Below are 57671 nucleotides of genomic sequence, written 5' to 3'. Positions count from 1 at the left end.
GTCATTAAAGATTTAAATGACCATTGGTCTATTGCAAACAGTACGCTCTACCAAAATAACAAAGATTTAGGTGACTCTGTTGGGAGCTTCTTCACAGATTTAGATCATGAGTTAATTGATAACCGACTAGAATTTTTAGGTGACTATGATTTTGAAATAGGTGGCGTAAAAATTAATAATAAAAGTAGTACAGGGGGAACATATCGTCATGAGAAGTTTACGTCTTTAGCTGCAAATAATAGCTTTAATATTAATCCTTATGATTTAACCAATGATCCATCGCAGAAGAATCCTGGTGATTTACTGGGGTTAATTAACAATAGTGGTTCAACAGGAGGTTGGATCGGACAAGCCGGAGTACCACAATATTCTCAATATTTTGGATATTTAAATTTACCGCGCATGTACCCAATTGGAAATGGTTTATATGCTGAAAAAGGTGGCTTTCCACCGAATGGAGGAGGTGCTGTCTATACGGGCTCTGGTTTCTGGGATACGTTGAGTGTGTTCACTCAACAAAACTTTACCTTTAACGATGTATTCGGTATTAATTTAGGCATTAACCATAGTTCTGTAAGAGCAAAACTTGAAAACCCACTTGTTTTAACCCCAACAGATGTCCGCTCATCGAGTGACAAATATAGTCTATTGAGCTATCAACTGAGTACGTTTATTAAGCCTACTGCGAAAAGCACACTCTATTTTACCTATGATAAAAGCACTGCATTAAATACAGGAGTGTTTGGACCTTTCTTGATTTGGGGCGCAGGAAATCAACTCAATCCTTTAGCTTTTGACAGTCAAAGTGAGCTAAAAGAAGTAGGATTTAAATATGAGCCTATTGCTGATCAGTTATTTTTAACCCTAAGCGGATTTGAACAAAAACGAGATTTATCGCCAGATACGAACGGCAATATGGCTCGCTTTGAAATAAAAGGTATTGAGTCATCATTAAGATGGCAATTCCAAAAAAATATAGCGATTGGGGGCAATTTCACTTATTTGGATGCTGAATATAGCTCAATTATACCTGCTGGTTTTTCACCATTTGGCTTTCATGCGGACAATGCTACAGTTTGGGGAGACAATAATGCTTTAAACCAACGTAAAGCCGGACGTTATGATGCAGCAGGAATTCCCAAGTACTCTGCAAGTGCTTATGTAGATTACCAGCATCAGTCTGGTTTTGGGGTCAACCTTTCAGGATGGTGGACAAGCTACTGGTACACCAACTTAAGTCAAACCGTGAAAGTACCGAATAACTATAATCTGGACTTAGGTCTTTATTATCGCCAACCACAGTGGACGGTGGGTCTTAACATTCTTAACCTAACCAATGAACGAAATTTTGTGAATGGTTTGGCAGGAGCGAATAGTGAGTTTTTACAACCAATGCGTCCTCTGACTGTACAAGGCCAATTTAGTTATAAATTTTAAAACCAATCAATCATTTCCAAGAATCTTAAAAAGCCATACGCCTGTATGGCTTTATTATTAATACGGGATATAAAACACGTTAAATTGTGAATGTTGAAATAACAACAATAATACCTTTCAGACTGTCTATCTATCAGCAGCATTGAATCATTTTTATTTTTAAATTTTTACTAAGTATCTGAAATTATTTAAATAAATTAAATGGCATAGAAGTTGCCAATATAAGAATAGATTTATTTAAATGGAGTCACCATGTTTAAGGTTACAAAAATTAGGCAGAGTATTTTAACTGCTATGTGGGGAGTAACGGCGAGTGTTTCGACATTAGCTTTAGCGAACGATGATGCTGCAATTCCTGCTGAGCAACAAGCTCAAGTGGTAAATGCTAAAGATGTAAAAAAATTAGGCGATGTCATCGTTACTGCACAATATCGTGCACAAAACATTCAAAAAGTTCCGACTGCAATTACAGCGGTTTCAGGAAAAGATTTGGCCGCGAAAGGTTCAACATTTATTGGCGATGTTTTAACTTATACACCCAATGCAGCAGCTGAAAACCCAGATGGCGATAGCCGTCCACGTTGGTATATTCGTGGTTTAGGAACTGGCGATGTTGCAGCCTCTACAGTTTTTCCAGTCGGTATTTATGCAGATGGGGTTTATTTAAATGCGCCTGTTGCTGGTGCTGGAGATTTATTCGATTTAGAACGTATTGAGGTTCTACGTGGTCCACAAGGCACGCTTTACGGTAAAAACACTACGGCTGGTGCAGTAAATTACATTTCACGAAAACCTGTTTTTACAGATAAACCAACTGGTTATGGAACAATAGGAATAGGTGACCATAATCTTCGTACTTTTGAAGGCGCCGTGAATGGGGCTATATCAAATAACGTTGCCGTACGAGGAGCATTCTATTCAGAAGACCGCGATGGCTATGCAAAAAATTTAGCCAATGGTGAAAACTACGGGGATGTAGATAAAAAATCATTTCGCTTCCAGATATTAGGAAAAATTAATGATGATTGGAATGCTTTAGTCAATCTACATAGCCAAACTTATAATGGTCTTGGTAATAATGGCTCTTTAAGTATTGGAAAATACTGGGGTGTTTATGAAAGACCACAAGGCCGAGATACAAATTTAGATTTACCTGAAAGTAATAAAATTCAACATGATGGCGCTTCACTCACCTTAACAGGAGATTTAGGCGGCGGTCATACTTTTACATCCATTACTGCGTTTGATAAAACCACTCAAAAATCTATTTCTGATGGTGACTATACGCCTTACGATGTAGCAAGAAGCTATAGCGATAATGAATGGCGCCAATATAGCCAAGAGTTTCGTATTTCTTCTGATGCTGAAAAAAGACTCAGTTGGATTGCGGGTTTTCACTTCTTTAATGAAGATTTAGACTCAACAGGCGTAAGTGCGCGAGTAAATAAAACATTACCGAATGGTGCTCCAGCTCAAACGGCGGGAACACCAGCTTTTAGGGACATTACCTATAATCAGACCACACAAAGTTTTGCCTTGTTTGGTAACAGTACCTATAAATTTACCGATAAATTTAAAGTGACAGGTGGTTTACGTTGGACAAGTGAAGAAAAAGATATTGATCTAGATCTTGTTCAAATTACCTCAGGCGATTACACCAAAGGCAGTTGGTGGCAAAAGGATGGGTATAGCAATGCAGTCTATAACCCAGCGCCGAATGCAAATGGTTCAACCAGTCGTAAAAAGAGATGGAATGAGCTGACTTACGATATTACGCCAGAATATGAAATCACTCCTGATATCAACACATACTTCCGTTTTGCTCGAGGTTTCCGTTCAGGCGGCTTTAACACCGGACTTTCTAGTAGCCTGACGCAACTTGCAGATGTTAACCCTGAATATTTAAATAGCTATGAGCTAGGTTTGAAGTCTAGCTTGTTACAAGGCAATTTAACCGCCAATGCCAATATTTTCTATTATGACTACAAAGATATTCAAACAAATTTATTAGTTGCGACAGAAGGACAAGGTGGTGGGGTAACCTCAGTTCTAGCAAATGGACCTAAAGCAGAAGTAAAAGGTGCCGAATTAGAATTAGATTATTTAGCTACCGATAACTTACGCCTACGTTTCGCAGGCGCTTATTTAGATAGTGAATACACCGACTTTGTTGATAAGAACCCAGTGACCAATGTCGTAAATGCTGACAATACAGGTAACAGCTTGGTTCGTTCTCCAAAATACACCATCGGTTTAGGAGGGGAATATACCTTTAACCTTGATAGTGGAGCACGAGTTATTGTGGGCACAGATGCAAAATATCGTGACCGTGAGTTTTTCTTAGTCAATCGTCAAGATTATTCTGTTGACCCAATCTTGAGTCAAAAAGGATACACCTTATGGAACGCGAACGTTGGATATATCAGCGCAAATAATAAATACCAAGTTAATGCTTACGTTAAAAACTTGCTAGACGAAGAATATCAAGTTCATGGGCGACCAAATGGTCCTGCTGGACAATATGTCTTAACCTATGGAAACCCACGTCAAGTTGGTGTTTCTCTCACTGCAAAATTCTAAGCTTTGCTTTAAGGAGAAAATAATGGGAATTGAATTTTTTACACGGTTACCGCTTCATGGCGAAACAGAATTTTTACCCGGCGACCCACGTAATCGCGGTGATTGGGCCAATATTGAAAATGTTGAAAATACTGGAGCGGTTTCGAACTATGAAGTAGGTGATGACTTTACGTATATTGATTACTTAAGTCAGGTAGCACGGGCAGCAGAAATTAATGGTTTTGCTGGTGCACTCATGGTGAACGCACCAACGGGTGAAGAGCCTTGGACAGTATGTTCATTGCTGGCAAGAGAAACCAAAAAACTTAACTTTGTGACTGCATTTCAGGCTTATCATTTTAGTCCATATAATGCTGTACAAACTGCAGCAACGTATCAGCGTGCAACGGGTAATCGACTGGTTTGGAATATTATTAATGGCGGTTCGGAAGTCATCCAACGTCAAGTAGGCGATGAATTACCTCACGATGAACGTTATGCACGTGCTACAGAATTTCTAGATGTTGTAAAAGGATATTGGAATAATCCTTCATTTCACTATAAAGGGAAGTACTATTCGGCAGAAGGCGGTGGTCTAAAATATCCACTAAATAAAGCAAGTCTTCCCATTATTTGCACAGCAGGTTCTTCGGAAGCTGCTCGTGAGTTTGGAGCAAAACATGCCGACTATTATTTAATGCGAGCTGAAAAACCAGAAGAAATTGCAGCATTGATTGCCGATGTACGTGCTCGTGCAAAAAAGTATGGTCGTGAAAATATAAAATTTGGTCTATCAATCGATACCATTGCTCGCCGTACTGAACAAGAAGCGTTGGCAGAGGCACAGCGCTTTCTCGATGAAGCTGCTGAAAAGCAACGTTTACACGCGGCAGCAGCCCATGCGGGGTTACGCTCAGCACGCGTATTAAGCTTCGAAAAAGAGTATGCCGAAAAAGATGGCAGTAAAAATGTTAGCGACTTTTTTATCCATCCAAATGTTTGGTCAGGATTTGGATATATTGGTGTGCCACCCGGTGTTGCTTTGGTAGGGAGCTACCAACAGATTATTGAGCGTATTGAAGAATACAATAGCATTGGCATAGAGTTATTCTTCCTTGCAGGCTATCCACATCTTGAAGAGTCATACCGTCTTGGTGAACACGTTCTTCCACACTTTAAAAAGCAACGTGCTCGATTACAACCTACGGTAGCTAGCCCAGAGTTTGATATTGCGCTTTAAAGTTTAAATGTTCTTTAAATAAGCCTGATTAGTAAGCTAGTTGGGCTTTTTTAATGTTGTTCCTTATAGGCATTTGATCTTTTATGAAAGGTCTATACAAAAATTCTTATCTTTATCTCTTATTTATAAATATAAATATTTTCTGATCTTTGTACCTGTGTAGACAGTTAAACAAAACATCTCTCTTTACACTCATCCAGAGCATAACACCAAAGATGATCACAACACGTCTCATATTAGATCTGCATGACACGGATAAATGATCATCAGGTATACGTTTAGTTAAACATTCTGAGAAATCTATAACAGCAGAATGTATGGATATATATCGAGATATGAAAGAAATAATTTCGCAAAAAAATTCATCCGGCATTGTCTGGAAAAGTACCAAGAAACCATGGTTCATTTCTGTTGGGTATTTTAACTCGCTTGCGATCTATTGGATTGTACCTCTTTGTTTATTCTTACTGTGGTGGGTAGCGTCAAATGAGCAATGGATGCCTGCCCAAATTTTACCTACCCCCAAAGACACGTGGAATTCTTTCGTTGAAATCGCATCTCAAGATCTATGGTCACAGCTTGCGATCAGTCTTGAGCGCTTTGGTCTTGGCTTATTGTCAGGTGTATTAGGCGGCGTATTTCTAGGTGTTTTATTGGGTTATAGCCGCATTGCAGAACAATACCTTTCTGCAACGTTTTATGCGCTGGTCATTATCCCAACATTGGCTTGGTTACCTTTGCTCATGATCTGGCTCGGCATCGAAAATAGTTTAAAAATCTTCATCATTTTTAAGGCTACGATGGTGCCGATTGCCTTACATACTCAGGCAGGGGTACGTGACATTCAACCCAAGCTCAAAGAAATGGCAGCAATCTTACAGTTTAATCGCCTAACCTTGCTCACAAAACTTGTCCTTCCAGCCACACTTCCATATTTCTTTACTGGTTTAAGACTAGCTGTTGCAGCAGGTTGGACGAGCTTAATTGCTGTTGAGTTGTTGGCTTCATCGGAAGGCATTGGATATTTGATGGTGACAGGTCGTCAGCTATTTCAGCTTGATATTGTCTTTGTCACGATTTTTGTGATCGCATCTGTAGGAATTATTTTCGATTTTATCCTGCATCGAATTGAACGTAAGTTTGTGTTCTGGCCACATGCTGCTTTAAGTGCTCATACTTTTCACAAAAAAAACAGATCCGATGTTTTCAAGTCATGGGTTTTACCTTTGAGTTTAGTGGTGCTTTGGGCAGTGAGCAGTTGGTTTAACTTGATTTCGAGTCAAATTTTGCCTGCACCATGGAAAGTATTAGAGGCACTGTGGTCAGGCATTCAAGATTTCTCACTCACTACTGCTATGTATTACAGCCTTTATCGTGCAATTTTGGGTTTGATTATTGGCGGGCTAATTGGGGCGTCAGTAGGAATTGTGGTGGGTCTATTTAAACCTATTGAAAATCTGTTGGCGCCTACACTCAACACATTACGTCTCATTGCCATTTTTGCTTGGATTCCACTACTGACAGCTTGGTTTGGGCTCGAAGATTTATCAAAAATTGTTTTCATTTCAATAGCGACATTTTTTCCGATGTTTATTGCGACATGGAAAGGCATGTCGAGCATTCCAATGCAGCTTGTTGAAGTATCAAGCACCTTAAGAATGACATTGCTTCAACGCTTAACGCTTTTGATTTTACCAAGCATTGCACCTTCAATGTTTGCTGGGTTTCGATTGGCATTGCTCTATTCGTGGATGGCATCTTTTGGAGCTGAATACTTGATGGGCTCTGGAATTGGCATAGGTAGCTACATGATGGCAGCACAGCAAAACTTTGAAATGGAGCGTGTGATAGCAGCAACCGTTTTGGTCGCTGGTTTAGGGGCGATTCTGGCATGGCTGGGCAAAATAACTGAAAACTACGCAACATCTTGGCGAAAAAATTGAGGTCCGATCATGACAATTACCCTTAATACAAATACTGAAAAACATCACCAATCTTTTCAATCTAATGCTCAAACACGTGTGGCATTTCATCATGTTCATAAGTCTTTTGTCGTCAATCAACAACCTGTCAAAGTCATTCACGACTTTAATCTAGAAATTAAAGAAGGGGAGTTTATTGCAATTGTAGGTAGCAGTGGTTGTGGTAAATCTACGCTCTTACGTCTTTTGGCAGGACTAGATCAAGATTTTGATGGTCGAATTTTAATTGATGGTGCCGATGTAAGCGGGATTGGCGGCGATCGAGCGGTAGTTTTTCAAGAACATCGCTTATTTCCTTGGCTTACCGTTGAGCAAAACATTGAGCTGGGTTTATTAAATGAGGCGTTAACTTCACGTGATAAAGATATTCTGGTCCAGAAAGCAATTGAGCTGATTGGCTTAAATGGCTTTGAAAAGGCCTACCCACACCAACTATCTGGCGGGATGTCTCAACGTGTAGCTATTGCTCGTAGTCTTGTGGTGCAACCACGTATTTTTCTGTTAGACGAACCGTTTGGTGCCTTGGACGCATTAACACGGCATCAAATGCAAAATGAATTGCTACGCATTCAATCCCAACAAAAAATGACCACTGTTTTTATTACGCATGATGTGGAAGAGGCTGTAACTCTGGCAGATCGTGTGGTGATTTTAAAACCCAAACCTGGTCGTGTTGAACAGATTATTCCCGTCAACTTGCCGCGTCCCCGAAATCGTTCAAGTTTTGAATTGCATCAATTAAAAGAACAGATTTTTCGGATTTTGACCGAAGACAAAATTGGTTAATAGGAGTTATTGATGAGTGAATTTAGTCAAGGCTCGATTAGAAAAGCATTTTTATTTGAGCAATTATCCAATCAGGTCACCCAGATAACGACGGTTAATGATCCTTTTAGCCATAACGTAAACGTAGATGCTGGAAATGATCCTGCTGGGCCAAAAAAGAATGCTTTGGCAATTGCGATTGTCGCCGTTGCTGCGGCACATTTGGGAATCTGGTATATCGCCAAACAACTTCCTACACCTCAGCTTGATGTTAAAACACATGACCCTGTGGTGATAGAGATTGTCAAACCGCCTGAACCACCTAAGGTGATTGAACCTAAAATCCCTCCAGTAGTGCAAAAGCCAAAGATACCGCCTGTTAGCCCAAAGCCTGAGCCTGTACAAAAGCAAATAGAAACACCAAAAACAGTACAGAAACACGTTGAGCAGCCTAAACCTGTTGAACAGCATAAGGTAGTAGAGCAACCGCGACCTGTAGCGGAACCCTTAAGTAAAAACGTGGTGGCGGCTCCTGTTCAACAACCCGTTTCAAAACCCGCTGAAGCACCTGCGAAAGCTGCTGATGACAACTTGCCAGTTACAGAAGCAAAAGGCTATGCGGGTTATTTAAGTAATCCAGCGCCTGAATATCCTGAACAGGCTCTCGATAGAGGTTGGGAAGGTTCAGTCATCTTGAGGGTAAAAGTCTTGCCAAATGGCAGTCCTGATAGCGTGACAGTCAAACAGAGCAGTGGCAAAAAAATACTCGATAGTGCAGCGGTGAGAACCGTAAAACAATGGAAATTCTCACCCGCTTTAAAAGGGAAGACACCAGTCGAAGGTTGGGTCGATGTTCCTATTCACTATCAGCTCCCAAAATAATTTTTAACTTAATATTGATCTATAAGGAATTTTAACATGAGTGATATAAACTCCCTGATCCACGATGGGACTATCTGGTTATTGGTTGCTTTTTCAGTTGTGACGTGGGGTTTGATTGTCATTAAACTGGTTCAAACCCAAAAAGCCAACCGCCAAAGTAAAGCCTTTGCAGAAGAATTCTGGAGTGCCAAAAATCTGCAAGATGCGATTCAAAAATCGGAAGCAGGGCAAGGACCAGTGGCACGCATTGCAAATACTGGTTTTAAAACACTTGCCGATGCAGATGACGATACTCATCAAGATTTACAACATAGCTGGAGTCGTCAAGATTTACTCGAGCGTCATTTACGCAAACAAATTTTGTCAGAACGTCGCCAGCTAGAAAAAGGCTCTGCCTTGCTCGCATCAATTGGTAATAATGCACCTTTCATTGGCCTATTTGGTACAGTCTTTGGGATTATCCATGCTTTACAGGCCATTGCACATTCGGGTAATGCCAGTATGGATGTCGTTGCAGGGCCGATTGGTGAAGCGCTAGTTGCAACAGGCATCGGGATTGCAGTGGCTGTTCCAGCAGTACTGGCATATAACTATTTTGTGCGTAAAGTAAAAACTATCGGGGCAGAACTAGATGACTTTGCGACCGATTTTGTCAGCCTAAACCAAAAATCAGGTTTCCAGCTTAAGACAGTCAAGGCAAAAACAACAAATACAAGTATTCCAGCCAGCGATTTAAGCCATAACCACAATAAAGAAAAGGTATATGCATAATGGCCATTTCAACATCAGAACAAGATGATGTCGTCAGCGAGATCAACATTACCCCTCTAGTGGACGTGATGTTGGTTCTGTTGATTGTGTTTATCGTCACGGCGCCCTTACTGACTAATACTGTTAAGGTAAACTTACCCAAGGCTGCACCAACGCAGGTGACAGATCAAACCAAGGCTGTGGTCATTAGTGTTAATCCAAAAGGGGAAATTTATCTGGATAAAGATAAAGTCACTCTTGAACACTTCGAACAGGCCATTCAAACGCGTAAGGCGGCCAATCCTAAACTGGCTCTGAACCTGAATGCAGATGAGACGGTTCCTTATGGTACAGTTGCCAAGTTACTGGCCAGCATAGAACGGGTAGGCGTTGATAAACTATCAGTCATTACATCGCCTAAGTCTTAAGTTCTATCAAAAGAAACAAGACGAAAGAAAATCAAGATCCAAATTTGAGATCTTGATTTTCATATAATTGTTTAATCTAAATTTATATTAAACTTGAATTTCACGATTAGGTTGTATGGTCTATTTTAGAGCTTCAATTTGATGGTGAGATGGCGAATGACAACACTTGTTTATAACGATAAAAGAAGAAATAACTATGATCATTTTTTAGATTTATTAGATCAAACTCATATCAATCGTTATCAAGATTTCAACATTACCTTTGAATATAAAAAACTGGCTGAACAAATGCTGTCAGAATGTGAATTCATGGACGCATGTTCGCTTGAAGAAAAGCAGAAGTTATTTAATGAAATTAAGATAAAGCATCTTTATCAAGGGCAAGTGCTATATTCGAGAAATCAAGACTGTCGTGAACTGATCATTGTTTTAAGTGGTGTACTCAAGTTAGGTTGGAATTCATACGATGGGAAATATCTTATTCATCGCTTTATTCCTACAGGCGCACTATTAAATATTGTCTATCTTATTTCTGAATCTGCCTTAGAACATGAATATGTTGCACATGAAGCAACTGTGATTGCAACCATTCCTGAACATATCTTTAAGCACACCATACAGCACAATTCACACATGCTATATCAGGTTTTAAAATTGGTATGCCAAAGAACACGGCTTTTAGACAATGATATCTATCACACATCTACACAACCTTTAAAGGTACAAATTGCGCGACAGCTCATCTATTTAATTGAATTTTTTTCGACTCAAACTCAAAAAGGTATTGAGGTTTTATTAAAACTCTCACAAGAAAATTTAGCTGAGCTTTTAAAAATATCGAGACAAAGTATCAGAAAGGAAATTCAGTGGTTTGTTGAAGAAGGCATTATAGAAACAAAATACAATCATATCTCCGTAAAAGACATCGACAAATTAAAAGCCTTACTGTACTAAAGAGATTATGACGAATTATGAATAATTTTTCATAAATGCAGAAATGCTATGTAATTTTTGTTGCAGAATTTAAAGGGGGTAATTTCTAAACTCATATCATCAATGACGAGAACGATGATATGGCAGATTTATTAATAAGAAAACCAGTGAGTGAGTTAATCGATGTGATCCCTTTAGCAGGTCGTATCGGTGCGCAAATTAATGGTGTTGAATTATCTTCAAACCTTAACCCTGAGGTCTTGGATCAAATTAGGCAATCATTGCTTGAACATAAAGTTATTTTTTTCCGTAATCAGGAACATTTAACCGATCAAGAACAGGAAAAATTTGCCGAATTACTTGGGCAACCTATTTCACATCCTACTGTTCCAGTGGCAGAGGGTTCGACTTATATATTTGAACTTGATTCCCGTCATGACGGTCGTGCAGACGTTTGGCATACCGATGTCACCTTTGTATCAAATTATCCAAAAATCAGCATTCTAAGAGCGGTAACTACGCCCAATCGAGGGGGAGATACCACATGGGCAAATACAGAAGCTGCCTATGATGAATTACCAGAGCCGCTAAAGCTCCTTGCCAATCAGCTCCGTGCGATTCACACCAATGATTTTGATTATGGTGGTTTTCGACCTTCTGCAAGTGATGAAGTCGTAAAACGCCATCAAAAAATCTTTGCTTCAACAGTCTACGAGGCAGAACACCCATTGGTCAGAGTACACCCTGAAACAGGTAAACGAACCTTAATTTTAGGCCAATTTTTTAAACGTTTTGTAGGTCTGACTGCTAAAGAGTCCAACAAGCTGTTTGAAATTTTTCAAGATCGTATTACCAAACCAGAAAACACGATTCGCTGGACGTGGAAGGATGGAGATGTCGCTATTTGGGACAACCGTGCCACTCAGCATTTAGCCGTCAATGATTATGGTAATGCCTTGCGTATTATGCGACGCGTTACGTTGGCAGGCGATGTTCCTGTTGATATCGATGGCAAAGCGAGTAAGCAAATTAAGCCATCTACGTCTTAAGCGTCTAAGCAATACGACGCTGATTTATCAATAAAAATGTGGAAGATATAATGAAACCATCAATTTTTAAAAAATTGATCTTGCTGAGCTTATTGGCTTTTGGACATGCCAGTTATGCTGAAAGCCTTAAAACAATCCGAATTGGTTCTCCCGATTTGACTGCTGGTCAAAAACACGCAGGTGGTGGAGTTGTTGATGTGCTTTACAACAAAAAATGGCTTGAGCAAGAACTTGCAAAAAACAATGTCAAAGTGGAATGGCATTTCTTTAAAGGTGCTGGGCCAGCCATTAATGAAGCTTTGGCCAACAATCAACTGGATTTCGCCTTTTTAGGGGATTTACCTCCAATCATTGGTAAAGCCAATGGATTAGATACCCAATTACTTGTTCCAACAGCGCGCGGCATCACCAATTATCTAGCAGTAAGATCTGATCTTCCGATCAAAAACTTTGCTGAATTAAAAGGAAAACGCGTTGGTTTGTTAAGAGGAACAGCAGATGAATTGTCATTTGTGAGTGCATTGAACAGCCAAGGTTTAAAGCTCAGCGATGTGCGAGTGGTCAATTTAGACTTTAACGCCGTCAACGCCGCTTTGGCCGCAAAAAAAATTGATGCGTCATGGGGACCTTCTCGATTTTTTGCGTTACGTGACAAACACATCGTTAACTTGCCTATCAGTAGTCGTCAGTTAAATGGTGCAGGATCTACTCAAGGTGTGTTTTTAGGTCGTCAATCGTTTATTCGACAACATCCAAATGAAACACAACAGGTGGTGACTCAGGTTGTAAAAGGGCTTAATTGGCTCTCAAATGAGCAAAATCGCGTACCTCAAGTCGCACTCTTTTTTACCCAATCTGGTTATCCGGCATCTATCTATGCTCAGGAACTCAATGGTGTAAATCTGAAGTTTTTATATTCACCGCTATTTGATGGCTATTACACCCAACAATTGCAGCAAAAAATCACTTTGGCTACGCAACAAGGGTTGATACGCAAAAATATTGACGTCAAAAGCTGGATTAATCCGTCATTTGTAAATCAAGCACTTGAACAATCAAATTTAAAGACTTACTGGAAGCCAACTCAGCAGTACGAATATTTGAAATCAGTGAAATAAGCATCGTCTTTTAAAACTTAATTATGGGGTAAATAATGTCGATACATTCGAGAAATGTAGGGCGTGATCCGTTCACGTCAGTAACTAAACAAAAAATTTTAAATTTAAGTCTGCTTTCGCTGAGTATCTTGTCAGTTTGGGGACAAGCTCATGCAGAAACAGTCTCAAGCACCGCACGTTCTTCAGAGGATGTGGCTCAATTAGAGATCGTTGTTGTGACAGCAACACGCCGTGAAGAATCACTCCAAAAAGTACCCGTTGCCGTTTCAGTCATTAGTGGAAAAGAACTCGATAAGCAACAGCAAAACTCACTTGAAACACTGGTAACACAAGTACCGAGTGTTAACTTTCGGGCAGGAGCTTCCAATAAAGATACTTCTTTATTTGTTCGCGGTATTGGAACTGTTACCACTTCACCGGGTGTTGAACCTTCTGTTTCAACAGTTATAGATGGTGTTGTGTACAGCCGACCGGGGCAAGCAACACTTGATTTGTTAGATGTAGATCGTATTGAAGTCCTACGTGGTCCCCAAGGAACACTTTTTGGTAAAAATGCATCGGCAGGTGTAGTCAATATTGTGACCAAAAATCCAACCAGTGAAACCTCTGGTTATATCGATGCCTATGCCACTAACGATGGTGAACAACGAATTAAACTAGGAGCATCTGGTACATTAATTCCTGAAAAATTAACTGCCAATGTCTCGGCGCTATTAGGTAATTTTGATGGCAATGTAGACAACCTTACAACCAATCAAGATGTTAATGGCTATAAAAATTATGGTTTTAGAACCAAATTTGAATATACGCCCACCGATAGTTTAGTGTTGGGCTTTACTGCCGATTATCTGCATAAAAAAGGGAGTGCCCCGACAGGCATTGTGGTTAAAAATACCGATGCCAACTATGCAGCAGCATTATCGCCTGTTGTCGCATCTCCAACCAATCGAAGTACGGTTGAAAATACTCAAGCCTCGACTGATGATACCAATCAGGGTGTAGCACTTACCGCAGACTGGACATTAACCAATCATCAATTATCATCTATTACAGCCTTTCGCCAATGGAAAAACACACAGATTGGTGACAGTGATCAACTTGCTGCTCCGACACCAAATTTTGCCGGAATTGCCGATTTAGGTCATGTTAACAGTAAGCAATTTTCTCAAGAAATTAGAATTAAACCGCTCGATCATGGTTTTTTTGATTATGTCGCGGGTCTATATTTTTCTAAAAACAAAAACGATGAGACTTATCAACGTGAATCAACTTGGTACAACAATGCTTCTAATGCTTATGTCGTAGATTTTGGTAAGGCAATCTATAATACAGACAGCACCAACTATGCTGCATTTGGTGAAGGTACCTTTCATTTCACAAATCGGTTGAGATGGATTGCTGGTTTACGCGTTACTCGAGATGAGTTGTCTTATGATCACAGCCGAGTTTCGACTGTTCCAAGCAGTGTAGGTGTCCGAAATGCCATTCGTTCTTCATTTAGCAGTGATGGATCGACCAGTGAAACTGGAGTTTCAGGCCGCATTGGACCTCAATATGACTTTACACCGAATATATTGGGCTATTTTACCTATTCGAGAGGTTATAAAGGTCCTGCATATAACGTTTATTTTAATATGCAGCAAAATGATACGCCTGTCATTGATCCTGAAACAGCTAACTCTTACGAACTTGGTCTCAAATCTCAATGGTTAAATAATCGTCTGCGTGTCAATGTGGCGTTATTTAATACGGATTATGATAACTATCAGGCAAATTTTAGAACCCTCGATCCAAATGGTTTCCCGATAACCCGCTTGGTGAATGCAGGAAGTGTCTCAACCTATGGGGCTGAAATTGATTCGGTATATAAAATTAATCCAAATTGGGCACTAAACTTTTCAGGTGCCTATACACATGCACGAATTGATGACTTCAAATGTCCAGCTGCCGATACCTCTTGCCCAAATGTAAATGGTAAGCCACTGCCATTTTCTCCGGATTGGAAATTTAATACCCAGCTCGATCGCTATTTTACTCTGGCAAATAACAAGCAAATTGAACTTTCAACCCAATATGCATGGCAGAGCAAAGTACAGTTCAGTCTCGACCAAAACCAAAACACCATTCAGGGTGCATATGGGCTTTTGAACGCGAGTATCGCTTTAGCTGATACTGCTTCTGACTGGCGATTGGCATTGAATGTACGAAATATAACGGATAAATCATATGCGACCTTACTGAGCACAAATGGTAGCCGTATTACTCGTCAAGTCCCTAGAGATGATGAACGCTATTTTGGCATTTCATTCCGTAAAAATTTCTAAAAAGTATGTCTAGTACGCCTCGTTTTTTTCGAGGTGTACACCCATCCATTGGACTGATTAAAATGAGTAATCCTTCGTCTACACGAAAGCTTCACCTTAATTTATTTTTAGACGGTTATGGCCATCATTTGGCCAGTTGGAGACATCCAGCGAGTCAATTAAACCTAAGCCCCTATGAACGCTACTTAAGTGCAGCAAAAATAGCTGAAGAGGGGAAATTTGATGCCATTTTTTTTGCCGATAGTTTAGCTGTTGATCCAGCAACTGCGACATCAGGCAAAATTCGCGGTAGCGAGATTGAACCTCTCACATTACTTTCAGCAATCGCGACACAAACCCGTCATATTGGACTCATTGGAACAGCCACGACAACCTACAATGAGCCATATCATCTCGCAAGAAAGTTTGCTTCTTTAGACCAGATTTCTGCTGGACGTGCAGGCTGGAACCTCGTCACCACCGATTTTGCACTTGAAGCGAAAAATTTCAGCACAAAGGAACATGTCAAACATCAAGACCGCTATGCACGTGCTGAAGAATTTCATGATGTCGTAAAAGGACTTTGGAATAGTTGGGATGAAGATGCAGCTATTCACGATAAAGCCAGAGGTATTTTCTTTAATCCAGATAAGGTACATACGCTCAATCATTGCGGTGATATTTTTCAGGTAAAAGGTCCACTCAATATTAGCCCAAGCCCACAGTCTCACCCTGTGGTGGTTCAGGCAGGCAGTTCAGAACGAGGTAAAAATCTAGCAGCTCGTACAGCAGATGTCATTTTTACTGCCCAATCCAACTTGGCAGCTGCACAGCAGTTTTATAGTGATGTAAAGCAACGTCTTGAAGACTTTGATCGTCAAGAGCATGAGTTGGTAGTGATGCCCGGTGTATATGTGCTTGTTGCACATTCGCATGAAGATGCTAAGAAGCAGCAACAGCTTTTAGATGAACTCGTTGATGATGACATTGGCCTTGGGCTTTTAGGCAGAATGTTGGGTAATTTTGACTTAAGCGATGTTGATGTGAATCAGCCTTTAGCTTCCTTAGATTTATCTGAAACCCAAACGGGGCAGCAAAGTCGCCAGCAATTAATTCAGGCACTCGGGCAAGAGCAGGATCTAACCATTAAACAGCTCTACCAACGTATTGCATCGGGACGAGGGCATTTTTGTTTGGTTGGTACGCCAGAATATATCGCCGATCAACTCGAGGAGTGGTTCGTTAGTGGTGCAGCAGATGGATTTAACGTTATGCCGGCCGTCATATCAAACGGCATTAGAGACTTTGTCGATCTGGTTATTCCCATCCTTCAACAGCGCAATTTATTCCGCAAAGAATATGAAGGGCAAACATTAAGACAAAACCTCGGCCTCTTGGCTGCTGCCGATTAAAAGGACAAAGCATGTATCTCGCAAATTCAGAAAGATATCAATCATTTCAATATCGAAAAATTAAAAATAGTGGGTTGGTATTACCACCATTATCACTTGGTTGCTGGCATAACTTTGGAGATGACACTCCAATTCAGCAACAAAAATCGGTACTTTATACGGCGTTTGATCATGGGATTAATCATTTCGATCTAGCCAATAATTATGGAACACCCTATGGAAGTGCAGAGAAAAATATTGGGCACTTTTTAAAAACCGACTTCAAGCCATATCGAGATGAACTTATTATTTCGACAAAGGCAGGCTGGGACATGTGGCCTGGACCTTATGGACAAGGTGGTAGCAGCCGAAAATACCTGATGGCTAGTCTTGATCAAAGTTTACTGCGACTGGGGCTTGATTATGTCGATATTTTTTATTCACATCGTTATGACTCAGAAACACCTCTTGAAGAAACAGCCAAGACACTTGCCGATATTGTGGAGCAAGGTAAAGCTCTCTATGTGGGGATTTCTTCTGGATATACACCAGAGTTAACTTTACAGTTGATAGAATTGCTTCAGACCTATCATGTTCCACTTACTTTGCATCAACCGATTTACAATTTTTTTGAACGCCAGATTGAGCAAGGTTTAACGGAGACTGCTAAACAAGAGGGTTTTGGTGTAATTACGTTCTCACCACTGGCTCAAGGTCTATTGGCTGGACGATATCTTAATGGTGTACCTGAAGATTCACGTATCGGACGTGGTAGTCGTTATTTACAGTCAGAGCACCTCGTTGCATTGAAACTACAGCAAATACAGCAGTTAAATGAAATAGCAAAGCGTCGAGACCAAACATTGGCTCAATTTTCACTGTCGTGGGTTTTACGTGATGAACGGATTACATCGACCATCATCGGTGCTAGTCGACCAGAGCAGATCATCGAAAACTTAAAAGCATTGCAAAATACGGCGTTTAGTGCAGATGAGCTGAATCAGATTGACACTATTCTAAATACGCCATAACTCTATACAAAATTTGCAGCATGGCTTTCAAGGAGCCAATGCTGCAATGATTGAGCATTTTATTTGTTAAAAGCTAAGTTTCACTGTTGCACCAATGGTACGAGGCTGACCTAAACTCGCGAGAACAATACCATTAGAAGAGTTCCATGTATTAGTAACATAGGTTTCATTAGTCAGGTTTTTTACCCATAGCGCAACATCTAGTTCATTTTCACCAATACGATGTCGTGCACCTAGACTCGCATTTGTTAATCCATATGCTTTGATAACACTGTACGGGTTATTATCTAAAGAACCATATGACCAATCTCGCCAAGCATAACTTCCTGAAACATAGGGTTGCCAGTTATTATGCTCAGCTAAGTCATAACGGAAGTTGAAATTTGCAATCCATTTCGGTACGCCATATACACGCTCTCCAGACAGATCTTGTGTATTTACGCCTGTTGGAATGCTGATATTGGATGGAGCAGGAGCATTTTTGTATTCTGTATAGGTGGTATCGTTAAGCGAACCATTAAAATTAAGTGTAAGACGACGAATAGGTTGATAGGTTGCATCGAGTTCAATCCCTCGGCTGCGTACTTTACCCGCATTTGCCAATACACTCACGACAGAGTTACCGACTTGCTCATAGCTTGTGGTTTGATAGTCAGAAACATCAATCCAGAATATATTGCTATTGAGCTGTAAGGTATTATTAAGAAAATTTTGTTTTAATCCAATTTCATAGTTATCTGCTTTTTCAGGATCAACCTTTAACGAGTTAGCACCCGCTGCTGGTGCAGAACCAATGCTCAGGTTAAAGCCACCTGATTTCTCGCCGTGTGAATACGTTGCATAGGCCAGTGTGCTCGGATTTAAACGATAGCTGCCAGTCAGTAAGCCAGAGTAACTTAATCCATGTTGCTTCAGTTCACCCGAGTCGTATGCGCCAAGCTGGGCATTTAGTAAATTACGCTCTGCCACACTTAAACCTGAAACTGGGGTACCGCCAATAGGGTCGGTTCTATAGATACTGGCAGATTTATCTTCATAGGTGACTCGTGCACCTGTGGTGATGTCTAACTTCGGTGTCGCATGCCATGTACTTTGACCAAATAATGCTGAGCTTTTTGTCTCAGTTGTTCCATATGAATACGAATCTCGATTATTCAAAATATTCGATTGACCATTTGCTATTAAGGTTCTTACGCTCGGTACGTTATAAAGATAAAATGCGTCAGCCGTATCTCCATATAAAGAGAAAGTCGTATTGTCTAACTGTTGCTGAAAGTAATATAGACCAGTTACCCAATCCACTTTTTGGTTTCCAGCAGAGGTTAGGCGTAATTCTTGAGAATACTGTTTATCTCGAACCGAAACACCGGCATTCGTCAATGCATTTGAGCTAATAAAATCACTGTTGGTAGGGGTGAAGTTCCAAAAGCGGTATGCACTGATCGACGTAATTTTTTTTCCGCTATCTAGCGACCAATTGGCTTCTGCCGATCCACCACCTTGCTCAACAGACATATGTTGTGGGGCATCTGAATGAATTTGTTTATCTTTCCAGTTGGTATAAAGATTTTTAGCACCTGACTGTGTGGCATTTTCTAAGTAACGATTGTAGTTATTGCCATATACGGTACTGTTAAACGTTGGCCCAGCGTAGTACACCACCATCGCGCCTTGATCATCATCTTGTTTGTTGTAATCTGCAATTAGACGTAAATTAAAATTCTCTTGCGGCTTCCAGAGAATTTGACCACGTACACCTTCGCGATCTGTATTGTTATAATCTTTACCATTATAGGTATTATCAATAAAACCATCCTGAGTCGTTTTATAAAAAGAGAGTCGACCTGCTACATTTTCGGATAGAGCATCTGAAAACGTTCCTTTAGCCTGCAAATAATTGCGTGACCCAAAAGAAATTTCAGCAGAATGGTCTGGGTCGAAGGTAGGCTGTTTTGAGCTAATATTTAATAAGCCCGCCGTGGTGTTTTTACCAAATAATGTCCCTTGTGGCCCGCGTAATAATTCGAGTTGAGCAATATCTAATAAATCAAATACAGCCATGCCGGGACGACCTAAGTAAACATTGTCCAGATAGACCCCAACACTAGCTTCCAAACCATCACTGGCTGGGTTATTACCCAAACCCCGAACGGCTACACTAGATTGACGAGGGTTTAAGAAAGCAACGTTAAGGCTGGGTAGGGCTTGTTGTAGATCTTCAAGTTTACTGAGTTTTTGTGTTTCCAGTGTTTTGGCACTTAAAATACTAATGGGTGTTGGAACATTTTGCGCTTTTTCTTCACGTCTTCGTGTCGTCACAATAACATCTGCAAGCTGAATGACATCATCTGCTTTACTGTTTGACTGTGAATTTGACGTACTGGCTTCCGTTACTGCTGTACCTGAAGTAGTGGAAGTGTCCTCGGCATAAACAATAGATGAATATCCTGCACACCCTATAAGTGAAATAAACAAACTTTGCGTGATTTTATTTAAAACTAATCTTTTTCTCTTGAAATGAAAGGTGTGCTTTTGAACTGACATTAATGACTCCATTTGTGTTTTCTTTGTGATGATTTTAATTTTTATGTAATTGAACACTGTCATTATCAGTACAAACTTAAGTTTATATTTTGATGATCTTATCTTTATATTTAATAGTAATTTTTTAAACATAGCCTTTTAAAATATTGTTCAGGCGGCAAATGTAAAAGCCAGCATTAGGTGCTGGCTTAGTTCAATCTAAAGACTAATCTCTTCGGTATTTTTATGCTTCAAATGGTTCTAGCTGATCATTCTGTAATAATCTTCGTTGTTGCACATTTTCAATCACACCATTTTCTTTGACATAAGTTGCCCATTCTTTGAGTAATTCATCGAGCTTTTCTGGATATTGTTTTGCTAAATCCTGAGTTTCGCCTTTATCATCTTTAAGGTTATATAGCTGCCAGCGATTTGGACCATTTGGGGCAGGGATGAAAAGCGCTTTCCATTCTCCTTTGCGCAGAGCCTTTTGACCAAATAACTCCCAGCCTGTGACATGATCTTCACTGTGAATGTGATCTTGTTGTACTTGTAAATACGGCAAGATAGAACGACCACGGAGTGGTACCAATTGACGACCTTTATATACCTGACCAGGATGCTGAATATTTAAATAATCTAATAGGGTTGGTAGTAAATCCATGACCGTCAAAAATTCGTGACTGATCTGATTTTGGCGTTTAAACCCTGCGTAGTGAATGAAAGAAACTGTTCTAATTCCACCTTCGCTAGTATGGGCTTTATATAAGCGAGCAGGAGCAGTAGCTGCTTGTGCCCAATGTTCTCCGTACCAAACATATGAATTTGCTCGTCCAATATTATCAATACTGTTGTCGTAATATTGCTCGATAATTTCATTAAGTTGGCCCCCAAAGACGGGTAGAGCTTCAAGTTGAGCACCTTCTGCACCATTGTCTGATAGGAAAATAACAATGGTATTGTCTAATTCCCCTCGATCTTTGAGGTATTCCACTACACGACCAACGTTTTGATCCATACGATCTACCATGGCCGCATAGACTTCCATAATTCTTGAAGACTTATCACGTTGCTCTTGAGTAAGGTTTTCCCAGAATGGAGTTCTAGCGAGGACAGGGTGAATCGTTGTTTCTGCATCTACCAATTGAAGTTGCTTGAGTTTCTCAAGGCGCTGTTCACGCAATTTAACGGGGCCATCCGCATAACGTCCTTTATATCGATCGATATCTTCCTGAGGTGCCTGTAAGGGCCAGTGCGGTGCAGAGAAAGGTAAGTATGCAAAAAAAGGACGTCCTTGGCGTGCTTCATCATCTTGTAAAAAGTCTAGAAGGCGAGTGGTAAAATAATCTGATGAATAAAACCCTTGGGGTAGTTCTTCCGAAAACTCATCATCTTCTGCATAGAGTCCTTTTGTTGACTTAAGTAAGCGTGGAATTTGGTCTTCTGGAATATCCGCTTCAAATAGATAATGATTGGCTGCACCAGGTAATAGTGCAAAAGAACGCTCAAACCCTTTTTTAATTGGAAAATATTCTGGTTTTAGTCCCAAATGCCATTTTCCAGACATAAGGGTGTAGTAACCCGCATCTTTTAATAATTCTGGTAATGCAGCAACTTTGTTATTTAGTACACCTTCGTAGCCTTCTTTACCTTCAAGTTCTGGGGTAAGGGCCTCTGCCATGGTTCCTAAACCAGCTAAATGATGGTCAGTACCTGAAAGTAACATCGCACGAGTGGGGGAGCAGGTTGATGCCGTATGAAAATTAGTAAGTCTTAAGCCGTTTAATGCTAATTCATTCAAATGAGGTGTATTGATTTCTCCGCCAAAAGCACCTAAATCTGAAAAGCCTAAATCATCTGCCACAATCAATAAAATATTAGGTTGGTTTTTGATATTTACATCTGTCATGTTTTATCCAACAAAGCGACTAAAATGCTTAGTGTAAATATGACAAATTTTTATTCTGTTTCTATTCTGACAGTTATCTCATAATAAAATCATATCATTATGACAAAAGCAGATATATCAAAGAAACTTAGTGGTACTGTTGAACTGATGAGTCTGTGCAATATCGCTTAGCTTTTCAAAATCCAAAATAAAGATTTGATTGTATTTAACCTCAATAATGTTTTGGTTCGAAAGCGCTGCTAGTTCTTTATTAATGCTTTGTCTTGAAGTCTGCAAAAGCTCTGCCAGATTTTCCTGACTCAATTTGAGATTCAGTAAAATTTTATCTTTGTCCTGATAGGAATGATAATCCACTAGAAAAACTAGTTTTTTAGCGAGACGAGTTTGCAATGTTTCAGTTGAATAAATGAAATTTTGTTCACGATTTAGTTGTGTTCTTACACAGATTAATTTCAACACCATGAATAAAGCATCTGCATTATTTCTGATGACATCCATAAACAATTGGCCAGGAAGGTTGGCAATGACCGTTCTACCTTGTGCAATATGGTCGTGAAGGAGGGGTTGACCCGTTACGATCGGAACAATATTGATTAATGTACCTGAGGGCACAAAAATATCGGTGTGGTATTTGCCTTGAGATGTGCTCCAGCCAAGTTTAAGCGCGCCTTCAAGCAAAATATTGATATCAGTACACGGATCATTTTGATTGTATATCGTTTGATTATGATAATACTTTCTTATTTTTAAATGCTGAATAAGCGTAGATTTCTCTGTATTAGATAAAGATTGAATAACCTGATAATTTTCTAAAATACGAATACTTTTATGAATAAATTCATTGGTTATAATTTGATGATCCGAAGATTGTCCGCCGTCAAAATCATTCTGATATTTTGAGATAGGATTCCTAAACTCGATAATTGAGGATGCTTTCATGATAAATCAGAGATATAAACTAAGATTTTAAACAGCTTATCAGAGTTAAAATTTATTCAAATTTCAAAAAAATATAATTTCATATTTAATTTTCATATGTGGGTGTTATTAATTATTTAAATATCAAAATAATTTTTTACGTGATGGATTGTCTCTGAAATAACAGAATAAGCCGCAGTTTCTGATAAAAATTCAGTCATATATTATGACAGGAAATTAATATGACTACATTTATTCAGAAACCAGCACAACAATTACAAGTTAAAAAATTAACTGGTCGAATTGGGGCTGAAATATCAGGCATTCATTTAAGCTCTGCGCTTGATTCATCTACAGTTCAGTTTATACACGATGCGCTACTAGAGCATAAAGTACTGTTCTTTCGTGGCCAGCAACATTTGGGGGACACAGAACAAGAAAAATTTGCAGAATTGTTTGGTTCACCCGTTAAACACCCAACAGTACCAGCGGTGGATGGCACAGATTTTATTTTTGAACTTGACTCACAAAAAGGTGCACGAGCCAATTCTTGGCATACTGATGTAACTTTTGTGGATGCCTATCCTAAAATTAGTATCTTGAGAAGCCTAATCATCCCTGAAACAGGTGGCGATACAACTTGGGCAAATACTGAAACTGCTTATGAAGATCTTCCTGAGCTTTTACAGCAATTTGCTGAGCAGTTGGTAGCTGTACACTCTAATGAATATGATTATGGTGGACCAAAACAAAATGTCGAGCCTGAACAACTCGAAAGACTGAAGAAAATTTTTGTATCTACCAAGTATGAGACAGAGCATCCAGTAGTCGTATTACATCCAGAAACGGGCAAGAAAAGCCTCTTACTTGGACATTTTTTCAAAAGACTTGTGGGATTCAGTCAAAGTGATTCACAGCTTTTATTTAATATTTTACAAGAAAAAGTAACACGACCAGAAAATACAGTGCGTTGGCAATGGCAGGAAGGAGATGTGGTGATTTGGGATAATCGCTCTACACAGCACTATGCAGTTAACGATTATGGCGATCAACATCGCGTTGTACGCCGAATTACGCTTGCAGGTGAAATAACGACTGGTGTGCATGGCTTAAAAGGTAAAACCACATTGCCCAAAGATTTATCAGCAGAACAACTCGAAAAAGCCAAGCTTCACGCCGTTTTAAATGCCAACTAAAGACTATTTTAAACATGCGAAGCGTCACTGTCGTTAAGCAGTGACGTTGTATATGTTGTTGAGAAAAACGATATGGCCACACTATCAAAACGTAATCAATTTATCTGGATTATTCCTGCGCTTATTTTTATTGCTTTGCTACTGTTTATTTTCAAACCATCTTCATCAGCACCATCAAAAACAACAAATCAGACTGAAAACATTGTAAAAATTAGAATTGCTGTACCTGATCTAAGCAGTAGTGAAAGACACAGTAGCGGCACACCATTAGTTGATTATATATATTTAAATCAGTTACTTGAAAAAGAATTCGCAAAGAAAAATATTCAGGTTGAATGGCAATTTTTTAAAGGTGCAGGGCCTGTAATCAATGAAGCCTTGGCTAATAAACAATTAGATTTTGCTTTTTTAGGTGACTTAGCCGCCATTATTGGTAAATCGAATCAAATCGATACCACATTACTGGTAGCAACTGGTCGGCACATAGATGCTTATTTGGGTGTTTTGCCAAATAAAGGATATACCAGTCTCGAACAGTTAAAAGGCAAACGAATAGCAATTTTTCAAGGAACTGCTATGCAATTGTCGTTTGATCAATATATCGAGCGATATGGCTTTACTGAAAAAGATTTCCGCATTATTAATTTAGATCCTGCTGCGGCCAATGCAGCACTTGCAGCGAAGCAAATTGATGCTAGCTGGGGTTTAATGCCAATTCTAGCGCTCAAACAACAGAAAATTGTAGAGGTTCCTCTGAGTACTGGGCAGAGACAGGATGGAGCTGGCACAATTCAATCAGGTTTGGTGGGTCGTAGTGAATTTATTAAACAACATCCTGAAATTGTCCAAACATTGGTCAATACAGTTTTACAATCAGCACATTGGGTTTCACAGCCTGAAAACCGCGATAATGCTATTCAACTTGTCACTAAAAATGCAGGATTACCAACAGAACTCTATGCATTGAGTCTACAAGACAAAGCCTTAAAAACAGTTTTTTCACCACTTTTGGATGAATATTATCTAGGGCATCTACAAGAAGGTGTACAGACTGCATTAAAGGCCAAACTGATAAAACGCGATGTTGATGTAAAACAATGGCAAAATGCTGAGTTTGTCGAACGAGGGATTCAACAGTTGAATTACGTCAATTATTGGAACTCATCAAAATAAAATGATTAAATTAATTTAGCTGTGCCAAAAGACCTTAACAAAGGTCTTTTTTTATAAATTGCATAATGTGCCTCTAAAATAATTAATGTTTCTTTGTAGAGGCAACAAGTATAGCTAAACGTACAGCAACAAAATCAAGGACTTAATAATGAATTATATAACTGTTCGTATAATGTATATTATGTTAAATAGAAGATTTGGAAACCTACCATATATAAGGCTCTGGCTACTCTGCATTGTTACTACGCCGTTTATACTTCACTACACTGAATTATTAAAAGCTTGCGCAACTGTATCTGTTGCTCAAGCAACTTATTAGGCCTTAGCACGCTTAGCGACTTAAACTGACTAACCCTATTTCTAATCTTAGCCAGAATAATTTTCTAGGCAGCTTTTTATAAAATGTCATTACATTTTTAATTTGCCCTAGTTAGAACGCGTAAGCCACTTACCGCTTTATCACCTTTACGGGCTTTATTTTTGGCTACTGGCTACTGCGATACAGATTTCTTTCCTTAAATCGCCTTTTAAACATTTTGTCTGATAAATGGTATTTGGAACTCAAACCAGAAAAATTCTTGGCCTGTCTAAGCTTTTGGTTAATATTTCAACCACGACATATCCTATTGAAATTTAATTAAAAAATATTTAAAAAAGCTATACTCATTTAAAAAAAACTTATATAATTTATGTGTACAGCTATTCTTTAGATTTCTATCACCACAATACATATAACATTTCAAATACTCACACTAACTGCATCAAAAAATATTCAAGCAATCTCTCCCGCTCATCTGGTTTGTTTGGGTCTAAAAGCTGAACCATTGCTCCATCAATCACAAACAAAAACATGTGTGCATCTTGTTTTAAGGCTTTTTCATTAGTTGTTAGCAGCAAACTATAAATTTCTTTAATCAACCAGTTTCGATAATCAATTACGACCTGATACGCTTCTCGATGTGTTTTGGCAATCTCAAATATGGCTTTAAACAACAAATGGTAAAGCCCATCTAAGTCTGCATGCAGAAAGTAAAGCTTGCGAAGCTTTTCAACGAGCGATAAGTCTTCCTGAACATAGATAATCGAGATGACTTCTTGTTTAAGGCCATCTTTCTGAAAAGTTAGACACATTTTAATAAGACGTTCTTTTGAGTGAAAGTAGTTATAAAACGTGGCTTTTGGGATTTTTGCCGCCTCAATAATTCGGTCGACCCCGACATTATGAAAGCCGTATTTGTTAAACAAATATCTTGATGAATGAAGTACGCTTAAAGCACGAAATGGAAGATCTGAATGTGGCATAGTTTTACCATTATAAAAAATTATTGTTGTATATAAATGAGATATAAAAACCGCTGCCTTTTTCGTGAGAAATAAAAGGCATAGCAAAGCCATAAGACTGTGCGCAGCACATCTCAAGTTTTAATTGTCTAAGTTTTAAGCAATAACGAGCTAAAGCCTGAAAAAGCCTTACGACGATCAAGCTGCGTTAAATGTTTTAAGCTGTGTTGTTATAGCTTTTGGCAAAGGTTGCCAAGAAATAATGGATTTGCAAAGCCAACTCCTTTTTATTGGGAGTTCTGCCAGACATTTATAGAATTATGGTGGCAGAACGGAAGAGGGTTGACAGACTAGCATGAACTTAAACTAGCACACCCGAAGGTGTCCCTCTCCCGTCCTACCGCTACGGGAGGGAACGAGTGGTTCACCACACAAGGCTATTCCTCAGAAGGAATAACTCTGATGCGGAAGTTCATGAGCAGTCTGTCAAAACTGCCTGGCAATGTGGCCAGCAGGCAAATGGTAATTCCCAACCTTCTTGCAGTCAAGCACACAAAATGACATTTGTTTTAAAATAGATCATTAAAAAGTAAGGATAAATAATTAAAATTTATTGTGAAAGTGAGATTTATAAAAATGCATACTAGCTGGGAATTATTTAATTAATTATTGGTTTACGTTGCATGAGGCATTTTAAATAAATATTTTCTAAAGTAATACTTCTATTCCTTATAAAAAAAATCCGTTTATTAAAACAATAAACGGATTTTTGCAATCAATACGATTATTTCTATTAATAATCACCTTCTCTCACTGAAGATGGATGCCTATTTAAAGCGATCACTTCAATTTTCATGTAAGGGTAAAGTGGTAAGCCTTGTAATAAGTTATGTAGCTCTTCATTGCTTTCAACATCAAAAATACTAATGTTTGCATATTGCCCTGTAATTCTCCATAAATGGCGACATTTACCTTGTCTTTGAATTTCTTGTGAATAAGCACGTTCTCTTGCTTTAATATCCTCAATTTCCTGCGCAGTTAAATGGCTAGATAAAATCACATCTTTTCGTACGTAAAATAGCATTAGTTCTTTCCTTTTAAATAACACGTTCAATAATCAATGCAATGCCTTGGCCTACACCAATACACATTGAACACAAGGCATAACGACCACCTGTTTGCTCAAGCTGGTTTAAAGCTGTGGTCACAAGACGTGCACCTGATGCACCAAGTGGATGGCCTAAAGCAATCGCACCACCGTTTGGATTTACCTTGTTGCTATCATCTGGCAAACCTAAATCACGGGTCACGGCTAAAGCTTGTGCAGCAAAGGCTTCATTCAGCTCAATCACATCCATCTGCTCTAAAGTCAGGTTGGCTTGTTTAAGTAATTTTTTAATGGCTGGTGCAGGAGCAAAACCCATAATGCGTGGTTCTACACCGACTGCTGTTGAAGCAACGATCTTGGCACGTGGTTTTAGGTTGTAAGCTTGAACTGCTTCATCAGAAGCAATCAGTAGAGCTGCTGCACCATCATTAATCCCTGAAGCATTACCCGCAGTAACTGTGCCATCTGCTTTTACAACAGGTTTAAGTTTGCTTAAAGCTTCAAGCGTGGTCGATGCACGTGGATGTTCATCGCTATCAATCACAACAGCATCCCCCTTACGCTGAGGGATTTCAACTGCCACGATTTCTTTAGAAAAAAAGCCTTTGGCTTGCGCGCTTGCGGTGCGTTGTTGGCTCACCAAGGCAAACTGGTCCTGATCTGCACGATTCACGTTAAACTGTTCAGCCACGTTTTCGGCAGTCTGGGGCATGGTATCTACACCATACAATTCTTTAAGTTTAGGGTTAATGAAACGCCAGCCCATAGTGGTGTCTTCAATCTTCTGGCTACGGCCAAAAGCACTGTCAGACTTACCCATCACATAAGGCGCACGGCTCATGCTTTCTACACCCCCTGCAATCACCAAGTTTGCTTCACCTGCTTTAATAGCACGGGCAGCAATAGCAATCGCATCGAGTGAAGAACCACAGAGACGGTTAATGGTGGTTGCTGGAACCTGATACGGTAAACCTGCAAGCAGTGCCGACATACGGCCCACGTTACGGTTGTCTTCACCCGCTTGGTTAGCACAGCCGTAGATCACATCATCGACCTGTTCCCAATCTACATTCGGGTTACGCTGCATGAGCGCTTTAATCGGCACAGCACCAAGGTCATCGGCACGGACAGGCGCAAGACCACCGGCATAACGGCCAAATGGGGTACGGATGGCATCGATGATATAAGCGTTTTTTAATGTCATTTCCCTACTTCCTTACCCTTGAGTCGCATCAATCAAAGTTGCACCCGTTAAAGCCTGTAACTCATCAAAGCTAAGACCTTCAACTTTCTCAATCACCTTCAAACCATCTTTAGTCACATCAATCACACAAAGATCGGTGTAAATACGGTCAACACAGCGTTTGCCTGTTACGGGATAAGTTAGCTCAGCGACAATCTTCGGTTCACCTTGTTTGGTCACATGGTCTGTGGTGATAAATACTTTCTTGGCACCAACCGCCAAATCCATCGCACCACCTACCGCAGGAATAGCATCAGGTGCACCCGTGTGCCAGTTCGCCAAGTCACCATTCGCTGCAACCTGAAAGGCGCCAAGCACGGCAATATCAAGGTGACCACCACGCATCATGGCAAATGAATCGCCATGGTGGAAAAAGCTGCCGCCTTCAAGCATGGTTACAAACTCTTTACCTGCATTAATCAGTTCAGGATCTTCTTCACCTGCAGCTGGCGGTGGGCCAAAAGCCAATAGGCCATTTTCAGAATGAAGAAAAATATCTTTGTCATTCGGTAGGTAGCTGGCAATCTTGGTGGGTAGGCCAATACCCAAGTTCACATAGGCACCATCTGGAATATCTTGTGCCACACGCTTTGCAATCTGGTCACGGCTGAGTTTCTGGTAGCTCATGTTATTTCTCCTTATTGCTTACTGTGCGGGCTGTACTTGTACAACGTGCTGTACAAAGATACCTGGGGTGATGATGTGTTCAGGGTTTAATCCACCTAGCTCAACCACCTCAGAAACCTGAGCAATGGTGACATCAGCAGCCATGGCCATAATCGGGCCAAAGTTACGTGCAGATTTACGGTAAACCAGATTGCCCCAGCGGTCGCCTTTGTAAGCTTTAATCAGGGCAAAGTCAGCCTTGATCGGATATTCAAGTACGTAATCTTTCCCATCAATCTGGCGAGTTTCTTTGCCTTCAGCTAAAAGTGTTCCGAAGCCTGTTGGGGTAAATACCGCCCCAAGTCCCATACCGGCTGCCTGAATACGACATGCCAGATTACCTTGCGGCACCACTTCAAGCTCAACCTTTCCGGCACGGTACAGCTCATCAAATACATAAGAGTCTGACTGACGTGGGAAAGAACAGATCACTTTTTTAACCGAACCAGCTTTAAGCAGTTTAGCCAGACCGTAATCACCATTACCGGCATTGTTGCTGACAATTGTTAAATCTTTAATACCTAGTTCAATTAGTCCGTCAATGAGTTCAGCGGGTTGTCCTGCGGTACCAAAACCATCAATCAGGATGGTCACGCCATCTTTAATCTGCGATAGTACCTCGCTAAGAGAGGACTTACTTTTGTCAATCATATGGAAAAGTCTCTTAAAGCCTTAATGCACAAAATCGATTAGAAACGAACGTTCTTGAACGTTCGTTTCTTTAAGGAACAACTATGATTTTTTCGCGAATTGTTGTTTAGCAAATTTACCAATGGCATCCGCTAAAGCTTTCGGTTGCTCTGGAACTAAGGCATGACCTGCATTTTTAATTTCGACTATCGTCACTCGATCCCCTAAAGCACCTTTTAAAACACCTCTTAAAGGTTTAGGTGCAACTGTGTCATATTCTGGTTGAATATCTAAAATTGGTGCTTTGCCAGCAGCAAAATAGTCATCTACAGGAGTATTATTACGCGCATAACCTTGTGCATCGTGTGCTTCGTGGTGCCAACCAGTTAGCCATACACGCGGATCATTCATTGGTGCAAAGAATGCACGTTTTAAATATTCAATACGCTTAGCTTCTGGAAGCTCTTCATTTCCAGCATTATCAATCGCCTCACGAATTTCAGGACCAATTGGTTTACCTTTATATCCCTCAGGCACTTTACCTGCGGAAGCGCCTGCTAACACCACCCCTTTAACCAAATCTGGACGTTGCGTTGCAACCATACGGGTTGGGAAATTGCCCCATGCATGACCGACTACAATTGCAGGACCAGCTTTAAAATGTTCGATCACTGCTGCAACATCATTTCCATAATCTTGGATATGCAGTTTTTCCATTGGACCACGGCTTAAACCAATTCCACGAACTTCAGGTCGAATCACTCTAAAGCCTTGTTTAACTAAATCTTGTGCAACTACGTCATAGTCACGTACAGAACGCCCTAGAGACGACATAATCACAATGGTTGGCCCCTTACCTTGTACATAAGCTTGAATAGAGACATCACCATACTTCACCATCTCATAAGGCACATTGCTTACCTTAGAGGCAGCTGCCGTATGCGTTGCTGGTGTAACGTTTGTTTGCTTTGCTTCCGTAACCGTTGCTGTGGCTAATAATATTGCTGTAGATAAAATAGCTAAGGTTTTGTTCATCTTAATCAACTCCATGTTTTAGATGATTGTGGTTTAAAAATTAAATAAGCAGATTTAAGTCAACTAATTAGCTGAATAAACTTGTTTGGAAAATTTGGCTATCGCATTTGCCATCGCTTCTGGTTGTTCTGGTACCATCGCATGACCTGCGTTTTTGATGACCTGTTCAACAACTCGTTCAGGCAAATACTCTTTCATTACATTTTTGACGACAACGGCATCGTACTCTCCTTGTAAATCAAGGATTGGAACCGTTTTCCCACCCGAAAAATACTCATCAATTGGCGTTACAATTCGTGCATGAGCTTCAGCAGCATGGTTTTTTTCATACCAACCGTTTAACCACACATGTGGATCATTCATAGGTGCGAAGAAAGCTTGTTTTAGATATGTGATACGTTGTTCTTGAGGAAGCTTATAATTTCCTGCGTTATCAATTGCATCTCGTAAACGCCCATACGGTTTTTCAGTTGAATCTTTTGGTAACTTACCTGCTGAAGCAGCAGCCATGACAATACCGCGAACCAGATCTGGTCGATCAGCAGCAAGCATACGTGCAGGCTGACTTCCCCAGGCATGTCCAACGACAACCACTGGACCAGTTTTTTCAGCATCTAAAACTAAAGCAACGTCAGCAGCAAAATCATGGAGAGTTAAATTCTCTAAAGGTCCTGTACTGCCATTGATACCTCTAGGTTCAGGACGTATTACTTTAAAGCCTGATTTTGCAAGATAATCTGCAACAATATCAAAATCTCTAGCGCCACGACTTAATGAAGGAAGTAATACAATTACAGGGCCCTTCCCTTGTACATAGAACTCAATTGAGACATCACCTTGTTGGATCTGCTTTTTATGAACAGAGAAATTTGAAATTAAATTTGCTTGATCCATATTAGATTCAACCCTATCAAGACTTGAGCACCCCATCAGGCTCAATGATGTCGATAAAATTGCAGTTAAGTATTTCTTCATGGTGATTCCTCACTTGCCAATTGGTTCTAAACCACTGTTGGTCAAAATACTTGCTGCTTGTTTAGATTTTAAAAATTGTACAAATTGAGCTGCGATTTCAGGATGTTCAGCCTTTTTAGAAATCACTGATGAAAACTTACTAACGTATTGCAAACTTTCAGGTAAAGGTGCAACAAAGGTAATCCCTTTAGTATGCTTAAGCTCACTAATCTGTTGCATTCCGACATCAGCCTGATGTTCTGCTAACACTTCTCCGACCAGCTTTTTACCCGGAACCTCAAGCCCCTTTGTTTGCATTTCTTGTTCAATATTCAATTTTTTAAATAGTGTTGAACGAATATAGACACCACTTGAACCTTGAGAGTAGGCAACTTTTTGGGCTGACAATAAGGCTGCCTTTAGGTCTGATTCATTTTTTAACGGTGGCAATTTAGTGCCTTTACTTACAGCTAAACCAATTTTTGAATTTGCCAATTCAGTACGACTAGATAAGTCAAAATTTTGACTTAATTCATTAGATTTAAGTGCATCATCCAAAATAATAGCCAAGTCCATCTTTTCATTGTTTTTAATTCGCATTGGTAATGATTCAGGAGACTTTCCAGCAGATGGACCCCATTCGATATGAACCGTATTTCCAGTTAATTTTTCATACATTGGAATAAGAGTATCCATCGCACCATGAAAAGAACCAGATGCAATAACATTTAATTGCGCTGCATGTGCTGGCACGACCATAGCAATTGATAAGCCCATTCCTGAGACTAGTTTTTTTAAACTCATTTTTAACTTCCTTTTAAGTGAAGAAGTATTCAGTCAATGAATACTTCATTGGTTTTAAAACATTAATTTTCTCTGAAATATAAATTTCGTGGATTATCGACAAATACGGCTTGTAGTAATTCAGGCGTATCGAGTGCTTTTAATGCAAACTTTAAAAGCTCATCATCATTAGGAACCTCACCCTTTACATTTGGATGAGGCCAATCTGTTCCCCACACCACGCGGTTTGGTGCAAGTTTGATTAACTTCTGAACCCAATTCAGTGAAGCATCCCAAGTGCTGGCAGGTTGTCCATTCTGTGCGCGATCAATTCCGGAAATTTTTAGCCAATGCTTCGGATTAATCATGACTTGTTGTAACTTGTTAAAAGTATTTTCTGCATCTTGTGAATCAAGCAAATTAGGTCGTGCCATATGATCAATCACAATATCGACATCTATGTCTTGCCAAGCTTCAATCGCTGGGAAGATATCCTCAATTTTTCCGTGTATCTGAATATGCAATCCGAGCTTTGCAACTCTTTCAACCAAACCTCGTAATGCTTGTGGATCATGATTTCCAGGCAAATGCCCCATCATGTTAAAGCGAATGCCACAAATTCCGCCGTGCTTTAATTCAACAAGTTGTTCATCTGTAATATCGTGATCTACTAAAGCAACTCCTCGATAATTAAAGTTACTTTGTTCAATCGCATCTAAAATGATGAAGTTATCTGAACCATAGGCAACAGCTTGAACAAAAACACCGTGTTCAATTCCTAAACTTTTGTGTAATTCAAGCAACTGCTTAAATGTTGCTGGTTCAGGATGATATGCAGCATCTTCAGGTAACGGAAAGCGATCAAAAGGTCCGTATATATGAAAATGGCAATCCCATGAACCTTTTGGCAAATTAAATGACATAGTACTTCCTAAACAAATCTTATTAGGTTCAACAAATATTCCATGTACCTCACATATTTGGAGTTACTCAGAATTCACCTTAATCACAACGTGCAGTCATTCCGCCGTCGACCACAATTTCTGTTCCAGTAACAAAACGGGCTTCATCACTTGCTAGAAACAGAGCAGCAAAAGCTGTATCACGACCATCTCCCATAAAGCCTGCGGGAATTCGTTTTAAACGACTTTCAAGCAATTGATCGACGTCACCGCCAGTACGTTGTCCTGCTAAACGAACCTCAACCATCGGGGTATGTAATTGACCAGGCAAGACAGTGTTTACGCGTATTCCTTTAGGGGCATATTCGACAGCAGTCACTTTTGATAATTGAATAATCGCGGCTTTACTTGCGGCATAGGCAACTTGCGGAGCACCTGTAAAACGGATTCCAGAAGTTGAAGCCGTATTTACAATCGAACCACCGCCTTGTTGCTCCATATATGGAATGGTGTGCTTACAAGTTAAAAAGACGCTTTTTAAATTTAAGTCGAGTTGTTTGTTCCAAGCTTCTTCTGATAACGCAACAGCTCCACCAGCGGCAGAACCACCTACGTTATTCACTAAAATATCGACACGACCATATTTCTCTACACAGGCTTCAACCATGGTTTGAACTGACTCACTGTCAGTCACATCACATGCAAAAGGTGTCACTTCACCACCGAAGTTTTGAATACGATTTAAAGTCTCTTGCATTGCATCAATCGAACGATCTACAGCAAAAATTTTTGCCCCTGCTTTTGCAAAAAGTACTGCCGCTGCACGACCATTTCCCCAACCTGGACCAACACAACCGGCACCCGTAATGATTGCAACTTTATCTTTCAAACGTCCTTGAGGATTAATTTCATCAAACATATTAAATTCCTACTTCTGGGGTTGGTAATTCAGGAGTTACACCTGCTGGGGGTGGAACTTCGAAAACATTAATCGTCATAGAAATCAGGGTGTAATAACCTGCTATCGCGACCAAATCAATTAAGGTATCTGTTCCAAGTAGTTGCTCTATTTCTCTATAGATCTGTTCAGACACCCTTTTAGTTTCATGAAGCTCACAAATGAACTGATAAATTAATTGTTCATCTTTATGAATAAACGCAGGTTTCTCACCTAAACGAATTGCTTCAATGACGTCTGTACTTAGGCCAGCCTCAATTGCATAAGGTTTATGGGCAGCCCATTCATATTCAGCGAGCCAGTGTCTACCCATTAGTAAGATGGCTAATTCACTCAAACGCGGCTCTAAACAGCTATCGTATCGGCAATATTGACCAAGACTTTGGGCTAAATTTGCTAACTTGGGATGATGCAACCAAATCGCTAAAGGACCTCGTACACCTTTACGTGGACCACTTGCAATTGCATCGAATACAACCTGTTGTTCAGCAGTTAAATGTTCTGGGTCGATAGCTTTTAAACGCATGTCTATTCTCGATATAAGAAGTTGAGATAATTAATGGGATTTATCTAAAACTTAACTTGATTGATTTGAATCAGAAGCTAATGGTGTCTCTACCAAAGAATCTTTCGCCCGTAGCAAACTACGTTTAGGTCTCTTCCCTGTTTGTTTTTCAAAGGCGTCAGCATCGAAAGCATTTTCCCAACGAGCGACTGCATAGACCGCAAGCGTGTTTCCAATAATGTTGGTAATTGCCATGATGGTTGCCATAATTCGGTCAACACCAAATAACAGTCCCAAACCACCTAACGGTAAAGTTTTTACAGACTGTAAAGTCGCCGCCAACTTAATAAAGGCACCGCCAGCAACAGTAGTTCCACCTTTCGAGGTAAAGCTTAAAATTGCTAATAGAACCAGTTGGTCGATTAAGCTCAAAGGCGTGTCAGTCGCTTGTGCGATAAAGCCCACAGCAATTGCCATATATAAAGCTGTGCCATCTAAGTTAAAGCTATAACCTGTAGGTAATACGAACCCGACAACGGCTTCATCACAACCAGTTTTCTTGAGTTTTTCAATCAGTTTAGGAAAGGCAACTTCACCAGATGCTGTACCGAATACCAAAAGTATTTCGTCACGAATCACTTTTAAAATGGTGAGGAAAGGTAGACCAATAATCCACGTAACTGTGCCAAGAGCAAATACGATAAAGAAGAAGCACGCTGCGTAGAAAACACCAATTAATTTCATTAAATAAATAAGTGTTTCACCGCCGTAACTACCAATTGCAGCCGACATTGCACCAAATGCACCGAGTGGAGCAAGCTTCATGATAAAGCCGAGCATCTTGAACAAGATGGTTTGTGCTTCATCAATTCCTTTAACAATGACAGAGTCTGGACCACAACATAAATTGATAGCCATGCCCGCTAAAATTGAAACCACCAATACTTGTAATACGTTTCCAGTCGCAAAAGCATCTACGATGGTATGGGGAATCATATTTAAGAAGAAATCAACCGCTGAAAGCGTTGCTGAGCCCTTTGCTGCGTCAGGTTCGGCTAGGTCGGTTGCATGTAGACCTAAACCAGGTTGCAACACATTGACAAATACAAAGCCAATCAGCATTGCTACAGTTGTTAGTACTTCAAAATAAATAAGCGACTTAACACCCAAACGGCCCAGTTTTTTCATATCTTTAATATGAGTTAAACCATGAACCAAAGTAAGAAAAATCAAAGGAGCTAAAAGCATTTTTAGTAAAGCAATAAATGCTTGACCTAATGGCTTCATTGCCTTTGCCCATTCAGGGGAGACTAAACCCAAAATAATGGCAGCAATAATTGCAATAATTACCTGCACATGTAGTTTTTTTAACATGTCGAATTCCTATATCGAAACTTTAAAATGCTTGTGCTTGAACACATCCCTGCATTTTTTGGCAAACGAATCCCCTATAAACAACATTCATATGTGTTTAGATTTAAATTTAACGGGGGGTTCAATTGTCTAGAATGATTAACTCATCGAAAAGCTAGATTTAAAAGATAATCTGTCATAGAATCAGTCCTTAATCATATTTTTCCAAATAAACCTGACCAATCCGATTCCCTAGATCAGGTTAAAAATCAATAATGATATCAATAGCTTTTGACCAAAATATTGATATCTTTTGATAAAGCATCACGTAAATAAGAACCTTATCTATCACTTTCCAAATAAGTTCCGTTCATTACGTCTGAGTTCATTGTTATATAATCACCACCTTAATGGAATAGGATTTAAACACTATCAGATATGAATGAAATTAATATCGTACAAATCGACTTAAATCTTTTGAAGTGCTTTGAAGTCCTATATGAAGAGCAGAATGCTTCTCGTGCAGCGGAACGTTTAGGAATTACTCAGTCTGCGGTCAGTGCATCTTTAAGACGACTTAGAGACATTTATCAAGATCCCCTTTTTCAGCGGACTGGTCGAGGACTTGCGCCAACCACTAAAGCTCATGCTTTAAAACCATTAGTCAGCAATGCCTTAAATATTTTTAGAGAAACTCTGCTATCTCTACCTAATAATGCCAATAACTTACAGCAGCGAATTATTACTCTTGGTATGTCAGATGATTTTGAAATTGCATTTGCACAAGAAATTATTGAACAAGTTAAATTAAAATTTCCACATTATAGAATCGTGATTAAACAGACATATATGCATATTATTGCTGAAATGTTAGTAAAACATAATGTTGATATTGGAGTGACTTCTGGTGGAATCTACTACCACTCTTTGTATCGAGAATTAATGGTTTTAGGTGATTATTCTTGTTTAGTCACTAACCCTGAAGATGCAGTTGAACTGACCTTGGAAAAGTTTTTAAGTTTTGAACATCTATTAATTTCTAATACCGCACAGATCGGAATAGTTGACGAACACTTAACAAAATTAAATAAAACCAGACATATATTTGCATCCACCTCTCATTTCGCAGCTATTCCTTGGTTATTAAAAAGGAAAGGAACGGTTTGTACACTTCCCACCCACGCTGCAAGAAAAATTTCTGAAATTGTACCCTCATTGATTTATACAAAATGTCCAATTTCGATACCGACCTACCCGATGGTTCTTTCATGTAGAAAAACATCTCTAAAAGACAAAGCTATTTTGGATGTACAAGAAGTGATTAGGTTCGTTATAAATAGCTATAAATAAATTTTTTCTTAAATAATCGTCATTTTTGGTTAAATAAACTAAATATCAGCTTGTCTAAAATCAAGATTATTTTTAAAAGTAATTATGTTCATTTTGATAAGTTCCAACACAATTTAAGTCATTGCAAATATGCATACAAAAATGCAAGTATTATTGGAAACATGTCCACATGTGGACTATTGGAATTTAAAGATAGTTCAATGTGTTCACTTGAAAGATCAAGAGCAACAAGTATTGAGAAAAAAGTTATTCAAAAGAATAATATATTTATTCAGACAGGACAACTGCCGATTAGAGATAGTGAACTTGTTCATATTTTGTGATGAGCAAGGTATTGAAGTTGGCGCAAGTGGAAATGTAATTATCCCTAAATAATTTAAAACTATTAATGGTAGCAAAAAAGATGGCAGGTAAAAAAGTTAAACTAGATAGTCGTCCAACTTTGTTTTCAACACAAGGTGATGCTCAAAATCACTATAATCAAATCGCTCAAAATATTTATGAATCCAAGACCATCATTCATAGCGGTCAAAATTTCGAGGAATTAAAAGAAATTTTCATAAAATACTGTCAATACAGCAATTATGAATCAGGAAAATTTGCTAATTTAGAAATTATTGGCTTTAAAGGTGTACAAACTGTAAGAGAAAATTATGGACAACATGTAACAACCATATGTTTTGCTGTCATATTTTCAAATCAACAAGAGCAAGAATTTTCTGTTCGTAAAGCAATCAAAGCAATTGCTGATTATCAAAAATCAAATCAGCAATAATGATACAAGAGTCCCCAATTAAATTGTATGGACTCCTTTTCTACTAACTCTTGGCAAACCCATTACCGTTAGTATCAGTTAGTACGTGTGCTTTCCATTGGGCATTATTACAAGTGCTAGCACTGTTGTGTGGAGGAAAAGTATTATCTTGTGGATGTGCATTTGACGTAATCTCTCTTTTACAGTTTTTGCATTTATAAATACCAGATAATGGTACTGTATCTCCAGGTTTATAAACTGTATCAAACCCACTCCAAGTAAGTGGTGTTAAGTCAGTACCGCTACGAATCCCCGCCATTTTTACTACTCTCAAAATTATTATGGAAATACTTTTATTGGTATTAATTAAAGAAATACAAGATAGTATTAAAAAAAATTAGTCATGTCGCATAACTGCATTTTATATTAAATTCTCTAAGTTCATAAACTACTTTGTTGCACCTCAGATTAGAGTTATGCAACAAAGCCCAACCTTTAGATCTAATTATCGAACTAATTTAATTATTTATCTGTGACGAAGAAGCAAGTAAACCTGTAGCATAATTCATAATTGATAAAACTAAATTATTTGCTTTTTCTTCTGATTCAGCCAAACGCCCTTCCAGTAAAAGATGAGACAACCCATGTACAAGGCTACAACTTAACATGGCTAATACTTCGACTTGAGCATCATTTTCGTTAACACCTAATATTGAAGCTGTTAATCGGTGTAACTGCGAATATGTACTATCTACGGCCTCTTTTAACTCAATAACTTCATTTCTTTGTAATTCAGGATTAAACATCAAACCAAAGAGATTACGATTATTTTTTGCGAAGTTAATATAGGCCAAACCAAATAATTTTAAAGCTTCAGTAGGAGAACTAGCACCTTGCAATGTTTGACTTTGCTCTTCTTGTAAGCGTTGGAATCCTTTGGCTGCTAATGCAGCCAAAAAACTATCTTTGTTTTCAAAATGACGATATACAGCATTGGCACTTACCCCAATTTTTCTTGCCATTTCTCTGAAACTAAGGCTCTCTACATCATTATTTTCTAGATGAACTAATCCTGCATTTAGTAATTCTTCACGTACATTTCCATGATGATAATTTGATTTTTGACTTAAATTTTCAGATTGCTTTAAAGGCATGTTGACACCGCGCACATAACACCAGCATAATGTGTGCACTGAACACATTATGTCACTATTGTTGTTTAAGTCTCATAAAAGACCCAATCATAATTCTCGTTCAGTAGAGCTGCTTAATACACATATTCCTTAGTGAAGAATTTCAAGAAAAACACTAAGCCTATGAAAATAACCTTTAAGCCAAGGAGCTGGTATGAACAATTTTAGAAGTATAAAACAGGCTTTCTTATTTACAATACCATTAATGTTGGTCAGTTCTCTTGTAAATGCCGAACTTAATGCCTTAGATGATAAAAGTTTAGCAAGCATAACTGGTCAAGCATTATTTAATCTAACCAATATTGCAGCTAATCAAAGTGGTAATCCAAATACAGATGTAGGTTTTTATCGTCTCGGAATGGAAGCACAAGTAGAGTTAAATGCAAATATTAAACGTTTACAGCTAGGTTGCGGTGGAACTAAAGGAGTGGGTTGTGACATTGATATTGAAAATATTAGTTTAGCAGGTGTCCTCCCCGTAAATGGCAGCTATGCAGGATCAGATGCAGTTATTACTAATCCTTTTATCGAGTTTGCTATAAAATCGCCGGACAAAGCTTCTACTCGAGAAATTGTCGGCTTTCGCCTTGGGGCATTAGGCATATTAGGCAAACTTGGATTGGGATCAAATACAGATTTAACAACATTAGCTGATGACACAGCAGGCATTAACTCTTTATCTGGTGATTTGAATTTAACACTTACGAATACTGTTCTGAAGAATGTAGTGATTGAAAATGGATTGATCACTACAGAAGCACATATTAATGATTATAACAAACCGCTTATTCTTAACCGCTCTACAACAGCAACGCTGGATAATGTAGTAGCTAAAACTGGTCCACTAAAACTATTAGGTATCTTAGATCTACCTTTAGGTTTAACTCTAAGTAATGCCACATTAAAAGATTATCCTTTATCTGGTTTCCACGAGATTTTACTAGCTCAGGATGCAGCAGGAACAATTCCTACTAGTGACACATCACTATCTTTACAAAAACAAGCGATCCAGTGGCAAAACATAAGTTCTGGTAGCTTCGAAAATACTGTAGCTGCTCAACCTGGATGGTGGCTTTCCTTACCGAAAGTTATTCTTACTGATATCGAGACACAACAGCGGATTGATGTTGGACTTGGGGAAGCACTCGGAGGTTTAGTTGGTCGAGAGTTAATTATTAATCCTATCGACTCTGGACAGGTAGGTATTAAAAACTGCTACGGGAACTTAAAGTTTTGCTAAGTAAAATTGCGTTCGAACCTTTATATGACCATTAAATTAAAAAAACTCATCGTTTTTATATCATTATTAGCAGGGCTAAATACAACCCAAGCTACCACAGTCTATAGGTCAATAAATATGTGCTCAGCTTCAGTCCAACATATACCTGATAATATCCAGAGTGCTATTTCTAAACTTAAAGTAGGCTCAATAGAGTCAAATAGTTCAAACATCGCTTTTATTATCGCTTCCGCAATTGCTGCAAAATACGATAAACAAATAGATTTAGACCTTATTACTGTTTATCTGCAGGCTCAACGAAATCTGAAAAATTTCCATTATTCCTTACTTGATATCAAGAAAACTTTCGAGAATTTCAATATATCAGTTGAGGCAAAAAAAAATGCATCGCCTTTTGATCTGTTAAATTTAAGTAATGAAATACTGATTGGTATTGATCAACAAGATCAGCTCTTTGCACTAGTTGGCTCGTCGCAAGAATATGTATATTTAATTTATGGAATCATGAATCGAAAAGCGTTGATCTGCCCTCTTAAAAAATCTTTATTTATTCAAAATTTCACTACAAATAAATTTTTAATTCTTAAATAAGTAACATAACGGGTAAATAAATTCTTTTTTAAGTTCCCCATTAAAATAAACTTATCTCTTTTATTTATTAAAATATGAAAAAGGCCCAAATCATAAAACTTAAGCCTTTTTGTTTTTAGATAAAGCTATACACCATCTTAAGATAAAAATTCTTTAATAGTTTCTTGCATACTTGTAGTGGTACGACCAATTAATTTGTGCAGGTCTTTGCTATCACTATATAAAGCATCTTTAGATACACCTTCATCTGAGTTAGCTAATATACTCGCAAAACCTTCTGGTAGACCCACTTGTATCAAGAGCTCCTTATATTCCTCTTCCGATAAATCTTGATAAGTTACATCTTGTTTAGTGATTTCACTTGTCCATCTTGCTACATCATCAAGGGTATAACTCGTATCACCAGCGAGTTCATATACTTTATTTTCATGCCCTTCTTGAGTTAATACTACAGCGGCAGCAGTCGCATAATCTAAGCGCGAAGCTGAAGCAATTTTACCGTGATGCGTTGCCCCAAAAATTTTGCCTTGTTCGACCGCTTGTGCAAGTCCCATTGCATAGTTTTCGCTGTACCAGTTATTCCGTAATACTGTATACGGAATATTCGCTGCTTTTAAATATTGTTCAGTCTCAATATGTTCTTGGGCTAATAGAAGCGGTGATATATCTGCTTTTAATAAACTCGTATAAGCAATAAATTTTACGTTTGCAAGTTTTGCTGCATCAATCACATTTTGGTGCTGTACTGTCCGTTGACCAATTTCACTCGATGAGATTAATAAAAGCTTATCAATACCTGATAATTGAACTGAAAGTTCATCTGCATTATGAGCATAGTCAAAAGCACGAACTTCGATCCCTTTTGAACTTAATTCTGCTGCTTTTTCTGGATTGCGCACTAATGCCACAATATTTTTTGCCTCAGTTCGTTCGAGTAATTGAGAAATAATAAGTTGGCCGAGCTGACCTGAGGCGCCAGTAATTGCAATACGCATGTTAATCTCCACTTGATGTAGTTGATATATTCCAATCATGGTAGTACCATAACTTACTAAAAGTAAGTACTTACCTAAAAGTAAGTTTAGAAATAAATGTAAAGTTTTGTAGTTAAGGTCATATACGATGAAAGGTTATGTTTTCGCAGCAAATTGTCCCTCTCGAAAAATTTTGTTGACTCTCACTAGCCGTTGGAGTGTTTTAATTTTAGTAGCGCTCAGAGACCAACGTCTGCGTTTTAATGAGTTAAAGAAAATTATTGATGGCATTAGTGAAAAGATGTTGGCACAAACCTTAAAAACACTTGAAAACGATGGTTTTATCTTACGTCAGGATTATGCAGAAATACCGCCTCGTGTAGACTATCAATTAACAGATTTTGGGCGAGAGGCTTCTGAACGACTCTTTGATTTAACTAGCTGGCTTGAAAATAATTTATCCGAATTATTAGAAAATCAGCCGAGTTCAGACATAGTGCAAAACTGACTTGAAAATATATAGATTATTGTATATTCAGGTTTTAGACTCGCTTGATTCGCCACTTTTTTGACACTATTTTTTAGTAACAAGATAGGGTTATTTTATAAAAAGATCTAAATAAAAAATTTAGATCTTTTTATAAAGAGTTCAAAATTTATTTCAAACCAAAAGTCTTTCTAATATTTTTATCAACCGGACCACTCGGCATAAATCGACGCAATTTGCTTAACAAAGATGCTTGTCCAGAAGGTGTACAGCGCATTTGCCAATCATTGAGTGCTGCTTTAACAATTGTATCAGCAACGCCATCGGGCTGAGGTGCTTGATCAATCTGTTTCAATACGGCACGACTAGCGAGATCACGCTCATTATTGTATTCAGGAATTTTTGAACTTACGCTGGGTGTGTTCTTGTCTAAATTTGTTTTAGTGAACGAAGGCTGAACAATGGATACACGAATTCCAAATTGGCGAAGCTCATGATCTAAAGACTCAGATAGCCCCTCAACTGCATGTTTAGTAGCTGAATACAGTCCCATATACGGTGAAGGAAGGAAACCCAATACTGAACTAACATTTATAATTCTTCCAAAATGCTGTATTCGCATATAAGGCAATACTGCTTGTGTCGTACGAAGAATACTAAATACATTAGTGTTAAATAAAAATTCGGCTTCTTTTATCGAGGTCTCCTCTACTGCGCCAATTAAGCTTGCTCCAGCATTATTAACTAAAATATCAATATGCCCAGCTTTATCAATAATAGAATGAATCCCGAGTTGGACAGAGTCTTCATCTGACACATCCATCTCGACAAGCTCAACGCCTTCTATAGGTTGAGCTTTGAGTTTATTTCTGACTGTACCGAAAACTTTATGGCCGAGTTTAGCAAATTTTTCTGCTGTAACGTGCCCAATGCCAGATGAAACACCTGTAATTACAACCACTTTTGAGTTTGACATACGAACTCCAATAACTTTTAAATTTGAAAATCTGATCATTAAACTGCTGGTTTAGCCCCGATCTTGAACCAGATTGAATACATTGCGGGCAGGAAAACCAAAGTCAAAATGGTTCCTGCAAGGGTTCCGCCAATGAGTGTGTAAGCAAGCGTTCCCCAAAACACTGAGTGAGTCAGAGGAATGAAAGCTAAAATAGCTGCTAAAGCTGTCAAAATTACAGGTCTGGCGCGTTGTACTGTGGCCTCAACTACCGCATTCAATGGATCAAGCCCAGCTTCTTTGTTTTGCTGAATCTGTCCAATTAAGATGAGCGTGTTACGCATCAAGATTCCAGACAATGCAATCAACCCGACTAATGCATTAATACCAAAGGGCTGCTGAAATAACAGAAGCGTTGGCACAACACCGATTAATCCCAACGGGCTGGTTAAAAACACCATAATCATTGCAGCGATAGACCTCACTTGAAGAATGATAATGAGTAGAGTCATGGCTAACATGATTGGAAAAATAGGAAGCATGGCTTTAGTGGCTTTACCTGACTCCTCAATAGAACCCGCCTCTACAATCTGATAACCCTTTGGTAAATCTTTAATGACTGGTTGAAGCTGTTTGGTAATTGCAGTAGATACATCCGGTGGTTGTAATCCTTCAGCAATATCTCCACGAACGGTCATTGTTGGCACCCGATCTCGACGTCGGATAACAGGTTCTTCCATCCGTACTTCAATTTTGCCAATTTGTGCTAAAGGAATACGTTGCCCATTTGCACCAGTCAGTGTGAAATCACCAATTTTTGCAGGGTCTAGCCTGATATCACCTGCTGAACGAGCAACAACTTGCACTGTACGAATATCTTCACGCACAGATGTAATTGGAATACCAGTTAACAAAAACTGTAATTGCTGTGCGACTGAACTTGATGTGAGACCAACTGCTTGTAGACGGTCTTGTTCCAAGGTGAAATGTAGGGCTGGCACACGAGTTCCCCAGTCCGTATTTACAGTTCGCATCATTGGGCTAGCATTCATAATTTGCTGAACCTGAGCTGCAATCACATGTAATTTTTCTGGATCAGGACCTGAAACTCGGTAAGCCACTGGATATGGCGAATAGGGTCCAAACACAAGTTGAGTTACACGTAGCTGTGCCTCAGTTGCAAGTCCATTTGAAATAGCTTGTCTTAAGCGGTGTTTTAAGGCTTCACGTTCTTCTTGATTGTCAGTTCGTACCACAATCTTGGCAAAGGATGGATCTGGTAACTCAGGCCCCATCGAAAAATAAAAACGAGGTGCACCTTGACCAATATACGATGTCACAATCTTTGCTTCATGTTGCTTAGATAACCAAGCTTCAACTTTTGCTGTCGCAGCACTTGTTTGCGTAATCGATGTACCATAAGGCATCTGTACTTCAACAAGTACTTCAGGTCGGTCAGAGATTGGAAAAAATTGTTTTTTCACCAATGCCATTCCACCGACGGCTAAAACAAATAATCCGATTACACTACCGGCAACAATCCATTTACGCGCAATCACGCGTTCAAGAATTTGACGGAAACGGTTATATCTTGGTGTGTCATAAATTGCAGTATGGCCACCTTCAATTTTTTTAAAATCAGGCAACATTTTCACACCCAAATAAGGTGTAAAAACTACAGCAACAATCCATGAGGCAATAAGTGCAATACCAACAATCCAAAACATATTGCTGGTGTATTCACCCGCACTAGATCGAGCAAAACCATTTGGCATGAACCCAACAGCGGTGACTAATGTTCCAGAAAGCATCGGCGCTGCCGTATGGCTCCATGCATAGGCGGAAGCTGCTATACGACTAAAGCCCTCTTCCATTTTTACGACCATCATTTCAATCGCAATAATAGCATCATCAACTAAAAGCCCTAAAGCAAGAATAAGAGAGCCAAGTGTAATCCGGTCAAAGTTTTTACCCGTTGCCAACATCACTACAAAAACAATAGCTAATGTGAGTGGTACAGCCATCGCAACCACGACGCCAACGCGCCAGCCCATACTAATAAAGCTTACAAACATAACCACAAGCAATGCTGCAAAGAACTTAATCATGAACTCATCTACCGATGAGCTAATATTGACTGCCTGATCAGTCACTTTGTTTAAACTAATGCCTAAAGGTAAATCTTCGTTGATGGAACTGACTTCTTTCTCTAATGATTTACCAAGATCTAAGCCATTCCATCCTTCGCGCATCACTACCCCTAACAGTAAGGTCGGTTCCCCACCATTACGAATCATGAATGTTGCAGGATCTTCAGTGCCACGTTTAACTGTCGCAATATCTGACAATTTCAAGGTGCGACCTTGAGCCGTTATTGGGGTGTCACGAATTTTTTGTAACTTGTCAAAAGCACCATCTAATCTGACAAAAACTTGAGGACCCTTAGTTTCAATGGAACCCGCAGGAGTAAGCACATTCTGATTATTCAGCGCAGCAAATACATCTTGCGGATTTACGCCTAGTGTTGCCAAACGCTCATGTGAAAATTCAATATAGATACGTTCAGATTGCTCACCAATAATATTGACTTTCTTTACGCCCGGCACATGAAGTAACTGCTGTCGAATTGTTTCTGCATCACGGACCAATAATCTTTGTGCTTCATTTTTTGCCTTTAATGAATATAAAGCAAAAGTTACATCTGCATATTCATCATTAACAAGGGGTCCAATTACACCGGCAGGTAAGTTGCTCATCTCGTCATTTACTTTCTTCCTTGCCTGATAAAATTCCTCCTGAACCTGTGATGGTGGGGTACTATCAAGTAAAGTCAGTGTCGTAAAAGCCAAGCCGGGTCTGGTATAAGTTTCTGTTCGATCGTACCAACGCAGCTCCTGCATCCGTTTTTCGATTTTTTCAGCAACTTGATCTTGCATCTCTTGAGAAGTTGCTCCAGGCCAAGCCGTCACAATGGTCATAACCTTCACTGTAAAAGCTGGATCTTCGGCTCGACCTAACTTGAAAAAAGCAACGATGCCAGCAATTGAAATCAAAAAAATCAGAAATAGCGTGATACCGCGTTCCCGAACAGCAAGGGCCGATAAGTTAAAACCTTTTTCACTCATGAGTGGTCCCCTTCATTTCCAACTGAAGGATGACTCGCTTGTGAGGCAATACGTACCAATTCACCTTCTCGAAGCAAATGCGCACCTAAAGCAACAATTCGATCTCCACTTTGAATATTGCCAGTAACATAGGCATATTCATCATCAAGCTGCTTAACAACAACAGGACGCCACGTTACTTTCTGAGTTTTTCCATTAATTACCCAGACTCCAGCTCCCTTACCCTTATCAAGTAAGGAACCGACTGGCACTTGTAAAAAATGTTGTGAACTCTGATTTTGATTGGAAATACGTACAGTAACCGTTGAACCTAAAGGAGCATTTGCTAAATCACCTTCTAAGACGAAACGGGCTTCAAAAGTACGAGTGAGTTGATCTGCTGTATTTGATAATTGTCTAAGTTTAGCTGGGACATTTATATTTTCTTTACCAAATAGTGTGGCTTGACCAATGGCGCCTATTGCAGGACGTAATGTTTCTGGAAGCTGAATGATTGCTTCTCTTTGACCAGAATGAGCTAAGCGAATGACTGTTTGACCCGCACTGACAACCTGACCTGGTTCGACCAGTGTTTCCATAATCGTACCATCACCATCCGCAATTAAATCGGCATAATGACTCGCATTTAAAGCGACCTTTGCCTGGGCTTGGGCAGAATTTAGCTGTGCTCTTGCTGTATCTGCCGCAGCTTTAATTTGATCATAAGCTGAAGCAGAGATAGCTCCACTTCCACTCAAATCACGATAGCGAGCTTCATCTTTATGAGCTTGCTCAGCACGCGCTCTAGCTGCATCCACAGCTTCCTGCTGGGCTTTGGCAGCAAGTTCTAAATCGACCGGATCAATACGCATCAGTAACTGACCGCGCTTTACTGTCTGCCCTGCTTCAACAAATCGTTTGATGACTTTACCAGAGACACGAAAACCCAGATCACTTTCTACCCGTGCCCCTATCGTGCCTGTGAATGCTCTTGAATCAGAAGTGATTTCGTCTTGTACAGTTGCGACTCGTACTAATGGAGCAGAAGTACGGGGGTCAGATTGCGTATTTTCAGCACAACCGAGCAAGAAAAAAGGAAATATACATATTGCTGTAAACGGAATAAGGCGACGATAAAGCATATTTGAGCCCCCCTTAAGAAATTAATCAGGAGACTCATTTTTAATCAAGTGACCAATTTAGTCAATAGTCACCAATCTATTATGGCGATAAACTTCTTAGTACAAGACTAGAAAGCAAGACAGGAGCATCGGTGTTATATGAAATACTATGTTGTAAAAGTAGTGGGTGCAGATAGGGTCTCATAACTAAATAAATAGCCTTAACTGCTTCATCAATTGGAGTTTTTCTTTCAAAATCACCAGATTGACGACCTTCTTGAATAATGTTTTGTAGTACTTTAAGAGTTCGATTTTCATAAGCGACTGTAGCATCCCATTTCTCGGAAGCAGCAGAAGCAGCAATTTCATAAAGCTTACGCTCTTGAGAAAATAAACGAAGGCTTGCTTCAACAATTACTTTAAATAACACCCTTAATTTTTCTGCGGGATACTCAGCTTCATTAATAGCTGTATTAACTTCATCTTCAATTTCACGTAAACAATTAGCACATATCATTTCGCCAATCGCTTGTTTAGATTCAAAAAATTTATAAATATAAGCTTTTGAAAAACCTATAGATTTTGCAAGATCAGAAACTGTGGTTTTCTCATAACCATAGCGGCTGAAATGCTCTGTAGCAGCACTCAGGATTTGATCTCTTACATCATGATCTTCTGGTCCTCGCTTTGAAACAGGATAACTACTTTTTTCTTTACTCATATTTTCAATTTAAACCTTTATCTGGAAGTGGCAGTTTAACTCTTGCGAAATAATATTGACAACTAGTGACTAAATTGTATTATAGTCACAATTAAACTATTGTTCAAAATCTCGCCTCGGGGGAAATATGTTATCTAGATCTATCGTTCTCCTACCCATCATCGTAAGTACTCTTACTGCGTGTACTGTAGGTCCTAATTATAAACGCCCTAATATATCTCTACCCGAGCAATACATTGGCACACCGTTAAAATCATCTAATGACAATAGCAAAACAGATATTGCCATATGGTGGCAAAGTTTTAACGATCCTCAACTTACTCGATATGTCACATTAGCGTTAAAACAAAATCTTGATCTGACCCAAGCATATACTCGAGTGACTCAAGCTCAGGCTGGATTATCGGCAGCTAATGCCTCTTTACAACCAATAGGTACTGTTGGCGCACAAGCAGCTAAAGTTTATCAATCTGTTGAAACACCCTTGGGACAAGTTTTAAATTCAATGCCAGATTTTGACCGACATGGTAGTTCTTATGAGGCAAATTTAAGTGCAACTTGGGAGTTAGATATTTTTGGAGGCCTTCGCAGAGATCGTGAAGCTGCTCTTGCAAATTATCAGTCTTCAAACGCAGGAGCCTCAGCCGTCCGTTTAATGGTTGCAGCTCAAACTGCCAATATCTATATTAATATTCGTGGCTTACAATCTCGGCTAGATATTGCCCATCAACAATTACAAACCCAACAACAACTTCTTTCAACTATTAATCTTTTATACAGCAAAGGATTAGCTTCCGAATTTCAAGTCAAACAAGCCAAAGCGAACGTCGCTCAAGTTCAAGCTGTTGTTCCTGTTCTTGGAATGAATCTAGACATTGCTATGAATGCCCTCGATGTCATGCTTGGAACCGTACCGGGAACTCATCGAGCAGAACTAGCAGAAGTAAAACCAATTCCAGTTATTCCTCAGATTACAGAAACCGGAACACCTCGTGATCTTTTACGTAGAAGACCAGATCTCATCATGGCTGAAAGACAATTGGCGGCTTCAAATGCACGCATTGGCAGTGCGATTGCAGAATATTATCCAAAGGTCTCTCTAGGCGGTTTGATAGGTAGTACAACCACAGCAAGTGGAAACTTATTTTCAAGTGGTGCGAATCAAGCTGCGGGCTTATTAGGTTTGCGTTGGCGCTTATTTGATTTTGGTCGAATTAATGCAGAAATTCGCTTAGCCAAGGGCCAAGAAGCCGAAAAGCTCGCAGCCTACCAATTAGCCGTCTTACATGCAGCGGAAGATGTAGAAAACTCATTATCAACTTTGTCCAAACGACAAGAACAGTTAATGGCTCTTCAAGATGGAGAAAATGCATTAAAGCATGCACAGAAAATTGCTTTAATTGCTTACCAGAAAGGAATTAACAGTCGAATAGAAGTATTACAAGCAGATTCAAACGCTTTGCAATTTTCAGATAGAAAACTTCAAGCACGAACTGATTCGGCCCTTGCAGCTGTAGCAGTTTACAAATCACTAGGTGGCGGCTGGCAACCAACTGATTATTAAAATCAAATTTCAAATAACTGAATGAGTATGAGTGATGAAAAGTAATTTAAATTGTTATAGCAAACCGGAGTAAGTGACATGACAGAAAAAAATAATTCTTGGGTCCTTGTGACTGGTGCATCAAGCGGTTTTGGTATCGAGTTTGCCAAACAATACGCAGCACAGGGTCGCTCGCTAATCTTAGTAGCACGTACCTTGACTAAACTTGAATCCATCGCTACGGAGTTACGCCAAAACTTCAATATTGAAGTCATTGTTGAACAAGTTGATCTTTCCTCTATTCCCGCAGTTACTGCATTACATCAGCGCTTACGTGAAAGAGATATTGTAGTTGATGTTTTGATCAATAACGCAGGCCATGGACTGCAAGGTCCATTTTTGGATGAGTCTCTAGATCATTCATTAGCAATGATCGATCTGGACATCCGCAGCTTGACAGCAATGACCCGCCTATTTGGCGAAGACATGCGTGCAAGAAAAAAAGGCAGCATATTAATGGTGGCTAGCTTGCTTTCGTATCAGGGCGTCAAGAATTTTGCTGTGTACTCCGCTGCTAAAGCCTATGTACTAAAGTTTTCCGATGCACTCCATCGTGAGTTCAAAAAGGATGGCGTCGTCGTTACAGCACTGTGCCCAGGCCTATCAGATACAGGGTTTGCGGCTGGAGCCAAACAAAAATTAACGCCGGCCTTAAAAATGATCATGATGCAGCCCAAGCCCGTAGTTCAGGCGGGAATTCAGGCACTTCAAGCCGGCCGTATGAGCGTAGTGCCAGGGTTTGGCAATAAAGCAATTGCCATCCTCGCTTGGGCAACTCCACGTTGGTTACACCAGACCATCATGGCTACCGTGATGGGAGTTTAGTCTCGTTAGGCTAGTTACTCATTTCACTGTGTAGCCAACCTTTCTGTCTAACTCATAAGCTTAAAAAAGAGTTAGCCAAGGATTGCACATCTTATTGATTGATAGTGCCCATACAAAATGATGTGGAGTTACAGCTCAATCGGTGGATTAAACGTATGTCTATACGAATAATGCCTTCGACTACCTGAACTCTCCAAGAAATATGAACACAAAACGTCTAACACACATTTTCACTTCAAGGAAAGATATAAAATGAAATTGAAAACATTAACTACAGCAATTATTTTAGTAATTTTACCTATGACAGAGGTATCTGCTGCATCTCTAGATCGTTCAGGTCAGTCTATCTCGGCATTCTTACAACCCGGTAATTACTTTGAAGCAGGTATTTCGATATTAGATCCACACGTTTCAGGTAAAGTGCGCAGTGAATATTCACCAAATGCAACGCCACCAAGCGTGATTGGTTTACAAAATACAAATATTAGCGATATGGGGGATGATTATTACTTCCCTAGCGCTGCGCTAAAACTACAATTAACAGACTATTTCTCTTTTGGTCTAATTTACGATCGACCATTTGGCGCCGATGTTACTTATTCGCTCTCTGACCCTGCATCAGCTGCTGCAGGTGGCTTAGGTCTATTTCATAATGGGAAAGAGTCACTGGAAGTTGAAGTAAAAACTCAAAGTATTTCATTGCTGCTTGGCTACCAACCTAATGAAAATTTTAATTTTTATGCAGGTCCCGTTTACCAAACAATTGAAGGTGATGCTCAATTTCGTGGCTTAGCATTTGGTGGTAATAACAGCTTTGGTGGATATAATCTCAACATTAAAGAAACTGGCGGTGTGGGCTGGTTGGCTGGTATTGCATATCAAATTCCAGAAATTGCATTAAAAGCATCTGTTACTTATCGCTCTGAAATTGATCATGAAATGACAATTAATGAGAGCTCTATTGCAACATTAGGGCAAAATATCGGTACTTTTATTAATATGAATAATGGCTTGGAGCAAACAAAAATTACTACGCCTCAATCTGTTAATCTAGATTTTCAAACAGGTATCATGTCGAATACAGTTGCATTTGCAAATGTGCGCTGGGTGAACTGGAAGGATTTCACAATCCGCCCTTATGCATTCGGTATAGCTTCAGAAGTCGCAGGACCCTCAGTTGGTAAACCAAATGGATTTGATCTAACTGCATATAGTGATGACCAATGGTCAGCAAATATTGGTATAGGCCGTAAATTAAGTGATCAATGGGCAGGAAACATTTCTATAGGTTGGGATTCTGGAGCAGGTAACCCTGTGACTGCATTAGGACCGACAGAAGGTTATTGGAATCTTGGCTTAGGTATGCAATTCAGTCCAACGCCACAGACATTCATTTCAGGTGGGGTGAAATATTTTTGGTTAGGCGATGCTAAATTACAAACTAGTGCGCAATTTGATACGCCAAATTATGTAGCGGAGTTTAAAGATAATTATGCTATCGCATATGGATTAAAAATGGGCTACAAGTTCTAATAATTGATAGTGAAAAAATATTTAAATGGCCTAAATCTTAAAATTAGCTGGCTTGATTTAACGGCTTTTAAGACTGACTGAGTTCTGTAACGTACAGGTCTCAGTCTATTAAATTTATTCAACGAAAATAATGGAATTAGATATATTGTAGTATATGGATTATGAGCTAAAACATATTAGTACTGCAGTCTTGTATTTTTTGAATAAGTAACCAAAACTAAAAAAAGTCACAACTCTATTAAGATGATAAATTTATTCATATAAGATCAGAAAACAGTCTTAGTACAGTGGGGTTTATTATTAATCCTCTGTTATAAAATAGCTACAAATAAGGTTTGATCACCAAGCAAATCGATTTGCCTGCTCCAGAAATTCAATTCTTTTTTAAATTATAAAGCCATATCATTTCGTGCAATACTTTTCTTGCTCCCACCCTACAAAAACTATTTAAAAAAACAATACCATATAGATTTAATTTCAGATTTAATAAATATCTTTTTAAAAAATCTGTAGTTTTTTCATACCCATATCGGCTAAGTACTTTATAGCAGCCTTCAGGATTTGATCTCTCATCTCTTGACCTTTTCCCCCTTACGTTAAAAAAGATAACTTTCTATTCAAAAATCATATTTTTATTTAATCCATTTTTGAAAATTACGGTTTAAATCGATCTATTACCATTGACAAATAGTGACTATATTCTAATATAGTCACAACAAGCATTTGGTAAATATGTTATCTAAAACTCTCACTGTCTTAACGGTATTTGCCAAATCTTTTAAATTTTCAGATAGAAAAAACTTCAAACACAAATTGATTCAGCCTTTGCTGTTTTGGCAGTTTATAAATCTCTGAGAGGCGTTTGGCAGGCTCAAAATTCAAGACAGTCTTATTTGTAGCCATGAACGAGAATTTATTAAGCGAGAGTCTGTTATGCAAGCACGATCTGTACGCCAATCATTAAATAAACAAGATTTAAATCATGCAATCTTAACTGGGCCAATTACCCCCACAATGTTAAAACTTGCTTTACCAACTATAACTGTTCTTTTCATACAGACATTGATTGGATTATTAGAAACATATTTCGTAAGTTCACTTGGAACTAGTGTAATGGCAGGTGTAGCCGTTGTGTTTCCAATTCTTATGCTTATGCAAATGCTGGCGAATGGTGGATTTGGTGGTGGTTTAGCTTCAGCAATTGCACGAGCTTCTGGAGCAGGTCGTTTAGATGATGTCCAAACGCTTGTCTGGCACGGTGTCATTCTTGCTGGTATTTTTGGAGGATTTTTTTCTATTGTAATGCTCACTTTTGGTCCGATCTTATATCATTTAATGGGAGTTACTGATTTAGCCTTAGATGCAGCATTAAAATATTCCAATATTATCTTCCTAGGTTCACCTCTCATATGGGCTGTAGCGTTACTATCAGCATCATTACGTGGTGCAGGTGATACAAAAACTCCAGCTCGTATTACATTGATAGGTGGTGTACTACTTCTACCAATGTCACCTCTTTTAATTTTTGGCTGGGGATTTATTCCTTCATTTGGTGTCACTGGCGCTGGATTGGCTGTGATAAGTTATTATATTTTCGCTCTTATATATTTGATTAAGCACATGCGTGCGGCAAATAGCATTATCAACTTATCTAGAAAACCTATCCATCCACAATTTTTTAAAGAGATTCTCGGGGTTGGTTCACTATCCGCAATTGGGGTAATTCAAGTTAATTTAACAGTGATTATTATCACAACTTTAGTAGGTCAATTTGGATCTAATGCAATTGCAGGATACGGTATTGCTTCCCGTTTGGACTATATACAAATTCCACTAATGTTTGGTATTGGTTCAGCCATTATGACGATGGTAGGGATTAACTATGGCGCTGGACAATTCCAAAGAGCCCAATATATAACATGGGTTGGAGCTTTTATTAGTTTCCTAATCACTGGTTCAATAGGTCTTTTCTTTAGCATTTTTCCCTCCCTATGGCTCAAACTTTTTAGTAATGATCAAATAGTTATACAAACTGGAATAACATACTTACAGCATGTAGCACCGTTTTATGGAGCTATAGGAATTGGTATGGCAATTTATTTTGCTGGTCAAGGCACAAAGCAATTATTAGGCCCCCTTATAGCAGGCACAATTAGAATGATCATTGCCGTATTTATTGGAAGTATTGCTGTATTACATTTTAACGTTGGCCTATCAACATTCTTTCAGATTCTAGCGCTAAGTGCTTTGGCATTTGGTTTAGTATCTTGTCTAGTAAACCTTATAAAAAATAAACATGGCTCTATTTAATAGAACTTTTAAAAGCCAACATAAATCTTCTGAATCCTGTTTTCGACACTTCGAAGTATTCAATTTATGAATTAGGAAACTATTAATGACTATAATCGTTATGACAAAAAACAAACAGGGTCAACGTGGTCGACCTATCAATCAGACAATTAACAAAACGATAGTTAATGAGGCGTATAAACTCTTTGTTAAATTGGGTTTTCACGGAACGACTATGGAAAAGGTCGCTCAGTGTGCAAAGGTATCCAAAATAACTATTTATCGACACTTCGAGAATAAAGAAGCACTTTTCAAGGCTGTCATTGCAGATCGTTGCCAAAGGTTTACTAAGCAGGTTCTTTTTAAAAATGCCAACGGTTCGGCTGAAGAACAGCTTATGTCAGCAGGATCATCTATACTTCGTACACTATTAAGCTCCGACATTCGTAGCCTTGAGGCCATAATCATAGCCGACCAGACCAACCATAAGCCGTTAATTAAGCTTTATTACGAAACCGTAACCAACCATATCATCACTCAAATAGAAGCCCTGTTACATCAGTTAGACACAAATGTAATTCTGAATGTACCTAACACTTTTCAATCTGCTCGACTATTTTCCGCATTTTTTACTGGTTCTAATCTCCTAACTATTTCAGGCTTTGATGAGACTAATGCAAAGGACGATAACGAAATCCAATCCTACTGCCAATCAGCTGTAAATATGTTTATTGCCGCTCATGGTGGCAGTGACTAAATAGTTTAAATTGAAAATTTAGTTCGATGGATTAACTAATATTTCAATTGAATAGTCCATCTTTAAGATTTAGTAATTCAAACTTTTATGAGACGTTCTAAGCTTTATGATAATTGAAATAGAAATATAGTTAGTTACTTTTGTCAGGTTCATGAAGCTATAAAATTTTAATATTCAATTCCATACGATTAAGCTTTTGAAAATTTTTAAATTTTTAATTCAGAATTATATGAAGTAGATTTCAGGTGAACATAAATGCAGTAGAAGATTTGGAAACCTACCATATATAAGGCTCTGGCTACTCTGCATTGTTACTACGCCGTTTATACTTCACTACACTGAATTATTAAAAGCTTGCCCAACTGTATCTGTTGCTCAAGCAACTTACTAGGACTTAGCACGCTTAGCGACTTAAATTGACTAACCCTATTTCTAATCTTAGCCAGAAAAACACTCTAGGCAGCCTTCTACAAAATGTCATTAGATTTTTAATTTGCCCTAGTTAGAACGCGTAAGCCACTTACCGCTTTATCACCTTTACGGGCTTTATTTTTGGCTACTTGTTACTGCGATACAGATTTCTTTCCCTAAATCGCCTTTTGAGCATTAAAGTTATTAATTTGCTTAGTCTAAATTTCAATACATAGAATATTTTATATGTTATTGAAATTTATAAATATATTTTAAAAACACCCTTTGCAGGCTTAGAAAAACTGATATAGTACGTGTATACAGCTATTCTTTAGATTTCCATCACATCAGCCAGTTTCGATAATCAATTACAGCCTAATATACTTCGGGATGTGTTTTCGCAATTCCTCTCATTTTCTAACTAGCTCAGGTTATAATAATGGACTCCAAAAATATTGTTGATCTATTATGAACGCCTCCAATGACCCTTTACACGGCAAAAAACTTGCTGACATTTTGGATGAATTATTGGATTACTACGGTGGATTTGAAGGCTTAAGTCGTAAAATTGAAATTAGATGTTTTTGCATAGATCCAAGTATTAAATCATCATTACGATTCTTACGTACCACACCATGGGCACGTGAAAAAGTAGAAAGCTTATATTTGTATGTCTTACGCCAAAAAGCCAAACAGAAATCGTAGCGATCAAAACTCTAGCTTCAGTATTTTAATTAGTGGTGGACTGCCACCACTCT

General features: G+C 38.9%; 49 protein-coding genes (1 of these 49 running past the window's edge). 27 read left to right on the top strand and 22 right to left on the bottom strand.

Going from position 1 to position 57671, the window contains the following annotated elements; translation table 11 throughout:
- From MJX77_RS14825 to mgrA, 14 genes are all read left to right on the top strand, one after another.
- On the top strand, positions 1-1437 hold the 3' portion of the coding sequence (locus MJX77_RS14825; RefSeq protein ID WP_252059503.1) for a TonB-dependent receptor. Its footprint begins 1176 nt before the window's first position; the window shows 1437 of its 2613 coding nt (coding positions 1177-2613); its start codon lies off the left edge, out of view; it ends in the stop codon at positions 1435-1437.
- Between the two features lie 252 nt (positions 1438-1689).
- On the top strand, positions 1690-4017 hold the full coding sequence (locus tag MJX77_RS14820; RefSeq protein WP_353619232.1) for a TonB-dependent receptor: 2328 nt from the start codon (positions 1690-1692) through the stop codon (positions 4015-4017).
- Between the two features lie 22 nt (positions 4018-4039).
- Entirely contained in the window at positions 4040-5236 is a 1197-nt protein-coding gene (locus tag MJX77_RS14815) for an LLM class flavin-dependent oxidoreductase (protein ID WP_198070976.1), read from the top strand.
- 317 nt (positions 5237-5553) lie between these two features.
- Entirely contained in the window at positions 5554-7179 is a 1626-nt protein-coding gene (locus MJX77_RS14810) for an ABC transporter permease (RefSeq protein WP_353619231.1), read from the top strand.
- Positions 7180-7188: 9 nt separating this feature from the next.
- Positions 7189-8004, top strand: coding sequence for an ABC transporter ATP-binding protein (locus tag MJX77_RS14805; protein WP_004701568.1), 816 nt, complete (start codon positions 7189-7191; stop codon positions 8002-8004).
- Between the two features lie 12 nt (positions 8005-8016).
- A complete protein-coding gene (locus MJX77_RS14800) occupies positions 8017-8865 on the top strand; it encodes an energy transducer TonB (protein WP_252059501.1) in 849 nt (282 codons plus the stop codon).
- A gap of 36 nt (positions 8866-8901) precedes the next feature.
- Complete coding sequence (locus MJX77_RS14795) at positions 8902-9636, top strand: MotA/TolQ/ExbB proton channel family protein (RefSeq protein WP_252059500.1); 735 nt, start codon at positions 8902-8904, stop codon at positions 9634-9636.
- Entirely contained in the window at positions 9636-10043 is a 408-nt protein-coding gene (locus MJX77_RS14790; protein WP_004925095.1) for an ExbD/TolR family protein, read from the top strand. Before MJX77_RS14795 ends, MJX77_RS14790 begins: the two co-directional genes overlap by 1 nt.
- Positions 10044-10199: 156 nt before the next feature.
- Positions 10200-10997, top strand: a complete 798-nt coding sequence (locus tag MJX77_RS14785) for a Crp/Fnr family transcriptional regulator (RefSeq protein WP_252059499.1) — start codon at positions 10200-10202, stop codon at positions 10995-10997.
- 119 nt (positions 10998-11116) lie between these two features.
- Positions 11117-12025, top strand: coding sequence for a TauD/TfdA dioxygenase family protein (locus MJX77_RS14780; RefSeq protein WP_004701559.1), 909 nt, complete (start codon positions 11117-11119; stop codon positions 12023-12025).
- A gap of 50 nt (positions 12026-12075) precedes the next feature.
- On the top strand, positions 12076-13143 hold the full coding sequence (locus tag MJX77_RS14775) for an ABC transporter substrate-binding protein (RefSeq protein ID WP_031379810.1): 1068 nt from the start codon (positions 12076-12078) through the stop codon (positions 13141-13143).
- A 128-nt stretch (positions 13144-13271) separates the two neighbouring features.
- Positions 13272-15467, top strand: coding sequence for a TonB-dependent receptor (locus MJX77_RS14770; protein WP_252061341.1), 2196 nt, complete (start codon positions 13272-13274; stop codon positions 15465-15467).
- Between the two features lie 62 nt (positions 15468-15529).
- The gene (locus MJX77_RS14765) at positions 15530-16858 is read left to right on the top strand and encodes an LLM class flavin-dependent oxidoreductase (protein WP_252059498.1); all 1329 of its coding nucleotides are present in this window, start codon (positions 15530-15532) and stop codon (positions 16856-16858) included.
- Positions 16859-16869: 11 nt separating this feature from the next.
- Entirely contained in the window at positions 16870-17868 is a 999-nt protein-coding gene (mgrA, locus tag MJX77_RS14760; RefSeq protein ID WP_252059497.1) for an L-glyceraldehyde 3-phosphate reductase, read from the top strand.
- A 66-nt stretch (positions 17869-17934) separates the two neighbouring features.
- On the opposite strand, the gene MJX77_RS14755 is transcribed toward mgrA, so the two are convergent.
- The 3 genes from MJX77_RS14755 to MJX77_RS14745 all read right to left on the bottom strand — a co-directional run bounded on the left by MJX77_RS14755 (position 17935) and on the right by MJX77_RS14745 (position 23239).
- Positions 17935-20424 carry a TonB-dependent receptor gene (locus tag MJX77_RS14755; RefSeq protein WP_252059496.1) on the bottom strand — a complete coding sequence of 830 codons (2490 nt, stop codon included), beginning with the start codon at positions 20422-20424 and terminating at the stop codon, positions 17935-17937.
- Positions 20425-20635: 211 nt separating this feature from the next.
- Positions 20636-22300, bottom strand: coding sequence for an arylsulfatase (locus MJX77_RS14750; RefSeq protein WP_209045009.1), 1665 nt, complete (start codon positions 22298-22300; stop codon positions 20636-20638).
- A gap of 117 nt (positions 22301-22417) precedes the next feature.
- Complete coding sequence (locus tag MJX77_RS14745) at positions 22418-23239, bottom strand: Crp/Fnr family transcriptional regulator (protein WP_004701544.1); 822 nt, start codon at positions 23237-23239, stop codon at positions 22418-22420.
- A 221-nt stretch (positions 23240-23460) separates the two neighbouring features.
- Here MJX77_RS14745 and MJX77_RS14740 point away from each other — a divergent pair, with 221 nt between their 5' ends.
- Both MJX77_RS14740 and MJX77_RS14735 read left to right on the top strand, forming a co-directional pair.
- Positions 23461-24414: a TauD/TfdA dioxygenase family protein gene (locus MJX77_RS14740; protein ID WP_252059495.1), complete on the top strand. Its 954-nt coding sequence runs from the start codon at positions 23461-23463 to the stop codon at positions 24412-24414.
- A 72-nt stretch (positions 24415-24486) separates the two neighbouring features.
- Positions 24487-25587: an ABC transporter substrate-binding protein gene (locus MJX77_RS14735; protein WP_252059494.1), complete on the top strand. Its 1101-nt coding sequence runs from the start codon at positions 24487-24489 to the stop codon at positions 25585-25587.
- A 747-nt stretch (positions 25588-26334) separates the two neighbouring features.
- On the opposite strand, the gene MJX77_RS14730 is transcribed toward MJX77_RS14735, so the two are convergent.
- The 12 genes from MJX77_RS14730 to MJX77_RS14670 form a co-directional block, all read right to left on the bottom strand.
- Complete coding sequence (locus MJX77_RS14730; RefSeq protein WP_252059493.1) at positions 26335-26889, bottom strand: TetR/AcrR family transcriptional regulator; 555 nt, start codon at positions 26887-26889, stop codon at positions 26335-26337.
- 772 nt (positions 26890-27661) lie between these two features.
- Complete coding sequence (catC, locus tag MJX77_RS14720; protein ID WP_252059492.1) at positions 27662-27952, bottom strand: muconolactone Delta-isomerase; 291 nt, start codon at positions 27950-27952, stop codon at positions 27662-27664.
- A gap of 13 nt (positions 27953-27965) precedes the next feature.
- Entirely contained in the window at positions 27966-29180 is a 1215-nt protein-coding gene (gene pcaF / locus MJX77_RS14715; RefSeq protein ID WP_252059491.1) for a 3-oxoadipyl-CoA thiolase, read from the bottom strand.
- 12 nt (positions 29181-29192) lie between these two features.
- Complete coding sequence (locus tag MJX77_RS14710) at positions 29193-29846, bottom strand: 3-oxoacid CoA-transferase subunit B (protein ID WP_017398388.1); 654 nt, start codon at positions 29844-29846, stop codon at positions 29193-29195.
- A gap of 18 nt (positions 29847-29864) precedes the next feature.
- Positions 29865-30536 carry a 3-oxoacid CoA-transferase subunit A gene (locus tag MJX77_RS14705; protein WP_252059490.1) on the bottom strand — a complete coding sequence of 224 codons (672 nt, stop codon included), beginning with the start codon at positions 30534-30536 and terminating at the stop codon, positions 29865-29867.
- Between the two features lie 81 nt (positions 30537-30617).
- Positions 30618-31550 carry an alpha/beta fold hydrolase gene (locus tag MJX77_RS14700; RefSeq protein WP_033847748.1) on the bottom strand — a complete coding sequence of 311 codons (933 nt, stop codon included), beginning with the start codon at positions 31548-31550 and terminating at the stop codon, positions 30618-30620.
- A 63-nt stretch (positions 31551-31613) separates the two neighbouring features.
- Positions 31614-32525 carry an alpha/beta fold hydrolase gene (locus MJX77_RS14695; RefSeq protein WP_252059489.1) on the bottom strand — a complete coding sequence of 304 codons (912 nt, stop codon included), beginning with the start codon at positions 32523-32525 and terminating at the stop codon, positions 31614-31616.
- Between the two features lie 9 nt (positions 32526-32534).
- Positions 32535-33308, bottom strand: a complete 774-nt coding sequence (locus tag MJX77_RS14690; RefSeq protein WP_252059488.1) for a substrate-binding domain-containing protein — start codon at positions 33306-33308, stop codon at positions 32535-32537.
- A 62-nt stretch (positions 33309-33370) separates the two neighbouring features.
- Positions 33371-34210, bottom strand: a complete 840-nt coding sequence (locus tag MJX77_RS14685) for an amidohydrolase family protein (RefSeq protein WP_252059487.1) — start codon at positions 34208-34210, stop codon at positions 33371-33373.
- 79 nt (positions 34211-34289) lie between these two features.
- Positions 34290-35108, bottom strand: coding sequence for an SDR family NAD(P)-dependent oxidoreductase (locus MJX77_RS14680; protein ID WP_170249771.1), 819 nt, complete (start codon positions 35106-35108; stop codon positions 34290-34292).
- Between the two features lies 1 nt (position 35109).
- Positions 35110-35673, bottom strand: coding sequence for a carboxymuconolactone decarboxylase family protein (locus MJX77_RS14675; RefSeq protein WP_252059486.1), 564 nt, complete (start codon positions 35671-35673; stop codon positions 35110-35112).
- 51 nt (positions 35674-35724) lie between these two features.
- Positions 35725-37026, bottom strand: coding sequence for a cation:dicarboxylate symporter family transporter (locus MJX77_RS14670; protein WP_125698737.1), 1302 nt, complete (start codon positions 37024-37026; stop codon positions 35725-35727).
- Positions 37027-37443: 417 nt separating this feature from the next.
- On the opposite strand from MJX77_RS14670, the gene MJX77_RS14665 reads away from it, so the two are divergent.
- Both MJX77_RS14665 and MJX77_RS14660 read left to right on the top strand, forming a co-directional pair.
- Positions 37444-38355: a LysR family transcriptional regulator gene (locus tag MJX77_RS14665; RefSeq protein ID WP_252059485.1), complete on the top strand. Its 912-nt coding sequence runs from the start codon at positions 37444-37446 to the stop codon at positions 38353-38355.
- 403 nt (positions 38356-38758) lie between these two features.
- A complete protein-coding gene (locus tag MJX77_RS14660; protein WP_145994037.1) occupies positions 38759-39130 on the top strand; it encodes a hypothetical protein in 372 nt (123 codons plus the stop codon).
- A gap of 43 nt (positions 39131-39173) precedes the next feature.
- Here the strand turns inward: MJX77_RS14660 and MJX77_RS14655 are convergent, their stop codons facing one another.
- Both MJX77_RS14655 and MJX77_RS14650 read right to left on the bottom strand, forming a co-directional pair.
- Positions 39174-39428 (bottom strand): protein L, encoded by a 255-nt coding sequence (locus MJX77_RS14655; protein WP_100192777.1) that lies wholly within the window; start codon positions 39426-39428, stop codon positions 39174-39176.
- 199 nt (positions 39429-39627) lie between these two features.
- Positions 39628-40263, bottom strand: a complete 636-nt coding sequence (locus MJX77_RS14650; protein WP_252059484.1) for a TetR/AcrR family transcriptional regulator — start codon at positions 40261-40263, stop codon at positions 39628-39630.
- A gap of 193 nt (positions 40264-40456) precedes the next feature.
- Here MJX77_RS14650 and MJX77_RS14645 point away from each other — a divergent pair, with 193 nt between their 5' ends.
- Together MJX77_RS14645 and MJX77_RS14640 are read left to right on the top strand one after the other, a co-directional pair.
- The gene (locus MJX77_RS14645; RefSeq protein WP_252059483.1) at positions 40457-41542 is read left to right on the top strand and encodes a hypothetical protein; all 1086 of its coding nucleotides are present in this window, start codon (positions 40457-40459) and stop codon (positions 41540-41542) included.
- A 117-nt stretch (positions 41543-41659) separates the two neighbouring features.
- Entirely contained in the window at positions 41660-42133 is a 474-nt protein-coding gene (locus tag MJX77_RS14640; protein WP_353619248.1) for a hypothetical protein, read from the top strand.
- A gap of 137 nt (positions 42134-42270) precedes the next feature.
- Here MJX77_RS14640 and MJX77_RS14635 read toward each other — a convergent pair whose 3' ends face one another.
- Entirely contained in the window at positions 42271-43128 is an 858-nt protein-coding gene (locus MJX77_RS14635; RefSeq protein ID WP_252059481.1) for an SDR family oxidoreductase, read from the bottom strand.
- A gap of 127 nt (positions 43129-43255) precedes the next feature.
- Here MJX77_RS14635 and MJX77_RS14630 point away from each other — a divergent pair, with 127 nt between their 5' ends.
- Positions 43256-43615, top strand: a complete 360-nt coding sequence (locus tag MJX77_RS14630) for a winged helix-turn-helix transcriptional regulator (RefSeq protein ID WP_252059480.1) — start codon at positions 43256-43258, stop codon at positions 43613-43615.
- A 148-nt stretch (positions 43616-43763) separates the two neighbouring features.
- Here MJX77_RS14630 and MJX77_RS14625 read toward each other — a convergent pair whose 3' ends face one another.
- The 4 genes from MJX77_RS14625 to MJX77_RS14610 form a co-directional block, all read right to left on the bottom strand.
- Positions 43764-44570 carry an oxidoreductase gene (locus tag MJX77_RS14625; protein ID WP_252059479.1) on the bottom strand — a complete coding sequence of 269 codons (807 nt, stop codon included), beginning with the start codon at positions 44568-44570 and terminating at the stop codon, positions 43764-43766.
- A 38-nt stretch (positions 44571-44608) separates the two neighbouring features.
- Positions 44609-47674, bottom strand: coding sequence for an efflux RND transporter permease subunit (locus MJX77_RS14620; protein ID WP_252059478.1), 3066 nt, complete (start codon positions 47672-47674; stop codon positions 44609-44611).
- Positions 47671-48795: an efflux RND transporter periplasmic adaptor subunit gene (locus MJX77_RS14615; RefSeq protein ID WP_252059477.1), complete on the bottom strand. Its 1125-nt coding sequence runs from the start codon at positions 48793-48795 to the stop codon at positions 47671-47673. Before MJX77_RS14615 ends, MJX77_RS14620 begins: the two co-directional genes overlap by 4 nt.
- A 79-nt stretch (positions 48796-48874) precedes the next feature.
- Positions 48875-49495 carry a TetR/AcrR family transcriptional regulator gene (locus tag MJX77_RS14610; RefSeq protein WP_252059476.1) on the bottom strand — a complete coding sequence of 207 codons (621 nt, stop codon included), beginning with the start codon at positions 49493-49495 and terminating at the stop codon, positions 48875-48877.
- 127 nt (positions 49496-49622) lie between these two features.
- Between MJX77_RS14610 and MJX77_RS14605 the strand changes: the two genes are divergently transcribed.
- From MJX77_RS14605 to MJX77_RS14580, 6 genes are all read left to right on the top strand, one after another.
- Complete coding sequence (locus MJX77_RS14605) at positions 49623-51059, top strand: efflux transporter outer membrane subunit (RefSeq protein ID WP_249666599.1); 1437 nt, start codon at positions 49623-49625, stop codon at positions 51057-51059.
- A gap of 78 nt (positions 51060-51137) precedes the next feature.
- Positions 51138-51923 carry an SDR family NAD(P)-dependent oxidoreductase gene (locus MJX77_RS14600; protein WP_249666598.1) on the top strand — a complete coding sequence of 262 codons (786 nt, stop codon included), beginning with the start codon at positions 51138-51140 and terminating at the stop codon, positions 51921-51923.
- A gap of 252 nt (positions 51924-52175) precedes the next feature.
- The gene (locus tag MJX77_RS14595; protein WP_252059475.1) at positions 52176-53456 is read left to right on the top strand and encodes an OmpP1/FadL family transporter; all 1281 of its coding nucleotides are present in this window, start codon (positions 52176-52178) and stop codon (positions 53454-53456) included.
- 933 nt (positions 53457-54389) lie between these two features.
- Positions 54390-55766, top strand: coding sequence for an MATE family efflux transporter (locus MJX77_RS14590; RefSeq protein ID WP_252059474.1), 1377 nt, complete (start codon positions 54390-54392; stop codon positions 55764-55766).
- Between the two features lie 85 nt (positions 55767-55851).
- Positions 55852-56502 (top strand): TetR/AcrR family transcriptional regulator, encoded by a 651-nt coding sequence (locus MJX77_RS14585; protein ID WP_252059473.1) that lies wholly within the window; start codon positions 55852-55854, stop codon positions 56500-56502.
- Positions 56503-57381: 879 nt separating this feature from the next.
- Positions 57382-57618, top strand: coding sequence for a VF530 family protein (locus MJX77_RS14580; RefSeq protein ID WP_002113647.1), 237 nt, complete (start codon positions 57382-57384; stop codon positions 57616-57618).
- Positions 57619-57671: the final 53 nt, after the last annotated feature.

Origin of the sequence: Acinetobacter sp. AHP123, from assembly GCF_023757925.1 — a bacterium.
GTDB classification, from domain to species: Bacteria; Pseudomonadota; Gammaproteobacteria; order Pseudomonadales; family Moraxellaceae; genus Acinetobacter; species Acinetobacter oleivorans.
The sequence above is the reverse complement of the archived record's forward strand: the minus strand, read 5'-3'. Positions and strand labels throughout refer to the sequence as shown.

Coding starts and splice junctions, on each gene's coding strand:
- MJX77_RS14820 (WP_353619232.1), top strand. CDS start 1,690: ATGTTTAAGGTTACAAAAATTAGGCAGAGTATTTTAACTGCTATGTGG.
- MJX77_RS14815 (WP_198070976.1), top strand. CDS start 4,040: ATGGGAATTGAATTTTTTACACGGTTACCGCTTCATGGCGAAACAGAA.
- MJX77_RS14810 (WP_353619231.1), top strand. CDS start 5,554: ATGGATATATATCGAGATATGAAAGAAATAATTTCGCAAAAAAATTCA.
- MJX77_RS14805 (WP_004701568.1), top strand. CDS start 7,189: ATGACAATTACCCTTAATACAAATACTGAAAAACATCACCAATCTTTT.
- MJX77_RS14800 (WP_252059501.1), top strand. CDS start 8,017: ATGAGTGAATTTAGTCAAGGCTCGATTAGAAAAGCATTTTTATTTGAG.
- MJX77_RS14795 (WP_252059500.1), top strand. CDS start 8,902: ATGAGTGATATAAACTCCCTGATCCACGATGGGACTATCTGGTTATTG.
- MJX77_RS14790 (WP_004925095.1), top strand. CDS start 9,636: ATGGCCATTTCAACATCAGAACAAGATGATGTCGTCAGCGAGATCAAC.
- MJX77_RS14785 (WP_252059499.1), top strand. CDS start 10,200: ATGACAACACTTGTTTATAACGATAAAAGAAGAAATAACTATGATCAT.
- MJX77_RS14780 (WP_004701559.1), top strand. CDS start 11,117: ATGGCAGATTTATTAATAAGAAAACCAGTGAGTGAGTTAATCGATGTG.
- MJX77_RS14775 (WP_031379810.1), top strand. CDS start 12,076: ATGAAACCATCAATTTTTAAAAAATTGATCTTGCTGAGCTTATTGGCT.
- MJX77_RS14765 (WP_252059498.1), top strand. CDS start 15,530: ATGAGTAATCCTTCGTCTACACGAAAGCTTCACCTTAATTTATTTTTA.
- mgrA (WP_252059497.1), top strand. CDS start 16,870: ATGTATCTCGCAAATTCAGAAAGATATCAATCATTTCAATATCGAAAA.
- MJX77_RS14755 (WP_252059496.1), bottom strand. CDS start 20,424: ATGGAGTCATTAATGTCAGTTCAAAAGCACACCTTTCATTTCAAGAGA.
- MJX77_RS14750 (WP_209045009.1), bottom strand. CDS start 22,300: ATGACAGATGTAAATATCAAAAACCAACCTAATATTTTATTGATTGTG.
- MJX77_RS14745 (WP_004701544.1), bottom strand. CDS start 23,239: ATGAAAGCATCCTCAATTATCGAGTTTAGGAATCCTATCTCAAAATAT.
- MJX77_RS14740 (WP_252059495.1), top strand. CDS start 23,461: ATGACTACATTTATTCAGAAACCAGCACAACAATTACAAGTTAAAAAA.
- MJX77_RS14735 (WP_252059494.1), top strand. CDS start 24,487: ATGGCCACACTATCAAAACGTAATCAATTTATCTGGATTATTCCTGCG.
- MJX77_RS14730 (WP_252059493.1), bottom strand. CDS start 26,889: ATGCCACATTCAGATCTTCCATTTCGTGCTTTAAGCGTACTTCATTCA.
- catC (WP_252059492.1), bottom strand. CDS start 27,952: ATGCTATTTTACGTACGAAAAGATGTGATTTTATCTAGCCATTTAACT.
- pcaF (WP_252059491.1), bottom strand. CDS start 29,180: ATGACATTAAAAAACGCTTATATCATCGATGCCATCCGTACCCCATTT.
- MJX77_RS14710 (WP_017398388.1), bottom strand. CDS start 29,846: ATGAGCTACCAGAAACTCAGCCGTGACCAGATTGCAAAGCGTGTGGCA.
- MJX77_RS14705 (WP_252059490.1), bottom strand. CDS start 30,536: ATGATTGACAAAAGTAAGTCCTCTCTTAGCGAGGTACTATCGCAGATT.
- MJX77_RS14700 (WP_033847748.1), bottom strand. CDS start 31,550: ATGAACAAAACCTTAGCTATTTTATCTACAGCAATATTATTAGCCACA.
- MJX77_RS14695 (WP_252059489.1), bottom strand. CDS start 32,525: ATGAAGAAATACTTAACTGCAATTTTATCGACATCATTGAGCCTGATG.
- MJX77_RS14690 (WP_252059488.1), bottom strand. CDS start 33,308: ATGAGTTTAAAAAAACTAGTCTCAGGAATGGGCTTATCAATTGCTATG.
- MJX77_RS14685 (WP_252059487.1), bottom strand. CDS start 34,210: ATGTCATTTAATTTGCCAAAAGGTTCATGGGATTGCCATTTTCATATA.
- MJX77_RS14680 (WP_170249771.1), bottom strand. CDS start 35,108: ATGTTTGATGAAATTAATCCTCAAGGACGTTTGAAAGATAAAGTTGCA.
- MJX77_RS14675 (WP_252059486.1), bottom strand. CDS start 35,673: ATGCGTTTAAAAGCTATCGACCCAGAACATTTAACTGCTGAACAACAG.
- MJX77_RS14670 (WP_125698737.1), bottom strand. CDS start 37,026: ATGTTAAAAAAACTACATGTGCAGGTAATTATTGCAATTATTGCTGCC.
- MJX77_RS14665 (WP_252059485.1), top strand. CDS start 37,444: ATGAATGAAATTAATATCGTACAAATCGACTTAAATCTTTTGAAGTGC.
- MJX77_RS14660 (WP_145994037.1), top strand. CDS start 38,759: ATGGCAGGTAAAAAAGTTAAACTAGATAGTCGTCCAACTTTGTTTTCA.
- MJX77_RS14655 (WP_100192777.1), bottom strand. CDS start 39,428: ATGGCGGGGATTCGTAGCGGTACTGACTTAACACCACTTACTTGGAGT.
- MJX77_RS14650 (WP_252059484.1), bottom strand. CDS start 40,263: ATGCCTTTAAAGCAATCTGAAAATTTAAGTCAAAAATCAAATTATCAT.
- MJX77_RS14645 (WP_252059483.1), top strand. CDS start 40,457: ATGAACAATTTTAGAAGTATAAAACAGGCTTTCTTATTTACAATACCA.
- MJX77_RS14640 (WP_353619248.1), top strand. CDS start 41,660: ATGTGCTCAGCTTCAGTCCAACATATACCTGATAATATCCAGAGTGCT.
- MJX77_RS14635 (WP_252059481.1), bottom strand. CDS start 43,128: ATGCGTATTGCAATTACTGGCGCCTCAGGTCAGCTCGGCCAACTTATT.
- MJX77_RS14630 (WP_252059480.1), top strand. CDS start 43,256: ATGAAAGGTTATGTTTTCGCAGCAAATTGTCCCTCTCGAAAAATTTTG.
- MJX77_RS14625 (WP_252059479.1), bottom strand. CDS start 44,570: ATGTCAAACTCAAAAGTGGTTGTAATTACAGGTGTTTCATCTGGCATT.
- MJX77_RS14620 (WP_252059478.1), bottom strand. CDS start 47,674: ATGAGTGAAAAAGGTTTTAACTTATCGGCCCTTGCTGTTCGGGAACGC.
- MJX77_RS14615 (WP_252059477.1), bottom strand. CDS start 48,795: ATGCTTTATCGTCGCCTTATTCCGTTTACAGCAATATGTATATTTCCT.
- MJX77_RS14610 (WP_252059476.1), bottom strand. CDS start 49,495: ATGAGTAAAGAAAAAAGTAGTTATCCTGTTTCAAAGCGAGGACCAGAA.
- MJX77_RS14605 (WP_249666599.1), top strand. CDS start 49,623: ATGTTATCTAGATCTATCGTTCTCCTACCCATCATCGTAAGTACTCTT.
- MJX77_RS14600 (WP_249666598.1), top strand. CDS start 51,138: ATGACAGAAAAAAATAATTCTTGGGTCCTTGTGACTGGTGCATCAAGC.
- MJX77_RS14595 (WP_252059475.1), top strand. CDS start 52,176: ATGAAATTGAAAACATTAACTACAGCAATTATTTTAGTAATTTTACCT.
- MJX77_RS14590 (WP_252059474.1), top strand. CDS start 54,390: ATGCAAGCACGATCTGTACGCCAATCATTAAATAAACAAGATTTAAAT.
- MJX77_RS14585 (WP_252059473.1), top strand. CDS start 55,852: ATGACTATAATCGTTATGACAAAAAACAAACAGGGTCAACGTGGTCGA.
- MJX77_RS14580 (WP_002113647.1), top strand. CDS start 57,382: ATGAACGCCTCCAATGACCCTTTACACGGCAAAAAACTTGCTGACATT.